General features: G+C 60.4%; 26 protein-coding genes (2 of these 26 cut by a window edge). 14 read left to right on the forward strand and 12 right to left on the reverse strand.

All coding sequences use genetic code 11. The features are described 5' to 3' along the window. The 3 genes in view from J3U87_RS18125 to J3U87_RS18135 are tightly spaced (at most 34 nt apart) and all read right to left on the reverse strand, a layout consistent with a single transcriptional unit that may run on beyond the window. Positions 1 to 864 carry the 5' portion of a protein-glutamate methylesterase/protein-glutamine glutaminase gene (locus J3U87_RS18125; protein ID WP_237377192.1) on the reverse strand. It extends 210 nt beyond the left edge of the window, so the window shows 864 of its 1074 coding nt (coding positions 1–864); the start codon lies at positions 862 to 864; its stop codon lies beyond the left edge, outside the window. Positions 865 to 884: 20 nt separating this feature from the next. Then, complete coding sequence (locus tag J3U87_RS18130; protein WP_237377193.1) at positions 885 to 1733, reverse strand: CheR family methyltransferase; 849 nt, start codon at positions 1731 to 1733, stop codon at positions 885 to 887. A gap of 34 nt (positions 1734 to 1767) precedes the next feature. Further along, complete coding sequence (locus tag J3U87_RS18135) at positions 1768 to 2295, reverse strand: chemotaxis protein CheD (RefSeq protein WP_237377194.1); 528 nt, start codon at positions 2293 to 2295, stop codon at positions 1768 to 1770. Positions 2296 to 2881: 586 nt separating this feature from the next. Here J3U87_RS18135 and J3U87_RS18140 point away from each other — a divergent pair. The 3 genes from J3U87_RS18140 to J3U87_RS18150 all read left to right on the forward strand — a co-directional run bounded on the left by J3U87_RS18140 (position 2882) and on the right by J3U87_RS18150 (position 7196). After that, positions 2882 to 5122, forward strand: a complete 2241-nt coding sequence (locus J3U87_RS18140; RefSeq protein ID WP_237377195.1) for a TonB-dependent receptor — start codon at positions 2882 to 2884, stop codon at positions 5120 to 5122. 162 nt (positions 5123 to 5284) lie between these two features. Next, complete coding sequence (locus J3U87_RS18145) at positions 5285 to 6457, forward strand: AAA family ATPase (RefSeq protein ID WP_237377196.1); 1173 nt, start codon at positions 5285 to 5287, stop codon at positions 6455 to 6457. A gap of 1 nt (position 6458) precedes the next feature. After that, positions 6459 to 7196 carry a hypothetical protein gene (locus tag J3U87_RS18150; RefSeq protein WP_237377197.1) on the forward strand — a complete coding sequence of 246 codons (738 nt, stop codon included), beginning with the start codon at positions 6459 to 6461 and terminating at the stop codon, positions 7194 to 7196. Between the two features lie 74 nt (positions 7197 to 7270). On the opposite strand, the gene J3U87_RS18155 is transcribed toward J3U87_RS18150, so the two are convergent. Together J3U87_RS18155 and J3U87_RS18160 are read right to left on the reverse strand one after the other, a co-directional pair. Next, on the reverse strand, positions 7271 to 8035 hold the full coding sequence (locus J3U87_RS18155) for a hypothetical protein (protein ID WP_237377198.1): 765 nt from the start codon (positions 8033 to 8035) through the stop codon (positions 7271 to 7273). Continuing rightward, positions 8036 to 11497: a methylmalonyl-CoA mutase family protein gene (locus tag J3U87_RS18160; protein ID WP_237377199.1), complete on the reverse strand. Its 3462-nt coding sequence runs from the start codon at positions 11495 to 11497 to the stop codon at positions 8036 to 8038. It abuts the gene before it with no gap. A 291-nt stretch (positions 11498 to 11788) separates the two neighbouring features. On the opposite strand from J3U87_RS18160, the gene J3U87_RS18165 reads away from it, so the two are divergent. Then, on the forward strand, positions 11789 to 12442 hold the full coding sequence (locus tag J3U87_RS18165) for a 4Fe-4S dicluster domain-containing protein (RefSeq protein WP_237377200.1): 654 nt from the start codon (positions 11789 to 11791) through the stop codon (positions 12440 to 12442). A gap of 129 nt (positions 12443 to 12571) precedes the next feature. Here the strand turns inward: J3U87_RS18165 and J3U87_RS18170 are convergent, their stop codons facing one another. Beyond that, positions 12572 to 14656, reverse strand: coding sequence for a TonB-dependent receptor plug domain-containing protein (locus J3U87_RS18170; RefSeq protein WP_237377201.1), 2085 nt, complete (start codon positions 14654 to 14656; stop codon positions 12572 to 12574). An 832-nt stretch (positions 14657 to 15488) separates the two neighbouring features. Between J3U87_RS18170 and J3U87_RS18175 the strand changes: the two genes are divergently transcribed. The 6 genes from J3U87_RS18175 to J3U87_RS18200 all read left to right on the forward strand — a co-directional run bounded on the left by J3U87_RS18175 (position 15489) and on the right by J3U87_RS18200 (position 45516). Further along, positions 15489 to 38495: a non-ribosomal peptide synthetase/type I polyketide synthase gene (locus tag J3U87_RS18175; protein WP_237377202.1), complete on the forward strand. Its 23007-nt coding sequence runs from the start codon at positions 15489 to 15491 to the stop codon at positions 38493 to 38495. A 324-nt stretch (positions 38496 to 38819) separates the two neighbouring features. Then, positions 38820 to 39503: an RNA polymerase sigma factor gene (locus J3U87_RS18180; protein ID WP_237377203.1), complete on the forward strand. Its 684-nt coding sequence runs from the start codon at positions 38820 to 38822 to the stop codon at positions 39501 to 39503. After that, on the forward strand, positions 39487 to 41049 hold the full coding sequence (locus J3U87_RS18185) for a hypothetical protein (protein WP_237377204.1): 1563 nt from the start codon (positions 39487 to 39489) through the stop codon (positions 41047 to 41049). Before J3U87_RS18180 ends, J3U87_RS18185 begins: the two co-directional genes overlap by 17 nt. A 264-nt stretch (positions 41050 to 41313) precedes the next feature. Then, positions 41314 to 42177, forward strand: coding sequence for a universal stress protein (locus J3U87_RS18190; RefSeq protein WP_237377205.1), 864 nt, complete (start codon positions 41314 to 41316; stop codon positions 42175 to 42177). Between the two features lie 623 nt (positions 42178 to 42800). Further along, the gene (locus J3U87_RS18195; RefSeq protein WP_237377206.1) at positions 42801 to 44855 is read left to right on the forward strand and encodes a tetratricopeptide repeat protein; all 2055 of its coding nucleotides are present in this window, start codon (positions 42801 to 42803) and stop codon (positions 44853 to 44855) included. Between the two features lie 58 nt (positions 44856 to 44913). After that, positions 44914 to 45516, forward strand: coding sequence for a hypothetical protein (locus J3U87_RS18200; RefSeq protein WP_237377207.1), 603 nt, complete (start codon positions 44914 to 44916; stop codon positions 45514 to 45516). Between the two features lie 131 nt (positions 45517 to 45647). Here J3U87_RS18200 and J3U87_RS18205 read toward each other — a convergent pair whose 3' ends face one another. Continuing rightward, the gene (locus tag J3U87_RS18205) at positions 45648 to 46658 is read right to left on the reverse strand and encodes a DUF1573 domain-containing protein (RefSeq protein ID WP_237377208.1); all 1011 of its coding nucleotides are present in this window, start codon (positions 46656 to 46658) and stop codon (positions 45648 to 45650) included. Positions 46659 to 47527: 869 nt separating this feature from the next. On the opposite strand from J3U87_RS18205, the gene J3U87_RS18210 reads away from it, so the two are divergent. Both J3U87_RS18210 and J3U87_RS18215 read left to right on the forward strand, forming a co-directional pair. Further along, on the forward strand, positions 47528 to 48760 hold the full coding sequence (locus J3U87_RS18210; protein ID WP_237377209.1) for a tetratricopeptide repeat protein: 1233 nt from the start codon (positions 47528 to 47530) through the stop codon (positions 48758 to 48760). Between the two features lie 109 nt (positions 48761 to 48869). After that, positions 48870 to 49517 carry an AAA family ATPase gene (locus J3U87_RS18215; RefSeq protein ID WP_237377210.1) on the forward strand — a complete coding sequence of 216 codons (648 nt, stop codon included), beginning with the start codon at positions 48870 to 48872 and terminating at the stop codon, positions 49515 to 49517. Positions 49518 to 49813: 296 nt separating this feature from the next. Here J3U87_RS18215 and J3U87_RS18220 read toward each other — a convergent pair whose 3' ends face one another. Next, positions 49814 to 51196, reverse strand: a complete 1383-nt coding sequence (locus tag J3U87_RS18220; protein WP_237377211.1) for a thioredoxin family protein — start codon at positions 51194 to 51196, stop codon at positions 49814 to 49816. A 147-nt stretch (positions 51197 to 51343) separates the two neighbouring features. Then, positions 51344 to 52300, reverse strand: coding sequence for an RluA family pseudouridine synthase (locus tag J3U87_RS18225; RefSeq protein ID WP_237377212.1), 957 nt, complete (start codon positions 52298 to 52300; stop codon positions 51344 to 51346). 337 nt (positions 52301 to 52637) lie between these two features. Here J3U87_RS18225 and J3U87_RS18230 point away from each other — a divergent pair, with 337 nt between their 5' ends. Continuing rightward, a complete protein-coding gene (locus tag J3U87_RS18230; protein WP_237377213.1) occupies positions 52638 to 53330 on the forward strand; it encodes an SPOR domain-containing protein in 693 nt (230 codons plus the stop codon). A gap of 78 nt (positions 53331 to 53408) precedes the next feature. On the opposite strand, the gene J3U87_RS18235 is transcribed toward J3U87_RS18230, so the two are convergent. Then, positions 53409 to 54020: a hypothetical protein gene (locus tag J3U87_RS18235; RefSeq protein ID WP_237377214.1), complete on the reverse strand. Its 612-nt coding sequence runs from the start codon at positions 54018 to 54020 to the stop codon at positions 53409 to 53411. 311 nt (positions 54021 to 54331) lie between these two features. Beyond that, positions 54332 to 54661, reverse strand: coding sequence for a hypothetical protein (locus tag J3U87_RS18240; RefSeq protein WP_237377215.1), 330 nt, complete (start codon positions 54659 to 54661; stop codon positions 54332 to 54334). Between the two features lie 684 nt (positions 54662 to 55345). Between J3U87_RS18240 and radA the strand changes: the two genes are divergently transcribed. Then, positions 55346 to 56689 (forward strand): DNA repair protein RadA, encoded by a 1344-nt coding sequence (gene radA / locus J3U87_RS18245; RefSeq protein WP_237377216.1) that lies wholly within the window; start codon positions 55346 to 55348, stop codon positions 56687 to 56689. A gap of 122 nt (positions 56690 to 56811) precedes the next feature. On the opposite strand, the gene J3U87_RS18250 is transcribed toward radA, so the two are convergent. After that, positions 56812 to 57671, reverse strand: the 3' end of a protein-coding gene (locus J3U87_RS18250; protein ID WP_237377217.1) for a serine/threonine-protein kinase. It continues 1693 nt past the right edge of the window; 860 of the gene's 2553 nt are visible here — the last part of the coding sequence; the start codon falls outside the window, past its right edge; it ends in the stop codon at positions 56812 to 56814.

The raw sequence follows: 57671 nt of genomic DNA on the forward strand, positions 1-57671 counted from the left end.
TCCCGTCAGAATGACCCCGAGGGCGTTGGCGCCCACTTCGCGTGAAAGTGACTCCATCAACACGTCCACCGATGGACAATGGCCGCATACCGTTTCACCCGCATCGCATTTGACCGAATAGATCCCCCCACGCCGAACCACGCGGACGTGTTTGTCGCCCGGAGCGATCAAGGCCTGACCGGCGATCACGCGGTCGCCGTCCGTCGCTTCCTTCACCAGCAGGTTGCACTGCTGGTTCAGCCGTTGGGCGAACATGCGCGTGAATCCCGGCGGCATGTGCTGGACGATGACGATACCGGGGGTATCCGTGGGCAGGGAAACCAGGATCTCGCGAATGGCTTCGGTCCCGCCCGTGCTGGCGCCGATGCCGATGACCTTGTCGGTGGATTCGGCCAGGGCTCGGCGACCGGAGCTCGGCGCCGCCTTGGGAACGCGACGGTTCTTCCAGTAACTGACATTTACGGTGGATGCGATTTTTACCTTGGTGCGGAGTTCCTGCATCATGATGGTCAGGCCTGCGCCCACGTTCGAGCTGGGTTTGGTGACGATCTCCACCGCACCGGCCTCCATCGCGTCCAGGGTGATCTGCTTGCCCCGCTCGGTCAGGGCGCTGACGATGACCACCGGAAGCGGAAACTGAGGCATCAGCTTGCGGAGGAACTCGACACCGTCCATGCGCGGCATCTCGACGTCCAGGGTCAAGACGTCCGGACGTAGCTGAATGATCTTGTCGCGGGCGATGTACGGGTTACTGGCCGTGCCAACGACCTCGATGCCCGGATCCTGCCCCAACCCCTGGGAGATGACTTGACGTACCAAGGCCGAATCGTCGACCACCAATACCCGAATCTTTTTCCGTTCCATAAGCTACCTTGAAAAGTTCGTTATATCTTGCGATAGGCCGCTGGTTGCAGGTACTGAAAGCCCTGAGTATTTCGCGCAAGTGATTCCGAGTGACCGATGAACAGGTAACCGCCCGGAGCCAAACTTTCGTGAATTTTTCGAACCACATGATCTTTTGTCGGTTGATCGAAATAAATCATTACATTTCGGCAAAAAACTACGTCGAACGGCTTTTTGAAGGGGTAGAGTCGGTTTATCAGATTAAAACGTCGATAAGTTATCTCGCGTCGCAACCGGTCGATGACCTCGTACTGGCCCATCGTCGATTTTTGGAAATATTTCTTGAATAGCACCGGCGGTAGGGTTTTTACCTGTTCCTCGGTATATCGCCCCCTGCGCGCTTTTTCCAGTGCTTGCTGGGATATGTCGGTGGCCAGCACGCCGGCGTCCCACATTCCGTATTGGCCGCCGAAGAACTCCATGATCAGCATGGCCAACATGTAGGGTTCTTCCCCGGTCGAGGCCGCCGCGCACCAAACCCGCAGGTCGCGCGAGTTCCGGCCGGTGTGGCGACGCACAATTTCGGGAAGGCAGGTCTTGTAGAACAGGTCGAAGTGATCGGCCTCCCGGTTGAAAAAGGTGTAGTTGGTGGTGATGCGATTGACCAACTCGGTCAGGTTGCGGTCCGAGGGGTGGGTGCACAGGTAATTGTAATAATCGCGAAAGCTCTTGAATTTGCCTTGTCGGATCACCTGCTGCAGGCGCCGCACCAGAAGCGATCGCTTGGCCTCAGTCAGGTGAATACCGAAATTGTTGTAGATCAGGTCCTGAAACAGCTTGAATTCCGCATCCTGGATCTCCATCATGCCGTCCAGGCGGAACTCGTTCATAAAATCTTCCTGATTCAATCCGAACGCCCCTTCGTCAAGATGTCCCACTGGAGAGGCGTGGATACCAGTCGGTACGCCGAATCTGAGCGACTCGTGCGACGACCGACTCGCCGGTGAGGCAATTGAAAATCACCTTGCGGCCGCGGTTGCCACCCACATCCATGGTGCTGATCGTGATTCCGTTCTTGGTCAACGTGTCCACTCCTACCTGCACGTTCTCTTTGTGCAGTTGGGGCCGATAATCGGCGTGATCCCGGTTTTCGGCACCACCGAAGACCTGAGCTTCCAGATCGGCTCGATTGGAGCCAGTCATTAAAAACTGGCGAATCAGCCAGGACAGGGCCGGAATCGCGTAGAGTGAAGTGGCCGGTTGCCCCTGGCGCAGGTGGGGCAAGCAGTAGTGGGTCATGCCGCCGATACCGCGTCGCGAATCGTGGAGCGTCACCGCGACGGTGGCCCCCACGACGGTCCATAACCGTGCGAATTCGGAGGGGACGAAACCGTATCCAGGTTTGATGAAAGAGGAGTCCGGCTCGCGCCGGGTACATTCGGTTTTATTCACGAGCTGCTCTGTGTGTGGATTTGGGAAACCCGAACCGTCCTTCGGGTGCAGGTCACATAGCGACACCCATTTGGCCAGGTCGATCCGAGAAGCGAGTTTCCAAGTACGTGCCGGTGCGCGAACCGATCACGCGTCGCCATGGTTGATGTGAAGTGCTCCAACCACTCGGTTTGCCTTATCCCATTCCTCCCTTGGAAACCGAGAAACAGCGGACCTTAAAAGTAGTGTTTGTAGAGACTATGTTAATTCGAATGAAAAGGATTAATCAATAAGAAAGCAGGTGTCGGGTATTCTCGCGCGAACGAGTGACGGTTCTGCGCCTGGTGAATCTTGCGACCGTTTGACTTTTGCCAAGCATCCTCGTACCTGGATTCCGGCGTGAGCCCCAACACCGGATCGCGAGTTGTGAACCGCGCTTGTCGGGGGCTGGTGGTTTGTTATGCGTTTTGTTCCTATGATATTCTTTCGGCCGCCGAGAAGGGGATATCCACCTGGCTCGCGACGCTTGGCTCGGGGCATTGTCCTTGCACGCGTTCAGATTCTCGATCGAAACACGCATCATCCCGAACACACCGGAGAACCTTACATGCTATCCATGCTTCTTTTCCTCCAACTGTACCTGTCCCCGCACGCGTGGGCCGGACCCGTATCGGTCAACCTCCACAGCGAAGACGTCACGACCTTCGAGGGATGGTACATCAAGCTGGATACTGGACTTGTCCTGGACTTTTCCCAGGTCGGTGCGGTGCAACTGACCGTTCCCGCGGACAGTCGCACCTTCGAGATCGTCAATGCCCAGGGCAGCACCCTGCTCGTGGGCGCTTGGACCAACTACCACGGCCAGAACCCCGTCACCCTCGCCGTCTCCGATTCGGAAGTGATTCTTCACGAGGTCGTGACCGCCAGCCGCATGCGACAGTCTACCTGGGACGTACCCGGTGAAATTTCGGTCATTCGCCCCGATTCACAGAAAGAGCGTGCCGTGACCCAAACCTCCGATTGGCTGAAGGAAGAAGCGGAGGTCCTGCTCCAAAAAACCAACTTGGGTGGCGGCTCGCCCATCATTCGCGGTATGTCGGGCAATCGGGTGTTGTTGATGGTGGACGGGTTCCGTCTCAACAATGCCACCTATCGATTGGGCCTGAACCAGTACCTCAACACGGTGCCCGCGGCATCCGTGGCGCAATTCGAAGTACTCAGCGGGCCGAGCGGTGTGCAGTACGGCAGCGACGGGTTGGGCGGCACCGTCCATCTCCGCAGCGTCGATCCGGCCAACGTGGAGGACGACGAACTGCGCTACAGCGGCTTCTACAGCAGCGCGGACAGTACCAACACTCATTTGCTCAGCGGCAACTGGAAGCGGGGCGATCTCTCGATTCAGGGACATTTCAAGTACAGCCGTTTTCAGGATTTGGAAGCCGCCGACCCCGTGGGGGAACAGATTCCCACCGGTTACGACGGCTGGGACGGCTCTCTCAACGCCACCTGGACCATCGACGAGGACCAACGGTTGCGCGTCATCAACGGGCTCTCGCGTGCGGCCCATGTGCCGCGCACGGATCGCATTCTGTCGGGTCGTGACTTGCTGTGGGAGTACCACCCTCAGCAGTTTTCGATGCACGCGCTGCGATATGAAAATTCACGCCACCGCACATGGGCCGACCACTTCGACATCGGCCTGGGCTACATGAACCAGGACGAGGGCAATCGACGCATTTCTACCGGATCGCCCGATAGCCTGAGAGAGACGCGAGACCTGGTGGACACCCTCCAGTTCAACGGCACCTTCACCAAGATCGGCCGCGGGGTTCAGTGGGTCTACGGCTTCGACGTGGCGCACGACACCATCGATTCCAGCGCCGAACGCATCGATCTGGTGACCGGCGAGATCACGCCCGACGACGCCAAGTTCCCCGACGACGCCGCGTACCGCGCGATCGGGATCTTCACCACCGCCGACATCTCGTTGGGCGAGGGCCACACCTTGCGTGCCGGCCTGCGCCATTCCTGGGTCGATCTGGAGGGCACGCTGGCCGAACCGCTCGGTTTGGTGAAGCAGGACAACAGCGAGCTGACGCCCTCGTTGAGTTGGCGCGTCAAACGCGAGCGCTTCGTATTGAGCCTGGGAGCCAGCCAGGGCTTTCGGGCGCCCAGCTTGGAGGACAGTCTCGCGTTGGGGCCCAGCAACCAGGGGTTCGACGCGCCCAACCCCGATCTCGAGCCCGAACGGTTGTGGAACTACGAGGCCAACCTGCGCTTCCGGCTTCCCGGCGTCTTGGTGCAAACCGCCGTCTATCACAGCCGCTACGAAGACCTGATGGAAAAGATTCCGGGTACCTACCTGGGCCAGGACACCTTTCAGGGCGAGCCGGTCTTCATTCTCGACAACGTGGGCGAGGCCGAGATCGACGGCGTCTCGATTCAGCTTTCCGGACACTGGCACAAACGCCACGACTGGCAGGTGGATGCGGCCTGGACCGAGGGGACCGCCACCGACCGCGACGAGCCGATGCGCCGCATTCCACCGCTGCGGGGCAACCTGATGTGGCGGTATCGCGCCGATGTCTGGGGGCTGACCGGTACCTTCAGTTGGGCCGATCCCCAGGATCGCCTGAGTTCGGGCGATATCAGCGACAGCCGCATCCCCGAGGGCGGCACGCCGGGATACGGCGTGATCCACCTGCGCGGCCACTACCGGTTCAGCGAGACCCTGTCGCTCAAACTGGGCCTGGAGAACCTGACCGACAAGCTCTACCAGCAACACGGTTCGGGTGTATTCGAGCCGGGCCGTCGCGCCGTACTCGAGCTGCAGGCCATGTGGCGTTGAGGGAGAGCGACGACGGCGTAGCGGCCGAATCTGGTGGGGAAATGTGATTTCTCGACGTGAATTTTTCGGGGGAATGCGTTGTGAGAGGTTTTGGGCTGACGTACCTCACTTTAATTTAGATAGAATGTTCTAACCATATGCCCTGAACCTTTGGAGGCTCGATTGGCCACCTTGCTTAAAAAACTGACCGTTGACAACTATCGGTCTATTCAGAAGCTCGAGTTGGAACTCGGAGATCGCTGTGTGTTTTTTGGTCCGAACGGATCTGGGAAATCCTCTTTGTTGGATACTCTCTGGTTTGTTCGCGATTGCTTCATTCGTGGTGTTGATCAGGCTTCGTCGAGAAGGGGACACGGCATTGGCATGCGGTGGGATGGCGCAGATCCCGACGACCAGATCAGGGTCGGTATCGAAACAACCCATGGCGATTATGGCATGTCGTTCGGCTTCGCCAAGGGTCGGATAGATGCCTATGTCGGAGAGATACTGCACGATTCGGGGAAGCTCATTCTCAAACGTTCCATTGGTAGTGCCAAAGTCTCCCTGACGACCCAACCTGGAAAGTTCAAATCAATTAGCCTGCCCGAGCCCGAAAAACCCGCTTTGACCATGGCGCGCACTTCGGGCGTGGCGTCGAGCGCCCTTGCAGAAGTCGACAATATACTTCGGCGAATCAGTTATTACCATGCCCGTTCGATGGATCTTCACGCGTTGAAATGGCGAGGAAGCGAGTCGAGTCCCACCACCTTGCTGAGCGATCGATGTGGCAATCTTTGGTCGGTGATTCGAAACCTTAATGACAAACGGGATCTGGATCATCGATATCAACAAATCGTCGCGTTCATGAAGAGGGCATTTCCCGAATTCAACGGTTTTTTCATCGAGCAAACAGGTCCCTCCAGTCTGTATGCGTATTTTCAGGAGAGGCACCGCAGTGAGCCCATTATGGCTTCGGGGGTGTCCGATGGTTATTTGACCATGCTCATTCTATTGACCGCGCTTTTCTCGATGGGGACCGATGTGAATGAGCTCGTCATCTTCGACGAACCAGATATCTCCCTGCATCCCCATGCTCTATCCGTTTTTGCGGATGCCGTCAAACTCGCGACTCGAGAATGGGGAAAACAAGTCCTCATTGCCACGCATTCTCCTGTGCTGATCAGTCAATTCCAAGCTGCGGACATATACGCCATGTCCCTGGGGGGTCAAGGCGAGGCGTTGGTCACGCCATTGACCCAAATCGACGGAATCGGCGATCTTTTGGAAGACTACTCCGTTGGCTCCCTTTACATGGCGGAAGTCATCGCGCCTCAAAGCAAAGACAGCGAGGTCTGAATTGGAGGAGCGTCATCAGTTCTTGAGGTTTGGCTTGTTCGTGACGGGAGAGGGAGAAAGGGAACACCTGCCGAAGCTGTTTGTGAGTTTGGCTGAAACAAGAGCCTGCCATTTCGAGGTCGTACGGAAAGTCGAGCAATTGAGTCCTCGGAGAGAAAGATCCAAAAACCTCAAATTGGCGGGCCTTCCAACCAGAGATGAAGAGTTGGGTCTTGCCGTTCGAGGCTATCTCAGTCGAGGGCCGGACCACTTCGCCCTCGTTGTGGACGATCTGGAATTCGATCGGCGCGACGTCGAACGAGAAACCTTTGGTCGATACCGCCAGGCCTTGGATACGGTGTTGTCCGATACCCAGCGGGATAGGGCCTCCGTTCATTTTTTGGTTTATATGCTCGAGGCTTATTATTTCGCGCATGCCGATGCAACCAATACTGCGCTGGATCTGAGCCCGGGAATTGAAGATTTCGTGGGAGATGTGGAAACGATCCGACATCCAAAAAATGAACTGAAAAAAATAGCTCCGAACTTCCGAGAACGATCTGCGGCACAAGCGGTTCTCGAATTGTTGGATGTTCGCTACGTACTTAGCAACGAAGCCACCTGTACCGGATTGCGGACCATGTTCGTGTGGTGTCTCGAAAAATTGATGCAATTTGGTCCCGATTGGGTGCCTGAGTTTTCCCCTGAAGTTTATCGCCGAACGGACGGTCGCCTTAGAGATTCGACCCGCGGGCAATAATTTGGATCATCAACTTCCCAGTATGGTCTCGTCAGGGCTGGATGTTGAGGGTATGTACGAGAGTCTTGCGTCGGTCACACCACCGGCAGGTGCTCGGCTTCGTAGCGGGCCACGAATCGCGCGTAGTTCTCCAAGCGACGATGGGCCTGGAAGAAAGTGATCATGCTCTTGAAACGGTCGTCCTTCTGTAGTTTGGGCTTGATCAGCTTCAGTAGCGCCTTGTTCTCGCGTCGACCTTCCGCCGCCCTCATTCGGCCCTTCTCGTCCACCAGGAGCGCGCGCTCGTCGCCGCCTTTGCTCTTCAGGTTGACGAACAGGTTGTAGCAGTAGCACTCGGGATCCTTGCAGGTATCCACCATGAACTGCCAGCGGGTGGCCTTGCCCTTGTCGTGACTGACCACCTCGCCCAAGCACCCATTGGCCGGATCGGCGCCGTCCAACAATAGCTCGGTGGGCACCATGATCGGCTTTTCGAGGTCGTAGCCGGTTTCGACAAGGATCATCTTGCGGCGCAGGTACACGAGGTGCAGGTAGCGCTGTTGGAATTCCTCGGTGCCCTCGGCGATTTTGAAGACCTGGGCCACCTCGTCCGGCAGGGGCTGGTGCTTTTCGTCGTGCCACTCGCGCTCGCCGGTGTACCAGGTGCTCTTGCGCTGGTGCTGGGTGAGCCAGTCCATCTGGATGTTGTCGCAATGGCACTTGGGATCGCCGCACACGCGGGCGTGCAACTGGAACAACAGCGAGCCATCCTCGAAGTCGACCGAAAAGAATCCCAAGTTGTACGTGCTCTCGCGATCGACCTCCGCCAGCTCGATGTGGACCTTCTTGGTTTCTTGCATCTACATGTTCCTCCGGTATTGGCCGCCCACGGTGTACAGCAGTCCCGAGATCTGGCCCAGGGAGCAGTAGCGCGTCGCTTCGAGCAGAGGGCGGAACATGTTGCGATGGTGAATCGCGGCGTCCTTGACCCGGTGCAGGTGATCGGGGCATCGATCGGCGAAGAACTTCTGGAAATTGGCCAGGTAGGAGATCTGTTGCTCCTTCTCGTCCTCGGTGGAGCGAATCAGCTCGAGCGAGCCCTCCGCCGTGTCCTCGGCATTGGGATTGAGGAAGGTGTTGACGCCGATGATCGGCAGCTTACCGTTGTGCTTCAGTTCCTCGTAGTAGAGTGATTCTTCCTGGATTTTGCCCCGTTGGTACTGGGTTTCCATGGCGGAAAGCACGCCGCCGCGCTCGGAGATGCGGTTGAATTCGGAAAGAATGGCTTCTTCCACCAGCTCGGTCAGTTCTTCGATGATGAAGGCGCCCTGCAGCGGGTTCTCGTTTTTGGCGAGGCCCAGTTCGCGGTTGATGATCAACTGAATCGCCATCGCGCGCCGCACCGAGGCTTCGGTGGGCGTGGTGATCGCCTCGTCGTAGGCGTTGGTGTGCAGCGAGTTGCAGTTGTCGTAGATGGCGTAGAGGGCCTGCAGGGTGGTGCGGATGTCGTTGAAGTCGATTTCCTGGGCGTGCAGCGAGCGGCCGCTGGTCTGGATGTGGTACTTCAGCTTTTGGCTGCGGCTGTTGCCGCCGTAGCGGCGCTCCATGGCCACCGACCAGATGCGGCGCGCGACCCGGCCGATGACGGCGTATTCGGGATCGATGCCGTTGGAGAAAAAGAAGCTCAGGTTGGGTGCGAAATCGTTGATGTCCATGCCGCGCGACAGGTAGTACTCGACGAAGGTGAACCCGTTGGCCAGGGTGAAGGCCGCCTGGGAAATGGGGTTGGCGCCGGCCTCGGCGATGTGGTAACCGCTGATCGAGACGCTGTAGTAGTTGCGAACCCCGTTTTCGATGAAGAATTCCTGCACGTCGCCCATCAATTTCAGGGCGAATTCGGTGGAGAAGATGCAGGTGTTCTGGGCCTGGTCTTCCTTGAGGATGTCGGCTTGAACCGTGCCGCGAACCGAACGGAACACGTCGGTACTGATTTTCGTGTAGGTCTCGGGATCGACGGTTTCCACACCGGGAATACCCAGCAAACCGAGACCGAACCCGCGATCGGACGTCGCGTCGTAGGCCATGCCTTCGTAGTAGGGACGCTCGAGACCTTTCTGGTCGTAGCGGCCGTACCATTCCTCGCGAACCGCTTCCAGCCGACCCTGTTGCTGCAGATGACGCTCGATCTGTTGATCGATGGCCGCATTCATATAGAAGCCAAGAATGATCGGGGCGGGGCCGTTGATGGTCATCGACACGGATGTCTTGGGATCGCAGAGGTCGAAGCCGCTGTACAACTTTTTCATGTCGTCCAGGTTGCAGATCGAGACGCCCGAGTTGCCGATCTTGCCGTAGATGTCGGGGCGCCGGGCGGGGTCGTCCCCGTAGAGCGTGACCGAATCGAAGGCGGTCGAAAGGCGTTTGGCGGGCTGTTCCTTGGAGACGTAGTGGAACCGGCGGTTCGTGCGTTCGGGCGTGCCCTCGCCCGCGAACATGCGGGTGGGGTCTTCGCCTTGACGTTTGAAAGGGAACACCCCGGCCGTGTAGGGAAAACTACCCGGTACGTTTTCCAGCAGCAGCCACAGGAGTTGGTCGCCCCAGTCCTGGTAGCGGGGCAGGGAGACCTTGGGGATCTTGGTGCCGGATAGCGAAGTGGTGAACAGGGTGTTGCGGATTTCCTTGTCGCGAATCTTGGTCACCAACTCGTCGCCGCGATAGGCTTCGCGGGCGGCCGGAAAGGCTTCCAGCAGTTTGCGGCAGCGCGGATCGAGTTTGGCCTGGTCGTATTGATATTGTTGTTCGAGGCTGTCGATCGCGTGCTGGTAGTCGGGCGGGCTCAAATCCACCTGGCCGGTACCGTCCGCGGCCGAGATGTTCAGGTCCGTCTGCTGCATGCGCGCACGCAGGCTGTCGATGCTGCCGCGCAGTTGGTACAGGGTGCGGGCGATGGCCGCCTGCGCCTCGGCCCAGGCCTTGTAGCCCCGCACGGTTTCGGTGATCTCGGCGAGATAGCGCTGGCGCTCGCCGGGAATGATCGGCGCTTTTTCCGGGATGCCCATGCGCGCCATCTCCGGCAGCGGCCACGAGAGCCCACACTTTTCGTTGAGCATCTTCACCAGCGCGTGGAACATGCGGTTGGTACCCTTGTCGTTGAATTGCGAGGCGATGGTCGCGTGGATCGGCAGGCTGTCGTCGTCGCGGTCGAACCAGCCGCGGTTGCGCTTGAACTGTTTGCGGATGTCGCGGAAGGCGTCTTCCGAGCCGCGCTTCTCGAATTTGTTGAGCACGACCATGTCGGCCAAGTCCAACATGTCGATCTTCTCGAGCTGGGTCGCGGCACCGTATTCGTTGGTCATGACGTAGACCGAGAAATCCACCAGATCCACGATTTCCGAATCGGCCTGCCCGATCCCCGCCGTCTCCACGACGATCAGGTCGTATTCGGCCTCTTTCAGTAACTCGACCGCGCTGACCAGACATTCGCTGGTGGCGCGGTTGCTGGCCCGCGTGGCCAGCGAGCGCATGAAGACCTGGGGATGGCCCGAAGGATCGGCGCAGGCCACGGCGTTCATGCGGATGCGGTCGCCCAGGAGCGCTCCGCCGGTGCGTCGCTTGGAGGGGTCCACCGAAATGATGGCCATTTTCTTGTCGGCGTAGTGGTCGATGAAGCGGCGCACGATCTCGTCGGTCAACGACGACTTACCCGCACCGCCGGTCCCGGTGATGCCGACCACGGGCACCCGCTTGTCGGAGGTGGCGCCCTCCCGGCGACCCAGCTCCAGCTCGGTGATCTGACGGGCGAGGCGGTTCACCGGTGTGCCCGAATCTCCCAACGGAATGTGCGTGGGGTCGAAATCGCATTCGGCCAACATGTACTCGATCATGCCCACCAGACCCATCTTGGCGCCGTCCTCCGGCGAAAAGATGCGCGTGACGCCGTAGTCGTGGAGCTCCTTGATTTCCTCGGGCACGATGACGCCGCCCCCGCCGCCGAACAATTTGATTTGGGGGGCACCACGCTCGCGCAGCAAGTCGTACATGAACTTGAAATATTCCATGTGGCCGCCCTGGTAGGAACTGACGGCGATGCCCTGGGCGTCTTCCTGAATGGCGGCGTCCACGATTTCACCCACCGAGCGGTTGTGCCCCAGGTGAATGACCTCCGCGCCCAGCGACTGCAAAATGCGGCGCATGATGTTGATCGAAGCGTCGTGTCCGTCGAAAAGCGATGCCGCCGTGACAAAGCGGATCTTGTTCTTCCAGCGCGTGCCGGATTCGGCGTGTTGACTGCCTTTCGCGGTTTCGGCCACGGGTGTCGTCATGACGTTCCCCCTCCCCTTGGTTTGTGTCCCAAACCCGCATTCTAGCGCATGCGGCGAAGCCCCGCCAGTACCGGTGGCGTTTGGCCGCGATGGGCCGATCACCCTTGTCCCGCCACCGTTTTACGAGGGGACCGGGCTTCCCGTGCTTGCCCGCGACTGCCGGCTCCGGCTAGACTGGAGAGCGGGGCGATCCCTGGTCGGAACCGGTCGATTTCGCCCTCACTTCATCCTGTCGCGAACCTCAACCGAAACAATCGGTTCCGTCGACGGGCGACCTCATGGGAAGCGTGCATGGCCAGCCAGGACCCCCACAATCGCCGCGGTTTCTTGGGCGAGTTTTTTTCCGTTTTTCGCAAGGGGATCAGTAACCAGGTGGACCGCAAGCTCGGCAAAATGCTCGATGCGCCGATTCGACCTCCTGGCGCCTTGGAGGAAATCGAGTTTCTGGCGACCTGTACGCGCTGTTCGGCCTGCATCGAGGTCTGCCCCTATTCCGCCATCAAGCGCCAGCCGATCGAATCCGGTCTGAGTGCCAACGCACCGTTCATCCAGCCGGACGAGCAGGCCTGCCGCCTCTGCGACGATTTTCCCTGCATCGGCGCCTGCGAACCCGGCGCCCTACGACCACTGCCCGACGGTCGCGTCGACATGGGACACGCGGTGGTGCGCGAGTCCTTCTGTCAGACCTACGAAGACAAGGTCTGCACCCTTTGTTACGACGCCTGCCCCTACCCCGAGCAGGCGATCGTCATCGGCGACGATTTCCATCCCCAAGTGCTCGAGGCCTGCGTGGGGTGCGGTCTGTGCGAGCAACACTGCCCGGTGCATCCTTCGGGAATCAAGGTGGAGAGCCCGGTGCGGCTCCGCGCCAAAAAGGTGGAACGGGAAACCTACTTCGGGTGGTTCGATGCCCGCGAGGACGCATCGCCGCCGAAAGAGAAGTGAACGCGCGAAGCCCATGCGGTAGGGATGTGGTGCGAACGGGGCGCCCCCGCCAAAGTTATGGCGGCGACGCCGTTCGCGATGTTGCGGGCACGCCCTGTCGGCGCGCCGCTCTGGTTCTCGTGGCCGGGTTCAGTAGTTGTAGCTCGCCTTGAGCTGGTACTCGAAGCCGCGGTTGAGCACGTTTTCCGGAGCCAGGACGGGCGAGAATCCCGGGCTGTACCATTCTTCGTCGGTGAGGTTGAACAGTGTCAGCTCCAAGTCCAGGTGGGGGACCAGGTCGCGCAGGCGACCATGGGCCGAAAGCACCGTCGAACCGTCCATTTCCACGTTTTCCACCGTGAACGCCGGCGTCAGCGACTGAATCAGCCGTGAGCCGTGGTAGAAACCGGAAAGGCTGATCAACCCGCGTTTGCCGAATTCATGCGAGAACGACAGGGTGGCTTTGTGTTCCGGAGAGAACAGGCGCCGGTTGCCCTCGTGATCCTCCGATTTCACGTAGGCGTAGCCCAGCCGCAGGTTGGTGCCGCGCACGATGCGCCATTGGGTGTCCAGTTCCACGCCATAGTCGTTGTCGCCGTCCTCACCGTTGAAATAGGACTGGGCGGTGTCGAACGAGAATGCCTGTTTGATCAGGTCCTGGTAGTAGCTGTAGAACGTGGAGACGGTAATCGAGAACTGGGGTCCGGCCGACCAATAGACACTGGTTTCGACCGTATCGATGGTTTGGGCCTTCAGGTCCGGGTTGCCAAGGGCGTTGGGAAGATTGCGGGTATAGAGCTCGCTGAACGTGGGTGCGCGGAAGGCCCGTCCGTAGAGCAGTTTGAGGACCCACACTTCACTGAGGTTGTAGACGGCGGCGAGTCGTGGGTTGATCGAATCGCCGAAGTCGTTGTAATCGTCGTAGCGAATCCCGGCCGTAATGCCCCACTTGCTGTTGGGATACCAGGTGTCCTGGATGTAGATGCTGCGAATGTCGCGGTCTTGTTTGTCCACGAACGCCGCATCGCCTTCCTGGACGAGCCAGTCATCGCCGGTGACGTGGTTGCCCAAAATGATGTCGCGAATGGTGAAATTGAAAATCAAGTTCGAATCCACCAGGCGATCGCGGGCGACGACCGCACCGGTGATGAATTCGTGATCGCCCTTGATGTAGTTCAAACGTACTTCGAACTCCGCGTTGTCCATTTCGTGGTTGGGGCCGCCCATCCAGCCTTCGTTCAGGACGACGCCGGCCACGTTCACCCCTTCCGGAGCGATGAAGTAGGCCTGTTCGTTTTCACTGCGGTTGTAACGCATGGCCGCCGACAGGGTCAGGGCCTTGTTGACTTCCCAATCGTAATTGGCCTGTACACGGGTCATTTCGCTGTCGTCGCGATTGGTTTCCAGCAACGGGTTTTCCCATTCATGGCTGAAGAAACCCCAGGGCATGAAGCTGTCCATTTCGCGCTTGAACCAATCCACTTGGAAGTTGAGGTTCTCGAAACCCAGCTTGACGCCCACGTCGAGTTGCTCTTCGATGGGATCCTGGATCGCCGGCACTTGCCCCGGCAGGCGGAAAAAGGCCTGGCTGTACTGGTAATCCTCGCCGTCGTCCGTGCGCGTGTTGGCGGTTACCAGGCCGCGCAGCTTCCCGCTGTTCCAGCGCATGCTCACGCCGGCTTCGACCGCCTCGAAGCTACCGCCCGCGATCGACAGCCGTTGCTTGTCCGTGGTTTCGTACTTGGATGAAATGATGTTGATGACCCCGACGAAGGCGTTGGAGCCGAACAACGTGGAGCCCGGTCCGCGAATGATCTCGATGCGGTCGATGTGGTTCAGGCTCAGGTCTTTCACCAACTGGAGACCACCTCCGGAGAAGACGTCGTTGAGGCGTTGTCCGTCGAGCAGGACCAAAATGTCCTCGCCGAATTCAGTGGTTCGGCCGCGAATGCCCAAGGTCGTGTGGGTACCGAATAAAATGCTCCGATTGGCCTCGATGCCGATGGAGTAGTTGAGGATTTCGGAAAGATAACGAGCACCGCTTCGTTCAATTTCAGATCGAGAAATAATGGTGATGATACCGGGCGCCTTGAGAGGGGTCGATTTGGATTTGAACAGCATGGTGACTTCTGTAGCGAGGATGTCCTCGATGGTCATCTTGTCGTAGTTCTGGGCCGAGAGGTTAAGACTGGCAAACAGAACAATCCCGAGAATCCCGCAAAACTGGCGAAACATGCGCCCTCCTTCGACGGAAAGTGGTGGCACCCAGGCACTCACGATTACCCACGAACCACGGATACCCTTTTTGTGGTTGCTTGTGAAGCTGGGTTAAAAAAGGCTTTCGGGTTAATTACAACAGTGATTTCAACATGAAACCATTAATTTTGAAGTATGGTTGTAATATCTTGGTAAAAAAATGGCATGTCAAGGAAAAACAATGGGATCTGAGGCGTTCTACTAACGAGACTCGTGCTACATCCGTTGTGTCGCATGGGGTTATCCATAACATGTCACTTTGGTGGTCGTGAAGAACGATCCGTCTAATTGGCCTCTGTTTGATCGCTTTTTGACGGACCTAAGTGGGTTAAGTGACATTTTATTGTGTTTTGTTTCTTTTGTTTGGTCAATTTTTTCTTGAAAAATAGATAGGCAGACATTACCTTGAGCATCATGCCGACAGACAATTCGCGACATGAGGAAAAACAGGCAATGGAGCGATTTCATGAAAATTCCGATAGGCAATGGGATAGGGGAAATTAAAATTTCTGTGATCTGCGATATATTTCCCGTTTGATTGTCCGCCTTTTTTTCGCTCGCATGTTCCTGGACATCGAACTGTGAGAACGGTCCCTTGAAAAAACGTGTCCTCGTCCTTGACCTTACTATCCTCCGCCCGTTCCCGAGCCCCCGGGGTTTTCGGAGATGGGTGTCCTGTCCTTTGGTGGGGGGTCGCCTCCCACTACCCATCGCTAGTCCGAAATCCCCTGACGGGGTTGTTTTTTAACCCGATTGACTTCGCACGAAGCGAGTCGAGCGCTTCGTTGCGGATTTGGACTGGAGCATTGTTTTGGAAGATTCCAAGCCTTGGGCCCACTATGGGGGTCGGAGTCTCGTGCATCTGTGCCGTCACCGCGCAGAGCGAGAGTCTCGTGATCCCGCCTTTCTCTTTCTAGCCGACGGTACCGAAATCCGTGACACCTGGTCACGCGATGTCCTGGACCGACGGGCACGAGCGATCGCCGCTCGCCTTCAGCGAGAAGACCTCGCGGACGGAACCGTTTTGCTGCTGTTCCCTCCCGGGATCGCGTTCATGTCGGCCTTTCTGGGTTGTCTCTACGCCGGCGCGGTGGCCGTTCCCGCCCCGCCTCCCGATCCCGTGCGGCTGAAACGTACCCTGCCGCGGTTGCGCAACATTCTTCGCGACGCGGGTTCCAAAGCGATTCTGACCCAGGAACGCTTCGCGGGTTTGCTGAAGGATTCGGGCGGTGAATTGGGGGGCATCGAAGAGGTGGCCATCCTGGCCTTGGAGGAAATCGGCGACGATCTGGCGCCTACGTGGCGCGCTCCCCACATCGATCCCGACGACCTGGCCTACCTGCAGTATTCTTCCGGCTCCACCACGGCGCCCAAGGGTATCGAGATCACCCACGGCAACATCATGCACAACGCGGGGTTGCTCCAGCGCGCCTGCGGTTACACGCGAGAGACGGTGTCCTGCGTCTGGATGCCGCATTTCCACGATTTCGGGTTGGTCGAGGGGTTGATCGCCCCCATCGTTTTCGGTTTTCCCTGTTACATCATGTCACCGGTCAGTTTCATCCGCCGACCGATGAACTGGCTCTCGGCCATTTCCCGCTATCGGGTCACCCACAGCCACGGGCCCAACTTCGCCTTCGACCTCTGTCTCGAGCGATTCGACCCCCGCAAGCTGACCGATGTGGACCTGAGCTGTTGGAAGGTCGCCTGTAACGCGGCCGAACAGGTACGGGTCTCCACCCTGACGAAGTTCCGGGAAACCTTCGCGCCTTTCGGTTTTCGGGCCGACGCCTTTCATCCGGCCTACGGCATGGCGGAAACGACCTTGGTGATCACGGGAGTGGCGCCGGGACAACCGGTTCAAGTACGTCACTTGGAAACCGCCGCCCTTTCCGAGGGTAGTGCCCGTTTCGTGGCCGAACCCGGCCCGGGCGTCACGTCGTTGGTGGGTTGTGGCGGCGTTTCGGAATCCGGCTATCGGGTCCAGATCGTCGATGCAAAACACCGTATCCCGCTCTCCGAATTGGTGTTGGGCGAGATTTGGGTTCGCGGGGATTCGGTTGCGCGGGGCTACTGGCGGGCCGAGCGGGCGACCGAAGCCGCCTTCCGGGCCAGGCTTGCCGACGGCACGGGACCCTTCCTCCGTACCGGCGATTTGGGGTTCATCGCCGAGGATCAGCTCTACATCTGCGGACGCCTCAAGGAGTTGGTGGTCATTCGCGGTCAAAATTACGTGCCCCAGGACATCGAGCAGGTGGTCGAGGACGTGGATCCGGCCATTCGCACGAACGGGGTCGCCGCTTTCGCGTTCGAGGAGGAGGACGAGGAGCACCTGGGAGTGGTGTGTGAAATCGACAGGAAATCTCGCAAGAGCGTCGATGTCCAGGCTCTGATCCGCCACATCAAAAGTGCCCTGTGGGATCACCTGGAACTGGAGCCGGGCGCGCTTTTGCTCGTCAATGCCGGCGCGATTCCCAGAACGTCGAGCGGCAAGATCAAGCGGGTCTCGGTGCGCAAGCGCTTCCAAGCGGACGATTGGTCGACCCTGCACCAGTGGCGGGCGCGCTCCGGTTCGGCATCGCCCGCGAAGGCGACCCAAAGTCGCCAGGACGGCGGCTCGGAGGACCGCAGCCCATCTCGCGACCTCGCCGCAGATACCGAGCTGGCGCGCCGGATCCTATCCTGGCTGAAGCTGCGGCTGGGCGACATGCTCGACGTCGACCCCGCTCAAATCAAGGAAGATATTCCCTTTTCCGAGCTGGGGATCTCTTCGGTGAAGGCCGTCGGACTGGTCGCCGAGCTCGAGGATTGGTCGGGTCGGGCGATTCCGTCGACCGCGGTTTGGCGCTACCCCAATGCCGGCTCACTGGCCGCCTTCGTGGCCGGACAGGGATCACTTCCTCCGAATCAATCGAGCTCCACCGCCGATGCCGGATCATTGCCGGGAGAGGGTAAAACGCCCATCGACGCGCCTCATCGCAAAGGCCGAGAACCGTCCTCGAAAAATGGCGACGATCCGATCGCGATCGTCGGGTTGGCGTGCCGGTTCCCCGGTGGCGCCCACGATCCGGAAGCCTATTGGGACCTCCTGCAGTCCGGTCGCACCACGGCGCGGACCTTTCCCTCGGACCGACTCCCGCCGGACTTCTTTTTCGATCAGGAAGCGGGGAACGATCAGGCGCGGAACACTCGATTCGGATCATTTCTCGAAACGGATATCGCGGCGTTCGACCCGGCGTTCTTCGGTATTTCGCCGCGGGAAGCCTGTTTGATGGACCCCCAACAGCGGCTGTTGTTGGAGGTTTGCTGGGAAGCGCTCGAGCACGCCGGCATCGACCCGAAATCACTGAAAAACACCGACGGCTCGGTGTTTCTGGGACAGAGCGGTGACGACTACGCGCATCTGGCCCACCATTTCAAACAGGACGCCGACGATCATGCACCGCTGGGAACGGCACGGTCCATCGCCGCCGGCCGCATTTCCTACGTCTTTGGATTGTTGGGACCTTCGGTGCAGATCGACACCAGTTGCTCGTCGTCGCTGGTGGCCGTGGCTCAGGCCTGTACCGCACTGCGGGCCGGCGAAACCGGTCTGGCCCTGTGCGGCGGCGTGAACCTGATTCTCGACCCGCGCGTTTCCTTGGGCCTGAACCGTATGGGAGCCCTGGGATCCGACGGCGTCTGCAAGGTGTTCGACGCCGCAGCCGACGGCTATGGGCGAGGGGAGGGCTGTGCCGTCGCGATCCTGAAGCGCCTGAGCGACGCCCGCGCGGACGGCGATCGGGTACTCGCCTGCATTCGCGGTTGGGCCGTGGGGCACGACGGCGCGAGCAACGGTTTGACCGCGCCCAACGGCTTGGCCCAGGAGGCGCTGATGACGCGGACCCTGGCCATGTCCGGGCTCCGTTCCGAGCAGGTCCAGTACGTGGAAGCACACGGAACCGGTACGGTATTGGGCGATCCCATCGAGGTGCAGAGCCTGGCGACCTGTTACGGGCAGGGCCGTGACCAGCCTTTGCTGGTGGGTTCCGCCAAGGCCTCGGTAGGCCATCTGGAGGCCGCGGCCGGGCTGGCGGGCTTGTTCAAGTTGACCCTGGCGCTTCAAAAAGGGGTGATACCCGGCCAGGCCTCCTTCAAGCGCCTGAATCCCCATCTCGAGACCTCGCGTACCTCGATTCGCGTGGTCGAACGAACGATGGATTGGCCGGCCGAACCCGGCACGCGTTTCGGTGCGGTCAGCAGCTTCGGCATCAACGGAACCCTCGCACACTTGCTGGTGGCAGATTCCGCGGCGAACGAGACCGACCCTGTCGCCACCGACCCTGTCGCCACCGACCCTGTCCTTACCAACCCTGTCGATGCGAAACATCCCTGTGAGCTCCATCTCACCGCACATTCCGAGCGCGCACTCCAGGCGATGGCCGGCTCCTGGCTGACCACGTTGCGGCGAACCGCTCCGGAACGTGTCGTCGACCTGTGCCATGCCGCCACGCGCCGTACGCGGTTCCGCTGGCGCCTGGCGCTGACCGCCGATTCCCACGCGGATTTGGTGGAACGTTTGACCGCCTTCTGCAACGGGGAGCGCCGGGTGGGGACTTCCTGCGGATCGGTGCGGGCCGTTTCGCGCCTTGGCTTCCTGTTCACAGGCCAGGGCAGCCAGCACGCGCGCATGGCCGAGGATCTGTACCGCGAAGCGCCTCGCTTCCGTGCGGCTATCGATCGGTGCGCCGAGATCCTGGCAGAAGGGGATGCCGAGCGCTTCGATCTTCGTTCCGTGTTGTACGGCCCCCGAGCGGAACACCTGCACCAGACGGGATTCGCCCAGTGCGCCCTGTTTGCTGTCGGTTACGGACTGACCGAGATCTGGCGGGAGCGTGGCATCGTCCCGGAACTCCTGCTCGGTCACAGTCTGGGCGAATATCTGGCCGCGCATCTCGCCGGGATCTTTTCCCTAGAGGACGCACTGCGTCTGGTTCGGGCACGAGGCAGCCTGATGCAGGCGCTGCCGCCTGGTGGCGCCATGGTCGATGTGGCCACCGAGGAGGATCGTGTTCGGCCCCTGATCGAGCGGGAATCCGGTCGGGTCGCGATTTCCGCGCTCAATGCACCGGGTCGCCTGGTGATCTCGGGCGAGGAAGCGTCCGTAGAGCGTATCCTCTCCCGGCTGCCCGGAGTGGTATCCCACCGGCTTCGGGTCTCGCACGCGTTCCATTCGCCTTTGATGGAACCGATGTTGGCCGATTTCGAACGCGTCCTGGCCGGCGTGACGTTCTCCGCGGCAGAAATCCCCATCGTCTCCACCGTGACCGGGAAGTTGGACGACGGCGCCATGAGCGAGCCCTCCTACTGGCTGAACCAGATCACGAGCCCCGTCCGTTTCCGCGACGCGATCATGGCGGCCGACGAGGCGGGCATGACGGCTTCGGTGGAAATCGGCCCACGACCGGTGCTCAGCCGTTGGGTACCGGCCTGTCTCGGCGGAGATTCGCGCTGCGTTCCCAGTCTGCAACCGCCCAAATCGGATCGGCGGCAGCTACTGGAAAGTCTCGGGGCGCTGTTCGTTCAGGGCTTTCCCGTTCGCTGGGAATCCCTCTATGCAAACCGTGCCTATCGTCACCTCGACACCCCAACCTATCCCTTCCAACGGAAACACTATTGGTTTGACATGGGAGCCTTGACTATGAACGACACTGACCTGAGACCGCGTATCGTCGGTTCTTCCTCGCACACTACGCCGAACTCGCGAGATCAATTGGCCATGAAGGCCTTGACCTCGATGATTGCGGACCTGCTCCACATGGCTCCGGGCGAAGTCGATCCGGATGCCCTGTTCCTCGAGTTGGGTGCCGATTCGATCATTCTCTTCGGCGCACGCAAGAAAATCGAGGAGCTGTTCGGCGTCAACGTGCCCATTCAGGATCTTTTCGAGTCGTTCAACACGGTGCGTAAATTGGCGGTTCGCCTGGCCGAAGTGGCCGAGCGCATGCCTGCATCGGCCGGTGCTCGAGTCGCGCCGGAACCGGTTCCACAGCCCCTGGCCAGCCCACACCAACCGCCAGCGGGATACGACGTGCCACCGGTCCCCGTACCCAAGGCCCAGCCGAACGCGCTTCCGGCAGCCCTGGGCCAGGCCCCCGCCGGTTACGGGCAACTGGTCGATCGCCAATTACAGACCATGGAGCGCATTTTCCGCGACCAGTTGGCCTACGCCGGTGGCGGAGTGGTGCCGGGTGAGCCGGCGTCCGTCGTCCAACCTCAGATGTCCTCACCTCCCGTGGTGGAGCGAGTGGAACCCGCCCCTGTGCGGCCGGTTCCTTCTGCCGAGCCGGTCGCCGATGGCGGAGCCGTGTCCGAATCAAGGCCGTCCAAGGCCGGGTCTCCGGTTTTGCCGCCCTGGTCGGTGCGCGAAACCCGCGCCGCCGATTTGGCCGAGGAGCAGACCCGTCATCTTGCCGATCTCACCGAGGAATACACCAAGCGCACGCGCACCTCCAGGAAGATGTCCCAGGACGATCGATCCGTTCTGGCCGACAATCGGGTGAGTGCCGGATTCCGCATGACGACCAAGGAACTGCAGTATCCGATTTTCTGTGATCGCGCCGAGGGGCCGACGTTCGTCGATTTGGACGGCAACCGATATCTCGACATCACCATGGGTTTCGGGGCCTTGCTCTTCGGGAACCATCCCGATTTCGTCGTCCAGGCGATGCAGGACCAGTTGGCCCGCGGGCTGTCGCTCGGGCCCCATACGCGCCAGGCGGGCGAAGCGGCCCGGCTGGTACGTGAACTGACGGGCATGGAACGGGTGGCGTTCTGCACCACGGGCACCGAGGCGGTCATGACCGTGTTGCGCGCGACCCGGATGCTTACCGGACGTCGCAAGACGGTGGTGTTCCAGGGTTCCTACCACGGCCACTTCGACGGCGTCCTCACCAGCGGCAACGCATTGAGCGGCAACCTCGAAGCCGAATCCGGCGCTCCCGGGGTGTTGCCCGGCAGCGTAGCCGACGTCATCAGCCTGCCGTATGACGACCCCCGTTCGCTCGAGGTCATTCGAGCCCAGGCCGGCGACATTGCCTGTGTCCTGGTGGAACCGGTTCAGAGTCGACGTCCCGATCTCCAGCCGGGTGACTTCCTGCGTCAATTGCGAGAGTTGACCCGTGGCGAGGGCATCCCCTTGGTGTTCGATGAAATGATCACCGGGTTCCGCATCCACCCCGGCGGTGCCCAGGCTCATTTCGGAGTGCGGGCCGATGCCGCGCTGTACGGCAAGGTGATCGGTGGTGGCATGCCGATCGGCGTGATCGCGGGCAGCCCTGCGATCATGGATTGCCTGGACGGCGGCATGTGGCAATTCGGTGACGAGAGCTATCCGGCGCACGAGACGACGTTCTATGCCGGAACCTACAACAAGCATCCGCTTTCCGTCGCCGCGGCCGTGGCCGTGCTGAGCCGCCTCAAGAACGAGGGACCCGAGTTGCAGGAGCGGCTCAACCGCAGGACCGAACGTCTGGTGCAGACGCTGAACGGGTTCTTCGAGAGCCATCGCGTGCCGATGCGGGTCGATAGCTTCGGCTCGCTGTTCCGCTTCAAGCCCATGCGGCACATGGAGCTGTTTTTCTTCCACCTGTTGCGCGAGGGGGTCTACGTTTGGGAAGGGCGAGCCTGCTTCCTCTCCACCGAGCACACGGAAGTCCATATCGAGCAATTGGTTCACGCGGTGCAGACGGCCGTCGAATCCATGCGCCAGGGTGGGTTCCTGCCCGATGCACTGCCGGTCAACCTTCCGGCTCGGGTGGAGTCCGCGGCAGCCGGAGGCGCCGCCACGGATCCCTGGCGTGCCGGCCGGGTGGCCCTGAAAAAGCGCGTCGCCGAAACCGAACCCTTCGTCCGCGAGCCGGAGCGGGCTCCCGCCTTCAGCCTGTTCTTCTTCGGTCATTACGAGGCCGGGATCGGTGCCGGGATGTACGACCTCCTGTTCGATTGCGCGCGTTTCGCCGACGATCACGACTTCCGCGCGATCTGGGTTCCCGAGCGGCATTTTCACGCGTTCGGCGGCCTGTCGCCGAATCCTTCCGTTTTGGCGGCGTCCCTGGCCGGCCAGACGCGACGGTTGCAGCTCTGCGCCGGCAGCGTGGTGCTGCCCCTGCACCACCCCGTTCGCGTGGCCGAGGAATGGTCGATGGTCGACAACCTCTCGAAGGGCCGCGTGGGTCTCGCCTGCGCTTCCGGTTGGAACCCCAACGATTTCGTGTTGGCGCCCAAACAGTTCGAAAAGAATCGCGAGGTCATGTACCAGAATCTCGCCGAACTCACCCGACTCTGGCGCGGCAACGCCCTGGCGCTTTCCTCCGGCGAAGGCAAGACCGTCGAAGTTTCGCTGCATCCGCTGCCCGTGCGGTCCGAGCTGCCGCTGTGGCTGACCATCGTGAGCAATCCCGAGACCTACATTCGCGCGGGAGAATTGGGCCTTCGCGTCCTGACCAACCTCATGGGCCAAACCCCCGAAGAGCTGGCCGTGAACATTCGCCTCTACCGAGAATCATTGGCCGCCAACGGCTTTCCGGAAGAGCGCGCCCACGTCACCTTGTTACTGCACACTTATGTGGGCGACGACTTGGACCGGGCTCGCGAGGAAGCGCGCCAGCCGTTCTTCGGCTATCTGGAATCTTCGCTGGGCCTGTTCCGTTCGATTCTCAGCAAGCAGGGTCTGCCTTCCGATTTGGACGGCCTCAGCGACGAAGACCGACGCTATCTGCTCCAAGCCGCCTACGAGCGTTACGTAACGCAGAGTGCCCTGATCGGCACTCCGGAAAGCTGCGCCCCGATCGTCGAGCGATTGGTGCGGGCGGGCGTCGACGAGTTCGCGTGCCTGGTGGATTTCGGTGTGGATCCCGACAAGGTCCGTTCCAGCCTGATTCCCCTCGATCGGCTTCGCAGTCAATGTGCGAACTGGGCCCAATCCCATGCCGACTCGTCGCGACAAATGATCCGCGTTTTGGGTGCAACCGAAGTTCAAGCGGCGCCACCGTCCGTCGAAGTGGAGACCTGTTTTCCGCTGAGCTTGGATCAACAGCAGGTGTGGGTGCTGACGCAGACCCATCCCGAAGCCTCGTTCGCCTATCAGGACCTGACGGTGCTTCGCTTGGACGGTGCCTTGGATCGCAAGGCCCTGGCCCAGGCGGTGAAGCGGATCACCGCCCGTCACCCCAGTTTGCGCACGGCTCTGAGCGAGGATGGCGAAACCCAATGTGTCTTTGCGGCTCACGACTTCGCGTTCGCACCGATCACCCTTGGCGAAGACGACCCGGATCGGGCACTCGCGAATTGGTTGGCTCAGGAGAGTGAAACGCCCTTCGACCTGGCACGTGGTCCGCTTTGGCGCCTCAACCTGCTCGTGCTGGCGCCGGAGCGGCATGTGCTCGCGCTAGCCACGCATCACCTTTTGATCGACGGTTGGTCCGTGGCCCTGATCCTCGAAGAGATCGGTGCCTGTTACTCGGCGATCACCACCGGAAAGGGCTTTCAACCGTCCGAGGCGATGTCGTACGAGGCCTTGCTGGCCAAGGCCCGGGAAGCCGTGACCGACGAACATCTCGCCTTTTGGCGCGACCAACTGCAACCCTTGCCGCCGCAACCCGAGATTCCCGCCGATTTCGCGCGGCCCAAGGTGAAATCCTACCGTGGCAAGCGCTTGCGAGTGGACCTCGACGTGGACCAACCGCTTCTGCGCAAGGTCGGTGCGGCGGCCGGATGTACCCGTTTCATGACCCTGTTGGCGGCACTCGACGTCCTCGTCTTTCACCTTGCCGGCCAAACCGAATTCGTGATCGGTGTGCCGTCGGCCAACCGTGAGGATCCCCAAAGCCATCACACCGTCGGCTACATGGCCAACCTTCTGCCGGTACGGCGTCGTTTGGCGGCCGATCAGCCCTTCGTGGATCATCTCCGCCAAACGCGATCCGATCTCGGCGTCGTGTTCGCGCACCAGGACTACCCCTACGGCGACATGGTGAAGCACCTGGTCCAGAACCGTACGACCGATCGCGGGCCCCTGGTGAATGTGGTCTTCAACGTGGAAACCGCCTTTTCCGAGCCGGTTTTCGATGGCTTGGACGTGACGGTGCTGCCGTCGCCGGTTCGGTTTCGGCCTTTCGATCTGAGCGTCAACATCGTCGAATTCGAAGGCCGTCTCTTCGCCGAATGCGATTTCAACACCGATCTCTTCGCCGAGGCATCCATTCGCCGTTTCACCGACTATTATCGCAACCTGTTGCAAACCGTTCTGACCGATCCTGATCGGCCCATCGGCCGAGTGTCGCTTTTCTCCGAGCACGAGGCCCTGGAGTGGCGTGAATCGGTGGTTTCCACCCTTCAAACCTTCGAGGTGGCCGCGGACATCGCTTCCCGTTTCGAGCGGATGGCTGCGGCGCGGCCCGAGGCCGTCGCCCTGCGCGACGGGGATCGGAGCCTGACTTACCGGGAACTGGACCAGCGCGCCAACCAAATGGCCAGGCTGCTTCGGGACGAGGGGGTCGGACCCGAAACACCGGTGGCGCTGCTACTGGACCGCTCGCTCGAGTTGGTCGTGGCCATGCTGGCAACGCTCAAGGCGGGAGGTACTTACATTCCTCTCGATCCCCGCTATCCCGTCGAGCGGCTGGAGCACATGGTGTCGGCGTCCGGTGCAGTACACCTGATTGGGCAGCCGCAAAGCGAGGAGAATACGCCCTGGTTCACCGGTTGCCGGGTTTCCGTGGCGGATCCTCGGCTCGACCGCCATTCGGCAGGGCCTCTGGAACGCTTCCTGGCGGTCGATCAGAGTGCCTACATGATTTTCACGTCCGGATCTACCGGCCGGCCCAAGGGCGTGGTCGTCACACATCGCAACGTGTTGCGGCTTTTCGCGGCCACCGAGGCCCTGTATGGCTTCGATGCCGAAGACGTGTGGACCCTTTTCCACTCGCCGGCCTTCGATTTCTCGGTGTGGGAGATTTGGGGGGCGCTGCTCTACGGCGGGTGCCTGGTGGTCGTTCCCTACGAGGTGAGCCGCACGCCCGAGCGTTTCTACCGGCTCCTGGTCGACGAGCGGGTGACGGTTCTCAATCAAACGCCTTCGGCCTTCGCCCAGTTGATCGAAGTCGACGAACGCCAAGATGCGGTCGAATCCACGTCGTTGCGTTGGGTGATCTTCGGTGGGGAAGCCCTGCAGCCGGGCATGCTCGAACCCTGGTTCGCGCGCCACGGCGACGAGCGACCCGCGCTCGTCAACATGTACGGCATCACCGAAACCACCGTTCACGTGACCGAATACCGGCTGACCTCCGCCGACTTGATGCACGGTCGCAGCGTGATCGGTAGGCCCATCGGCGATCTCGGATTGCTGGTCCTCGATGCGAACATGGAGCCGGTGCCGGTGGGCGTCGTCGGCGAACTCTACGTCGCCGGTGCCGGCTTGGCGCGCGGGTATCGCGGTCAGCCAGGTCTCAGCGCCGATCGCTTCCTGCCCAATCCGTTCGGGCCGGCCGGATCGCGGCTGTATCGCTCCGGCGATCTGGCTCGCTATCGACCGGACGGCAGCATCGAGTACCTCGGCCGCCGCGATCACCAGGTCAAGATTCGCGGGTTCCGGATCGAACTGGGCGAAATCGAGTCCGTCCTGATCGAACATCCTCGAATTCGGCAGGCCGTGGTTCTGGCCCATCGGGACAACCCAAACGATCACTGCAGGTTGGTGGCGTTCTATCGCGTGGAGGACGACGGTGATGCCATCGAGGTAAAAAGCTTGCGCGAACACGTGGCCCGGCGCCAACCCGATTACATGGTGCCCGCCCAGTTCGTGGCGGTGTCCGAGTTCCCGTTGACCTTGAACGGCAAGTTGGATCGCGGTTGCCTGGTGGTGCCGGACCAGGTGATCGAGGGCAAATCCGAGTCGCCTCCCGAAACTGAAACCGAGCGGACGCTCGCCGCCATTTGGGAACAGGTCCTCGGCGTGGCGCCCATCGGTCGCGACGACCGCTTCTTCGAGGTGGGCGGCGATTCGATCCTGGCGCTCAAGATGTTGGCCCAGGCGCGTGAGCGGGACATTGAATTGGATTTCGCGCAGTTGTTCGAATACCAGCGGCTGGATCGACTGGCGGAAGCGGCCGACGCCGTCACCGAGCCCCGGCAGGCATGTGATGCGGATCCCTTCGCCGATCTGCGTGTCGAACTGAATCTCGACGGGGTCGATGGTGTGGTGGATGTCTACCCCATGGCCGCCATGCAGGAAGGCATGCTCTTCCACGCCGAATTGGAGAGTCATCACTCGCTCTACCACAACGTGTGTCTCTACCGGATTTCGGTTCCCTTCGAGGAGCGCCGTTTCAAAGCCGCCTTGGTTGAATTGTTCGCGACGCACGACGTCCTGCGGACCCACTTCAGCGAGCCGGGTGTGGCCACGCCGTACCAGTGGGTGCGCGAGGAAGTCGAAGTTCCGCTGCAGGTGTTCAATTGGCGCGGCATCGATCCCGATCGGCGCGAAGAAGTGTTCGAAACCTGGTTCGAAACGGAAAAGTTCCGCCACTTCGATCTTCAGCGGGCGCCCTTGCTGCGGTTCCACGTGCTCCTGGATCACCAATCGGGGTTCGTGCTGGGCCTGACGATGCATCACGCCATTCTCGATGGCTGGAGCCTGGCCCGCATGCTGACCGACCTGTTCCTGCTGTACACCGATCGACGTGACCGATTGCCGGCCTGCCCGCTGCGTTATCGGGACTTCGTGGCACTGGAGCGATCCTGCGTCGCCGCCGGCGATGCCGCCTCCTTTTGGCGCGAGCGATTGGGGGACACGGAGCCTTTCGCCTTGGCGCGCCTGCTGCCAGGCAACGACGCGATCGAGGTGGAGCCTTTCGGAACTCATGAAGTCTACATTCCGTCGGAAGTGGGTCGGGCGCTCGAGCGTCTGTCCCGGGATCGCGACGTGCCCCTCAAGAGTCTGGCGCTGGCGGCCCATTGCGTCGCGCTGAGCGTGCTTACGGGCAGTGACCGGGTGATGACCGGCATGATCGCCAACGGGCGGCCCGAAGAGGAAGGCGCCGATCGCGTGTTGGGTCTGTTCGTGAACACCCTGCCCATTTCCTGCGCAGTGGGTGGGCGCACCTGGATCGATCTCGCGGAAAACCTGTGGCGCGATGAGCGGGACATGATGCCCCATCGTCGTTTCCCCATCTCCGAGATCTTCAACATGCAGGGTGGCGAGTTGTTCGACACCTATTTCAACTATCTGCATTTTCACGTTTTCCACGAACTCACCGGCGTCGAGATCGAAGAGCTGCCCGGATTCCAACGCACCAACTTCACCCTGTGCACCAATTTCGGACGCGATGCCGGCGACGGCCACCTGCGCTTGGTGCTGGAGTACGACAGCGGGGTAGTCGATCCCGACCGACTGCAGGCGTTCGGCGATACCTGTCTTCGCGTCATGGAAGCGATGGCGGCGGAACCCGATTTGGGTCCGGACGACGTATCCCTGCTCAGTGAACGGACCTGGGCGCGACTTCAGCGGTGGAACCGGACCGAAGCCGTGCTTGCGGTTCATCCGGTCACGGTCGACTTCGAGGCGGTTGCCGCTTCGTTTCCAGACGCGGTCGCACTCGTCTTCGGCAATCGAACCTTGACCTACAGCGGGCTCAACCGCCGCGCCAATCGCATGGCGGCGGCACTTCGCGAGCGCGGGGTCGGTCCCGAAACACTTGTCGGTGTGTGTTTGCCGCGCGAACCGGACCTGGTGGTCAGCCTGTTGGCCGTGCTCAAGGCGGGCGGGGCCTACGTGCCCCTGGATCCTGACTATCCCGCCGCCCGACTCAACATGATGTTGGACGATGCAGGGGTGCGCCTGCTGTTGACCCACGCCGACCTCGTGGCCGATCTCGAAATGGGCGATGCCGACGTCCTGCTACTCGATCGCATGCACTTCGACACCTACTCCGAGAGCGATCCGAAGCCCTATCCCGAACCGGATCACCTGGCCTACACCATCTATACCTCGGGTTCCACCGGGAAGCCCAAGGGCGTGCAGATCACCCACGGCGCCCTGCAGAATTTCCTGTGCGCCATGCGCAGCGAACCCGGACTCCACCGCGACGACTCGCTGCTGGCGGTGACTACCGTGTGTTTCGATATCGCCGCTCTGGAACTCTTCCTGCCGTTGACCGTCGGGGCGCGGGTCGTGCTGGTCGATCGCGAGACCGCGGTCGACGGTCGCCTGCTGTGTGAAGCGCTGGAACGCCACGAGGTGACGATCATGCAGGCCACACCGGCGACCTGGCGACTGCTGCTCGACGCCGATTGGGAGCCCATGATCGGGTTCCGCGTGCTGTGTGGTGGCGAAGGCCTGCCGGTGGACCTGGCGCGGCGCCTGCTCGCCCTGCCGATTCGGCTGCACCACCTCTACGGACCAACCGAAACCACGATCTGGTCCTCGACCGGTAGGTTGATGACGGATCAATTGGGCGAGCGCTATGCCCCGGTCGGTCAGCCGATCCAGAACACGCGGGCCTACATCCTCGACGGCCATCTGAACCCGGTGTCCATCGGCGCGGTCGGGGATCTCTACCTGGCCGGCTCCGGTCTGGCCCGAGGGTATGCCGGACGGCCGAAACGGACCGCCGTCGCCTTCCTGCCCGAACCCTTCGGACAGGAGGCCGGGTCGCGGATGTACGCCACGGGCGATCGGGCGCGTTTTCTCGACGACGGTTCGATCGAGATTCTGGGACGGGGCGACAGCCAGGTCAAGATCCGCGGTTATCGCATCGAGCTGGGCGACATCGAGGCCGCGCTCGAGAGCCACGAACAAGTGAAGCAATGTGTGGTGACCGCTCCCGCCCGTGAGGATGGCTTTCGCGATTTGCACGCCTTCCTGATTCCTGCCGACGATGCGGATCGCGCGGCGTTGAACCCCGAGCAGGTGGCCCAATGGGAGCGCGTTTGGAGCGAAACCTACGGCGATGGGCAGGCTGCCGAGGATGCGGATCCGACCCTGAATCTCGTGGGTTGGAATTCCAGCTACACCGGCCGGCCCCTGCCTCGGCGCGACATGCTGGAATGGGTCGATGCCACCGTGGCGCGGGTTGCCGATCTTCGACCCGGGCACATCTTGGAGGTGGGTTGCGGTTTGGGCTTGCTTCTGTTCCGCTTGGCGCCCCGTTGTCAGAGTTACTGGGCGACCGATCTGTCCCAGGCCGCCATCGACTACGTGGGCCGGCTCGCGCGCGAACGGGGCCTGAATCAGGTTCATCTCGAGACGGCCGAGGCCTGTGCCTTCGAAACCGAGGGCAAGGTGTTCGATCTGGTCCTTTTGAACTCGGTGGTTCAGTATTTTCCCTCCATGTCCTACCTGGTCGACGTGTTGAAGCGCGCTGCTGCCGCCGTGAGACCCGGCGGAGTGATCATGATCGGCGACGTTCGCGAAAAACGCCTTCTGGAGGCCTTTCAGGCGTCGGTTCTGCTCGAGCGTACGGAGCCGGGTCGATCCGCCAGGGAACTGGTCGAAGAACTGGACCGGCGGCTCATGGAAGAAGAGGAACTCGCCATCGATCACCAGTTTTTCAAGGCAGTGGTCGAGGAGCTTCCCGCGATCGCGGCGGTGGAGCTGTTGCCCAAGCCGGGTACTCGTCACAACGAAATGAATCGGTTCCGCTACGACGTCCTGTTGCACGTAGGCAACCCGAAAAAGGCCGTTTCGGTGGATGCGACTCTGGACTGGAAGCGCGAGGTCAAGAGCCTGGACGGTCTGCGAGACCTGCTCTCCCAGCGCGACGCCGAGACGCTCCACATCACCGATGTGCCCAATGAACGGGTCGTTTCCGACGTGTTCGCCGGGCGATCCATGCGTCAGGCCGGGCCCGGTGACTCGGTGGCCGATCTTCGCGAGCGGCTGGCTCGATGCACGCTCGGCGGGGTGGATCCCTCCACACTCGAGAGTTCTCTTTCCGAAGTGGGGCGCCCCTACGCCATCGATTGGGGCGCCGACCGGTTCGAGTTGCTGATTGCGCCGGCCGGGGCATTGCGGCCTCGGTTCCCGATGCAAAGCTCGGAGCCCAAACCCTGGTCGCATTACGGATCCTATCCCTTGCGCGCCAAACTGCATCGCGATCTCGTGCCCCGATTGCGGGCCTATCTCGCCCAACGACTGCCCGAGTACATGGTCCCGTCCGGCTTCGTCCTGCTCGATCGCCTGCCGCTGACCGCCAACGGCAAGGTCGACCGCAAGGCACTCGTGCATCGCGCCGTGGAGAAGCGCGAACGGCAGGGGCACTGGGTGGCACCCCGCGGTGTGGTCGAGGAAGTGCTCGCCTCGGTCTGGCAGGAAATCCTCGGCCTCGATCGCGTGGGCTGTCACGATTCCTTCTTCGAACTCGGCGGCCATTCGCTGTTGGCCACGCGTCTCGTGGCTCGGGTTCGCGCGGCCTTTTCGGTCGAGATTTCCGTGCGCGACGTCTTCGATCGCCCGACCTTGGCGGCGCTGGCTCGGAGCGTCGAGCAACGGCGCAGCACGTCGCCTACGGTCGAGGAGACGCCGCGATCGTCCAGCGATGCACCGCCTCGGCTCCACTTCGCCCAAAGGCGGATGTGGCTCCTGGAACAGCTCGATGGGGGCAGCGCCCGCTACCTGATGCCGGCTGCGGTCCTGCTCGAAGGTCCCCTGGACGTGCCGGCGCTCAAATCGGCCTTCACGCTCGTCATGGCCCGTCACGAACCCCTGCGGATGACGATCGCGACACGCGATGGCGCGCCGGTCGCGATTCTCGGAGAGTCGCCGGATTTGACTCTGGAGATCGAAGACATCGCATCGGATGAGGTGGATCGACTGGTGCGAAACGAAGCGGTACGCCCCTTCGATCTTTCCCGAGAGATCCCGATCCGGGTGAGGCTGGCGCGGATCGAGCCGCAAAAACACCTGCTTTTGGTCACCTTGCACCACATCGCCGCCGACGCTTGGTCGCTCGGTGTGCTGATGTCGGAACTGTCCGCCGCCTATCGCGATCTGCGACAGGGGAAATCGCCGCGCTTGGCTTCACTGTCCCATCGCTACTCGGATTTCGCCGCCTGGCAGGCGCATCAAATGCAGGGTCCGGCCTGGGAACAACGGCTCGACTTCTGGCGGGCGCATCTCGCCGATCTGCCCTCCGTGCTGGATCTTCCCACCGATCGACCGCGACCGACCGTTCAGACCAGTCACGGCGCCCTGTTCACTTTCGAATTGGGTGCGGAAATGTCTCGCGGGCTCGCCGGCCTGGCCCAACGCGAGAGTGTCAGCCTGTTCATGTTGATGCTCTCCGCCTTCCAGGTGTTCCTGGCGCGGCTCAGCGGCCAGGACGACGTGGCCGTGGGCACGGTCGATGCCAACCGCACGCGCGACCACTGGGAACCGCTGATCGGGTTCTTTGCCAATACCCTGGTTTTGCGTACCCGTCTGGCCGAAGTCGAGACGTTTACCGACGTTCTGGCGCGGGTTCGCGAGGATCTGCTGAAGGTGTTCCAGTATCGCGACATGCCCTTCGAAAAATTGGTCGAAGAGCTGCAGCCCGAGCGCAATCTCGCCTTTTCGCCTTTGTTCCAGGTGGGATTCACCTTCCAGAACACGGAACACGTCGAATTGGATTTGCCCGGCCTGACGGTTCACTCCGTCGCTTCCACCGAGGTCGGTGCTAAGTACGATCTGACCCTCGTCATGGAGACGCCCGAATCCGGCCTGCTGGGAACCTTCGAGTACAACGCGGACCTGTTCGAGGCTGAGACGATCGCGCGTTTCGTTCGGGGCTTCAAGGCTCTGTTGGCGGATATCCTGGCGCAGCCTCGTCTTTCTTGGCGCCGCTTGGCGTGCATGCCTTCGGCCGATCGGGATCAGGTCCTCCACGCTTGGCAGGTCGAAGCCGACGAGGCGTTGCGGGATCGGTGCTTCACCGATCTGTTCGGGGACCGGGTTCGCGAGCATGGATCGGCACCGGCCCTAATGTTCGAGGGCGGTTTCTGGTCCTACGCCGAATTGGATCGGCGATCCGATCTCCTGGCCGCGACTTTCCGGGAAAAAGGTGTGACTTCGGAGGATCGGGTCGGTGTTGTCGCCGATCGCGTGCCCCTGACTTTGGCCGCCATGTTGGCCTGCTTCAAACTGGGTGCGGTCTACGTACCGCTGGATCCCGGTTATCCCGAACCCCGTCTGCGATTTATCGTCGAGGATGCCCACCTGACCCTGTGGGTCGGGGCCGATTCGGGGACCATGCCGCCACTCGGTGACAGCCTGCCGCGCCTGATCTGGTCGGATGATCGTTGGGATGTGCCCGTGCCTGGGCTTTCGGTGCGTGGGCCTTCTCCCGAGACCGGTGCGTATCTGATCTACACCTCGGGATCGACCGGACGGCCGAAAGGGGTCCTGGTGTCCCATCGCGGGTTGCCCACCCTGGCGCACTGGCAACGACGAACCCTGGACGTGAAGCCCGGTGACCGCGTGCTTCAGTTCGCGTCGCCCAGTTTCGACGCCTCGATTTGGGAGACCACCATGGCCTTCGCCCTGGGCGCGACTCTGTGCCTGGTGGGCAGCGAGCATCTGCTGCCAGGCCCGCCGCTTCGGCAAACCTGTGCTCGCTGGCGCATCACCCATCTCACGCTGCAACCTTCCGCGCTCAAGGCCATGCCCGATGCCGACCTGCCCGACCTGCGCACCGTCGTGGTCGCGGGTGAGGCCTGCACGGCCGATGTGGTGGCCCACGCGCCCAAGAGTGCCCGGCTCTTCAACGCCTATGGGCCGACCGAGGACACCGTGTGTTCCAGTGCGGTGTCGTGCGAATCCCAGGAGCCGGTGACCATCGGCACCCCGATCGACGGAGACCGGATCTACCTGCTCGACGAGCACATGCAACCGGTTCCGGTTGGCGTTCGCGGCGAACTGTACCTGAGCGGGATCGGCCTGGCCCGCGGCTATCATCGCCGGCCCGGTCACACCGCGCGGCGTTTCGTACCCAACCCCTTCAGCGGCATTCCCGGCGATCGCATGTACCGCACCGGCGATTTGGGTCGGTACGCGAGCGACGGCCGTATCGTCTTCCTCGGGCGCGTCGATCATCAGGTCAAGGTTCGCGGATTCCGGGTCGAAACGGCCGAGGTCGAGGCCGTCCTTGGTCGTTGCCCCGGGGTCGGGGAGCATCTGATCGTGGCCCAATCCGACGCTTCGGGCAGTTCCCGGTTGCTGGCATTCGTCACCGGTTACGAGGGACGCCAACCCAAGGAAGCGGAACTGCGTCGGTACCTGGCCGAGGAGTTGCCCGGCTACATGGTGCCCAGCGCGATTCGGATTTGTGCTGCATTCCCGAAGACCCCTAACGGCAAAATCGATCGTGACGCGCTGTTGGCCGATTTCCATCGCCCCGCAGCGGAAGCGTCGCCGCGCCGTTCGGAAACCCTGAATCCGTTGGAAATCGGTTTGATCGCCATCTGGGAATCCTTGCTGGATACCGCGCCGATCGGCACTCACGACAACTTTTTCGCCGTTGGCGGACACAGTTTGCTCGCGGCCAAACTGATGGCTCGGATTCACGAGGCGTTTGGAATCGAACTGCCCGTCAAGAGTCTGTTCGAGCATCCCACAATCGAGGAATTGGCCGTTTGCGTGCGCCAAGCCGCCACCAAATCGGCGGAGCCCACGGTGGCCATTCCGCCGCGCGATGCACGTACCCCCGCGCCGCTGACCCACAACCAGGAACGGCTTTGGTTCCTGCATCGGCTGGGGAGCGGCTCGGCTTACGACATCCCGTTGGCCCTGCGGATCCGGGGGCCGCTGCGGATCGGCTTGTGTCGCGAAGCGTTGGCGCGGCTCGTGCGCCGGCACGAGACCCTGCGCATGCGGTTCCCGGTGTTCGAGGACCGTGCCTGTCAGGAGGCGATGGCGCCCGAGTCCGTTCGGCTCTCCGTGGTCGATGCGTTCCTGGATGCGGATCGCGAAGAAGAAGGGCAGATTCAGGCCTTGTTGCAGGAAGCCTTTGGTGAGCCCATCGATCTCGAAGGCGGCCCCTCGTTTCGCGCCAAACTCTGGATCCTGGGCGACGAGGATCATCTGTTGTGTTTCAGTTGGTCTCACCTGATCGCCGATTTGCGTTCCGTCGAAGTGTTCTTTGGCGAATTCAGCGAGACCTATCGACGGTTGTCCCGCGATCCCGACGTGACCATGCAACCCTCGCCGCGCGTCCAGTTTGCCGACTTCGCCCAGTGGCAGCGCGATCGGTTGGCCGAACAGCGTCGTGTTCCGGACCTGGAGTACTGGCTGGACCGGCTGGCCGATCTGCCCGACGGCCTGGCTTTGCCCTACGATCGCCCACCGACCGCCCAAGTCGGGTTCCGCGGTGGGATTCGGCGTTTCGAACTGGACGGTTCGCTTCGTGCGGCCGTACTTCGCGTGGCCGCGAATCGGGGAGCCAGTCCATTCATGGTGTTGGTCGGTCTGTTCGCCGAACTGCTGGCCCGTTATTCGGGTCAGACCGACATCCTGTTGGGAACCCCGGTGAACAACCGCAATCGTCCCGAACTGAGGGACATGATCGGCTATCTGGTAAACACCCTGGTATTGCGTATCGATTGTAGCGGCGATCCGAGTTTTCACGAGCTCTTGGACCGGGTCGCGGAGCGGGTCGGTGAAGCTCTGGCCCATGCCGAACTGCCGTTCGGGTTGCTGGTCGAAGAGCTGGCTTCCCGCCGGGCGCGCGGGCACGAGCCGTTGTTTCAGGTCATGATCAGTTACCAGGATGTTTCGGGCGCGGATCCTATCCCGGCGGAGCACTCCGATCTTCAGGTCACCTTGATCGAACCTCCGGTATCCACCGCCAAGTTCCATCTCACCCTGGTTCTGACCGATCACGGCGATCGCATCGAGGCCGGCATGGAATACAACGCGGATCTGTTCGACGCCGAGACCGTGGATGCGCTGTGCGATTACCTGGTCACGTCCACCCGGCTCCGGCTGGATGCGCCGCAGCGACGGTCATCCGGATTGAGTTCGGTGCACGAGCCATGTCGCGATAGCTTTTGCCTGATCGGTCCGAAACCCACGGATCGTGAGGACGCGGACGTCGCGATCCATCAACGCATCGACGCCGTCGCGCGGCTTCATGTAGGGGAACCGGCGCTGGTATACCGTGGTGAATCCTGGTCCTATCAACGCCTTCTCGAACGTGCGGACGACATCGCACTGCTGCTCATGGCCCGCGGCTTTGGATGTGAGGATCTGGTGTTGCTGGGGTTGCCCCGTTCACCGGAACTGCTGGCGGCGATGTTGGCCGTCTTGAAGGTCGGCGCGGCCTTCGTTCCGGTGGATCTGCATGCGCCCGCCCGCCGTCTGGTGGGGCAGACCGAATCCGTCGATCTGGTGCTGACCTCGGACGATTTGGTATCGCGCTTCGAACCCAATGCGCCGGAGCTTCTGGTCTTGCCGGAAACCATGGCGGCCAATCCCACCGTGCCGCAAATATCCCTTTCCGTGTTTCCCGAGCAACTGGCCTACGTGCTCTTCACGTCCGGTTCGACCGGTGTGCCCAAGGGATGTCAGATAACGCACGGCAATCTCGACCACTACTTGGACTGGGCCCTGTCGCGATATGTCGAGCCCGAATCCTGCCGACGGTTTTCCTGGTTTACGCCGCTCACCTTCGACTTCACACTCACTGGCGTATTCTGCTGCCTCTTGCGTGGCGGGACCCTGCACATCTACGACGACGACACCCATCTCGGGGCGGCGTTGCGGGACCAGCTCGAAGCCGGAAACGGCGTGGACCTGATCAAGCTGACCCCAACCCACGTGACCCTCCTGAGCCAGGAGGAGGTGGCTGCGAGTGAGACTCGGATCGCCGTGTTGGGCGGGGAAGCGCTGCAGGCCGAACAGGTTCGTGCACTGCGACGCCTCAATCCGGACATGCGTTTGGTCAACGAATACGGACCGACCGAAGTGACCGTAGGGTGCCTGACCCACGAGGTCCAATCGCCGGATGAAGCGATTTCGATTGGAACGCCCATCGCCGGGATCACCGCCTATGTGTTGGATGCGCATGGGTTACCGGTTCCTCGCGGCGCCGTGGGCGAACTCTGCCTTGCAGGCGCCGGTTTGAGCCGCGGGTATCGGGGCATGGCGGGTCGAACCGCGACCTCGTTCGTGCCCGATCCCTACGCCGACCAACCAGGCTCGCGTTATTACCGCACCGGCGACCTGGTGCGCATGACGCGGGCGGGTGAACTCCATTACCTGGGCCGTCAGGATGAACAGGTCAAGATCAATGGATTGCGCATCGAGCTGGGCGATGTGGCGCACGCGATGTCGGCCCACGAGGGTGTTGCCGCCGCCGTGGCCGGAACCGTGACCGCGCCCTCCGGTGAAGCGGCCTTGACCGTTTGGTGGGTTCCGGGCGATGCGGAACGAGCGCCGGTATCCAGCGATATTCGCGCCTTTTTGCAGGTTCGACTCCCGCGTGGCATGGTGCCGCGCTACCTGGTGATGGTGCCGCGGCTGCCGCACACCCGCAACGGCAAGGTCGACCGAGCCGCGCTGCCCGAGCCCGACTTTGCCAGTGGTGGGGTCGGGGCCGTGCGGGTCGAACCGCGCAATGTCACCGAGCACCGGCTGCGCGAGCTCTGGCAGTCGGTCCTTCCCGTGGCGGTGCCCGGCATCCACGACGATTTCTTCGAATTGGGCGGTCACTCGATGGCCGCGTTGATGCTGGTGTCCCGCATCGAACGGGCCTTCGATCAGTCGTTGCCGTTGGCGACATTCCTCGCCGAACCGACCATCGCCGGCAATGCCGCCGCCTTGAATGTGACCGATCGTCGACCGGTTCCGGTCCCGCTTTGTCGTTCGGGTCAGGAGCGAGCCTGGTTCGTGGCGCCCGGTGCCAATGGCGATGTCTTGTACCTGCGCGAGTTCGCGAACGCTTTCGGCGGTCTGGGTTCGGTGTATGGCCTGCAGTCTCCGGGTCTCCAGGGCGAGCGCGATCCGATCGACGACATGCAGTCGTTGGCCCGCGTCCATTGCGACGCCATTCGCTACCAACAGCCGCAAGGACCCTACTACCTGGCGGGTCACTCGTTCGGCGGAAAGCTGGTTTTCGAGGTGGCGCGGTTGTTGGAAGCCGATGGTGCCTCCGTCGCCCGCCTGTTGATGTTGGATCCCGCGCCGCCTGTCGATCTCAGCGATCGGCCCGAGTTCCGCAAATCCGATCGAGCCTGGTTGGAGGAGTTGTTGGACCTTGCCGAAGGGTTCGGCTCGGGTGCGGCGCAGACCGAAGGGCGTCGACGTCATCGAGCTGAGTCGCCACCGCTCGAGTCGAGCGACCACGAACTCGTTCTTGCGTTGGGCCGTGCCCTGGCCGAAGCCGGTTTGGTGCCCCAGGGCGCCGATGCCACCTTCGTTCGGCATCTCGTCGCGGTCTATCGCACCCAGCAGGGCATGAGCTATGCGCCGCAGGGTCGCCTGAAAGCGCCCCTGCTCGTCGTTCGATCGACCGACGATCGGGCCGAGGTTTGGAGCTGGCCCGAATTGGAGGGCATTCGTGACGATCCCTGCGCGGGGTGGGGTGATTTCGTATCCCGTGCTACCGGCCTCGAGGCGCCAGGAAATCATCTTTCCATGCTCCGGTCGGCCAACGCCCTGCGGGTCGCCGAGTTGGTGGCCGATTGGATGAGTTCGGATCCGTCGATCGTGGTTCGCGGCGGCCGTACGATCGCTTCGATCAAGCTCCTCGATCGCCTGCCCCTGACCGGCGGAGAGCGCATGGCTCAGGCGGGAAAAAACTACAAATAGAATAGATGGCACGATAAGCGCCCGCGTTGCCCCGAGTCACCGGGCAACGCGGGCGCCGTGCGTTTCGAACCCGTTTGCGAGCGGGGTCTGGGGCCAAACTCGATCCCGTTCGGGCCAGATGCCGAGTACCCGTGCGGGTTTTCCGGCCCGATGGGAGGAACCGCGTCCTTCGAGGTGGGGTTACATGCGGCTGTTTCCGGGACTTGGGTTAGAATACGGGGATTCCCTGATTGAGAACCCAGGATGACGCGACGGCGGCGGATGGTGCGGCGAACGCCCAGTCCTGCGCGAGTTGCGGAAACGACGACGCGAACGAGGTAGGTTTTGAAACTTTTACGGCTTTGGGCGGTCGTGGTGCTCAGTGACGATCTGAGACAAACGCAAGCCGGCACCGCCGGTCAGGAGGCCTCGTTTGAAGCTTTGCCGACCAACGACCTGCCCGATCACGAGGGTCTCATGAAGGCCCACTTCAACGGCGATCCCGCCGCATTCCCCCAATTGTTCGAGCACTATCGCCACGATCTCTGGTGCTTCCTGCGCTATCGCATGAATTCTCGTCACGATGCGGAAGACCTTTTTCAGGACGTGTGCCTCAAGGTATTCAACAAGCTCGACACCCTCAAGGATCCCAATGCCTTCCGCAGTTGGCTCTTCGCCATCGCGGCCAATGCGGTTCGCTCTTTTTTTCGCGGTCGGAAGAAGGTCGTCAGTCTGGATCGCAATTACGAGGACGAGGATCTGCCCCGGTTCGAATTGGCTGAGGAAGGGCCCGACGCCTTTCGCAGTCTTCACGTGAAGCGCGAGGTCCAGTTGTTGCGCGAGTGCCTGGTCCGTCTGTCGGAACGCGATCGAGAGATCCTGTTGCTGGATACGGTCGCCGAGATACCTCAGCGAGAGATTGCCGACATGTTCGACATGAACCTGAACACGGTGAAAACCATCATTCGGCGTGCGCGCATCAAATTGGCACGTGCCATGGCGGAGGCGGAACATGACGGACAAGCTTGATTTGGATCGCATGGAAGCCCTGCTGGAGACGATGGAGCCCGAAGAGATTCGATCCCAATATGGCGCCGCACTTGCCGAGGCGCCCGAATGCGAGCGCATGCTGCACCACTTCGAAGCCATGGACGACCACCTGGATCACCTCAAATCGGTCGACCCGGCGCCGGCCATGGTACTGCCCAAGCGGCGTCGTGCCAGGTCGGTATTGACCTGGGCCGTTCCCCTCGCCGCGATCGTGATCATCGCCGTGTTGGTTTCGATCAATCGCGATTTGATCCCACGACCGTCCAGCGAACCGGTGATGAAGGAGAACAACGTCGCATTCGAACCTCGGCCCGCCTCTCCTGGCGCCGCCGAAGTGGACGCCCTGGTGCGCGATCTCGAGGACGACGTAATGATGGAAAAGGTCGCTGACGGCGCGCCTCCCCCCAAGCGGACGTTGGAGGAAGCCATGGAGGAGATTCGCGAGAATCGGGAAGTGGCCAAGCTCACCTCTCCGCCCGAAGCGGACCCGATGCCGGCCGTCGATGCGTCGACCGAATCGGAAGCCCGTCGCCAGAGCGTCGCTTCGGACGAGCCGGTGGGAAGGGCTCAAATCGGGGCCGGTCCCGTCGAAATCGAAGAAGAACCGGCCGCCGCGGAACCCGAACTCCAGGCCCTGAGCGGGCGGTTCAGGGACGCCACCGCAACGGAATCGGCACCCCAAGATCCGCCCGAGAAAAAGGTGGCGGCGCGCAAACCGTTGGCCCCCGCTCCGCGAAAGGACGTGGCGCCGGCGGAATCGACGGTCGCGGAACCCGTCGCGCAGGAAACCACCGAGATGGTCGTGGCGGAGAGCGAGCTTCGGGAATCCCTCCAATTGAAGGCGGAAGAAACGGTGGTGGTGTCCGAAGCACCGGCGCTAAACGAGGAGGCCGTCGCGACTGTCGCACCATCGGCTGGGGCCAGTACGCGATCCCGGGTCGAACCGAAGCCCGTTACGGTCGATACGCCCGTGGTGAGCAGGAACGAGGAGCTCGCCAAACAGGACGACGATACCGATCGCTTTGCGGTGGCGAAAGCCAAATCTTCCACCGCCGGCGCCGCCGAGAATAAGCAGAATGCCGAGGCTTCCTTCGAGCGTGCGGGAGATCGCCGCGACGCGGGTCGTGCCGCGGCGCCGGAGGCGGATGCGGATAAGCCAACGGTGGAGGTCCTGACGGTCGAGGCACCGATTCCGACCTCCAAACCGCTGGTAACCATCAATAAAGAGGCCTGGCTGACCGTGTTCCACTCTTCCTGGTCGATTCAAAATCGATTTCCCCAGGGACTTTTCGATCGGGGCGGCTCTTTCTCCTGGCCGCTCGTGAGCGACGCGCCCCTGGATTTCGTGGGGTTTCAGCGGGAGTGGCAGGCGCTGCCCCCGTCCAGAAGGCCCGCGGTCACCCTGCGTGTGCTCGAACAACAGGATGACCTGTTGCGGGTGAAGCTGAGTTGGTCGTCGCAGGAAAGTGTGTTGATCTTCGATTTTCGAGGCAAATCTTGCGTGGGCATTCGACCCGAGCCTTGACGCCCGGGACGGAAGGCGCGCTCCGCTGTGGTGACATGATATCGAGTGGAAAAACATGGGGTTACGGTCGTTCCTCGGCTTCGGTTTTTCGGTGTCCGCCCTCTCTTTTTTCTACCAAAGCTGGTAAACTTGGGTATATCGAGCCGTTTGCACATATCACACATCATGGTTCATGGATTCGCGATATCCGCATGATGAGGCGGTCTGCCGCCTCCTGCACAAATGCGGGCGGCACCGCTCGCCTGAACATGGAGGAGGATGGAAATGGAAGCTAAAAAAATTCTTCTGCCGACTGATTTTTCCCCTTGTGCCAGCGCGGCGCTGAGCACGGCCTTGTTTTACGCCGACACCCTGGGTGCCGAACTCCACATTCTGCACGCCATCGTCCGCCCCGAGCAGGAAGAATCCCTGCCGTTTCCCGATCCGGATGAATTGGAAAGGGCGATGCAGAAAGTTGCCGAAGTGGAAATGCAAAAGCTGTTGCATACCTACAAGGAACTACCGCTCGACATCGTCGAAATCACCCGTCGCGGCATCACCAATTCCGGCGTCATCCTGGACTACATTCAAAAAAACGAAATCGATATGACGGTCATGGGCACCCACGGTAGAACCGGCCTGAAACACTTCTTCCTGGGCAGTGTGGCCGAAGAAGTGGTGCGGCTCTCCGAATGTCCCGTGATCACGACCCGATGGGTGGAGGGTGCCGATCCGCTCAAAGCCGTCGATCGCATTTTGGTACCGGTGGACTTTTCCGAAATCTCCGAGAAGTCCCTGACGACCGCCGCCGATTTGGCCCGCTTCCACAGCGCCAGCGCGACCTTGGTTCACGTCCTCGAAGACTATGCCTTTCCCCAGGGTTGGGAAGCCGGCGCCGTGCTCGTGGATCAACGAGGTGCCGATCTCGAGAAACTGGCCGGCAAGTACTTCGCTCACGACCAGAAATGGGAGACGCGGGTGTTGATGGGTCCGCCGGTCCGCACCCTGCTGAACTATCTGGAGTCCTATCCGCACGACCTGTTGGTATGCGCCACCCATGGGTTCACCGGCTGGGGCCACGTTCTGCTCGGGAGCATCGCCGAACGTTTGGTGCGTCTGGCGGGTTGCCCGGTCTATACGGTGAAGTAAAAACCCACATGGGTCGGGCCGGCGAACGGTGCGGAGCGGGCGAGCTGCCCGATACCGGAGACTGCGTCGGCCCGATCGCGAAAATTCGCGGTTAGGCCCACAACGCAAAAAGCCCGTCGCTCAAACCATTGCGGTGTGACGACAGGCTTTCGGCTCCTCGTGAGAGGAGGGTGGGGATGCAATCGTATTTGGAAGGCCAAGTTAGGTGGGCCAAAGGATGGAGGGAAAAAAAGAGGTGGGAATTGAAAAGGTGGGCCAAAAGGTGGCGGTCTTGCATCCCCGTCCCGGTTGGACACGAGGCCCGACCAGGATAATGTGGCTGCATTGTAGCAGGATTGTCCTGGGAAGAAAAGCGACAAAGGGAAAATTATCTGCCCCGGTTTTATGCGTTGCGCCCAGGAGCGGCGCCGGGGGCTGGTCAAAGGTCTCGAACGGGCCCGAAAGGTTCGTGAGTGTGTATTCAGAGCCTCTTTCGAGCCGTCTCCGTGCGGGCCGAAAGGCCCTGATAGGCCCTTGAAACCAAGCGTGTTTGTCCAATTCGGCAGCTTGACATCGAAGGGGGGCTTTCCTAAACTGAGGGTGGATATCAATGGCAGCATTTTTCTCTTAGGCTGGACGGGTTTATGAGCGCAAACGTTGAGGATCTCTACCTCAAAGGGTTTATGGCGTTTACCTCCAAGGAATACGCCAAGGCCAAAGCTTTCTGGGAACAAGTACTCAAACAGGACCCCAATCACGAAAAAGCCCGCAAGGGTTTGATGGAATTGCAACAGACACTCTCCAGCAGCGGTGCTTCCCGAAGTGGCGCCTCCATGAGCGGCTCTCGAAGCGGAGCTTCCATGAGTGGTGCGCGGAGCGGCGTATCGATGAGCGGCGCCTCCCATTCCGGCACGCCCAATCCCTTGGCCGGAGAGACGAAAAAGCGCACATCCAAGGAAATATTGCAGGAAATCAAGCGCCTCTACGGTGCCAAGCAATATCTCGAAGCCCGCGGCCTGTGCGAACTACTCTTGCGCAAGCACCCCAATAACAAGGATTTGCGTGGCCTGTTCCAAAAGATCGATGCACGCTGCAAGGCTGGGGGAAAGCCTTCCGCCCCGCCCGTTCAGCAACGCAAACCCAGCGAAACCAGTTCGCCAGATCTCGAATCCACCATGTATTACACGTCCCAGGCCGAAGCCTACATGGATCAGCATGACGGCGCTGCGGCCGGCGCGCCCGAGGTGGATGTCGACAAATTGATCCAGCAAGGGGTCCAACTCTACGAAGTACAGGATTACGACCGCGCGCTCCAGGCCTGGCAGAAGGCTCTGGATGCCGACCCCGAAAACCGCATCGTCAAAGATTACATCCAGAATGTGCGGGCCATGATGGCCGAGGAATCGGGCGGCCCCGAACCGGCCCCCGAGCCGCCGGCCGCGCCTTCCGCCGACGCCGGTCTGCCTTCCAAGGAAGCGCTGCTCCAGGCCTATAACGACGGTTTGCGCCTTTACGAAGAGCGCCATTACCCACAGGCCATGGAAAAATGGAATTTCATCCTCAAATTCCACCCCAACCACCGTGAAACCCTTCAGTGCCTCGAAAAAACCAAGGCCGCCATCGGGCTTCAGGAAAAACACGCCTCCGAATTGGAGCGCGCCAAGCAGGAACTGCTCGGCGGCAATCACGAGGAAGCCGAAGACATCGTCGCGCGTTTGGCCACCGAGGTTCCCGATCTCGATGGGTTGGATGCCGTGCGCAAGTCCATCGAGAATCGCAAGCGCCAGATCAACGAAATACGCAGTCTCGAACTCGAGACCAACGAAGGCCAGGAAAAGCCCGTGGCCACCAAGACGAGCGACGAAGAGATCACCAAGTTCTTCACGCCCGACACCGGTGAGGGCACGGGTGAGGCCCGTCAGGTCACGCGCATCATTCAGACTGGGCAAGAAAAGAAACCGGTCAGCAAGTTCCTGTTGATCGGGGTGCCCATCATCTTGATCGGGATCGCCTTCGGTACCTATTTCGGCTACCGCTACGTCAACCAGATGTCGATTCCCGAGGAAAAGGACGAGGAAGTCTACATTCCCACCACCAGTGAGGTCAACTGGAACGGGGCGCGCCAGAAGTGCGAGGATTTTCTCCTGTTCGGCAAGGAATACTACGATTCGCAGAACTTCGCGTTTTCCATCCTGTCGTTCAGTCGAGTGGTCGAAGTGGCCACGCCGCGGGTTGCCGAAATCCGCTCCATCGAACTGGGCAAGCGGACCTTCGAGCTCAAAGACGAGTTGGATCGTCTGACGGAACTCATGTCCGAGGCCAAACTGGGGCTCCGCCAGTCCGAGTCCAAATTGGTGGCCGACGAATCGGTGGGTGAAAAAGAGCTCAAGCGCGCCGAGACCGATGTGCGTCGGGGCAACCTCTCCCCGGCGATCGAAACCTACAGTGCCGCGTTGACCCAAAACCTGGAAGACCCGGCCCTTCGCGAACAACTGGGTTCGATTCTCGAGCAAATGGCCTTCAAGAAGCTCGAAGAGGATCAGCCGGACGAGGCCATGACCCTGTTCAAGCAATCCACGGTGGTCAAGCCCGCCTTCGAAATGCCGCGCCGGCATATGGAAGTGATCAAGCGGTTCTTCAATGGTAAGATCACCGCGGTGGAAAAAGACCAGTGGTTCTTCTTTTTCATCAACGCTTGAGAGCCCAGCTCGGCGACACGCCCATCGTGCCTGCCGCGATGGGTGCAGGAGACAATTCGTGAAGGTCTGCTACGTTTGCGGCGCCGCTCTGGCTCCCGACGAGCCCCAGTGCGGCCAGTGTCGCACCACGCGTGAAACCCTCGCCGCGCTCCGGTCGGCTCGTGCCACCCCGAGGTTTCTGTTTGGATCGGCCAAAGCCGCCAGCCTGCCGTCTCGTGTGGAAGCCGACACGCCTTCGCGTCCCGTCGTCGAGGACAAACCCAAGAAGGCCGCACCCAAACCCAAGCCGGCCGTGGTGTTCAGCGCCGATGGCGATTCCGAACCCGATCTGGATTTGATCGTCGAGCGCGATTCGCCCCTCGACATGGTCGCCGAACCCGAGCCCGCCCGCGAGCCGCTGCTCGTGCGCGGATCGGCACATGTCGCCGACGTGGCGATGGTGCTGCTCTTCAACGCGTGGGTCCTGTTCATGATTCTTTGGCTTTCCCATAGGGATTTCTCGGACCTGGTGACGTTCAGTCTGCTGCCGATTCTCTTCGTGATGCTCAGCTTTACCTTTTTGTATTTTTGGCTGTTTCTCGGGCTTTTCAAGAAAACGCTTGGGACCATGCTGGTGGAGTACCTGCGCGACCGCAAGAGCGAACCGCCCCTGGCCTCTTGAGGCCTGTGTTGCCGCTTGCAAGTGCTTTTGCGCGGCGCAATCGGCAGTGGTTTTCGGATGACTGGGCATAAAAAAAGCGCCCTCGACGGGGCGCTTTTCGATTTGTTTCCGCGAAGTGGCGTTCGGCGGAATCACTTTTGAGGTTCGACCACACTGCCGCGAATGGGAATGACCACCCGCGCCTGGGCATCGAGATCCGTGTTCATGGTGATGGTGCCGTTGAATTTTCCGACGGGTGCCTTGTCGCTCAACGTGACTTCCAAGCGCTTTTGCTTGGCGCCGTCTTCGGCGACGGCCACATTCAGGTAATCCAGGCTTGATTTGATGTCACTCAATTTGAAGTCTTTCTCCTCGCTGGATTCGACCCGCAGATTGATTTTGCGCTCTTTGCCTTTCTTCGAGGCGAACATGAACACCGAACCCGGGGTGACCCGCAGGGGCTTTTGAATGTTGATCGTGACCGAAGCGCGCATATCCGCTTGAGATTCGGAATTGGTCTTGTAGGTGAGATACCCGCTGAGGCGCGACTTTCCTTCCGGGAACTGAGCGCCGTCAACGGTGACGATCAGTTTGACGGTTTTTTCGTCCACGCGCTGTTGATCCACGGTGACATAGGCCGGCTGGGATTTGATGTCGGAGATTTCCAGCCGATCCAGTTTGTTGGTGGAAACGGTGATTTCCTGTTTTGCCACCTGGCCGGTTTTTGCACGCGGGAAGAACAGGCTCATCGGTTTGGCCACGATGTCGGTGACCACGTTCGCCGTGATCTTGACGACGGTCTGGGCTTCGCCCCCGTTTTCGGCGACCTCGTTGGTCAGGATCGTCACCGATTTGGAAATCTTTCCGGAGAAACGGCCGGAATTGAAGGTGACCGGGATTTCGCCGGCTTCGCCGGGCTGGAAAACGGATTTTTCGGGCTTGGCCGAGGTACAGCCGCATGACGTCTTCACGTTCTTAATCTCGAGTGGCGCATCCCCCGTGTTGGTGAACTGGAACGCCGTGGATACTTTGGATCCTTTGTCGATGTCACCGAAATCATGGGACATCTTTTCCATTTGTAGCTTGGGCCCGCTCCCGTCCTGGGCGAATCCAAGAAAGGAGACGGCTGCCAGAAGGGTGATGGCCAGGAATTTCAACTTCATGGAAAAGGTACCTCCTCGTTTCCATGCAAACGCTGGGTTAAAGAATTGCAAATTTCACATTCTAGCATTTTGGTGACAAGTTGTCACCCAGGTGGCTAGAGATGTCACTAAGGTGTTGGTAGTAGAAGGTTTGTTGCCTCGACACGGTGCGCCTGAAAGAGGTCGGAGGTCGAGTGAAGCATAGGTTGGCGTAAAACCCGCAAGAAATCGTTGCGTAATCCCAAATACGAAAGGGTTCACCGACCCGTTCTCCAACTTTCTCAACAGATCCCCTCGAAAGACAAGTGATAAAACTAGCAAATCCGGTTTTTTCGTCGCCTGCGTGACCGAGCCTGCTTATCCGGCACACGCCCGCATCGCGAGGCTCATTCGGCCGCGATCCGCAGGTAGGGAATCGGATTTCCAAACAAGAAACGTATGTGAATACGGAGTCGTTCCATTTCCTTTCCATCCGACGGGTTTGTCGAATGGCGGTCCGCGGCCGACCGGCGAACCTCCACTGAACGCCAGTGTCGAACTGGAGAGCATCTCCCGAAGATTCTTTCCGGTGCGATTCCCGGCAGAATTCACCGTTCATTTGGCTGGTTCCCACGAGCGGAACCGCTAAAATGTTCTGGGACGCACGAGGTTGTCGGCGGCAGATCGGCAGAGGCCGTGAAACCGTGGTCCGGTACTCCGAGGTCCTTGTGATAACATAGCTTATTTCAAGGTGCCGTCATGGCGGGTCGGTTGGGCGAATCCACGACGCGCCGTCCATGTACTTCAATGACCGAATCGGGCTGCAGAACATCGGTCGATAAAAATGGGGGACCTATTTGACACGGCAAAACCGATCCTGCATGGGAAAGCTCTTGTGGAGCTGTGGGTGCATGACCTTGCTGTTCGTGCTGTGTGGTGCGGCCCTTGCCGTCATGACCCTGCTCTCCGTTCCTGCCGAGCCCAATTTGCAGCCGCTCGACGTTGGGGACCAGCTTGGTGCATCCGAGATCACGCCGTTTCCGCTGGCGGAGGGCGAGACCAAGCCCGTTCGGCTCACCGTGAACGTGGAAATGCTGGAATTTCGGATCGTGCCCGATGGCGAGCCGGGTCGCATTCACGTGGACGGTACCTATGATGACGCCAATTTCGAGATGAAGACCAAGGTGGATGAGAAAGCGGATTACATCGACTACCGCGTGACCTTGAAAAACAAGCGGCCCCTCACTCTTTTTTACGACGACTCCGCCACCCCGAACAACTTGGTGCTCCACTTGCCGAAAAACATGCCGATCGACCTGGACGTGAAGATGAAAATGGGTGACGGCCGGTTCGATTTGTCCGGTGTGCCCTTGACCAATGCCGACTTCGATCTCAACATGGGCTTTTTCGAGCTGGGGATGAATCAGGTCAACCCTATCGAAGCCAAGGCCCTGAAACTCGATATGAGCATGGGTGAGCTGCGTCTGGAAGACATCCAGAATTTCAATTTCGAAGAAACCGACCTCTCGCTTACCATGGGCGAGGGTCGCATCCTCAACAGCGGGCCCTTTCCGCGGGATGTGCGTGCCAAGTTGGATGTCACCATGGGTGCGGTTTATTTTCAAACACCGGAAAAGGGCGGCGTGAAAGCCAAGATTCGCGCCAACATGGGGGAATACGAGGGGCCCCGTTTGCTTGAGGCCGAAGCGGGCGCAACCTCGATGCGGCTCGAAGGAAAGGTCACCATGGGGCACTTGGTCGTGGAGCAGGGCTCCGAGCGGCGTCTTGTGACCGATATTCTCAAGAAGGTGGCCTTCGAGGAGGGGGCCACCGCGGCCATCGAAACCTTCCGCGAGCTCGAAGCGGATCAGGCCAGCCACATCAATTTCGCGCCGTTCGCCCTCGAACGGCTCGGGTACGAGCTGATGCAGCGCGACAGGGTGCTCGAGGCGATCGAGATCCTCAGTTTCAACATCGAACGGTATCCCGATTATCCCGGCACTTACAAAGCGTTGGCCGAGGCTTACGCCCACAATGGTCAGATCGACGAAGCGATCGAGGCCTTGGAAGCCGGTTTGCGCGTGAACCCCGATTCCGTGAGTGCCAAGCGGTTGTTGAAAAGGTTGCGCCACCGGCAGGAATAGCGCCTCGCGCAGGGTCACTCCTGAAGTCGCGTGACCTGATTGTCCCGGTTGCCCGTCGGTCACACCTGCGTTTTACGTTTCTTCAATTTCGCTCGAGAAAGGGATTCCCATGACATCTGCATCGAATCCGGTATCGCCCGCCTCTCGCAATTCTCAGCCCTATCGCATCGTCCTCACTGGTGGCCCCGGTGGTGGTAAGACGACCGCGGCCGATCTTTTTCGCCGCGAAATCGGCGATTCGGTGGTCGTGGTTCCCGAAGCGGCCACCATGCTGTTCTCGGGCGGGTTTCCCCGTGCCGAATCCGAGGATGGATTGGCTGCCGTGCAACATGCCATCTACCACGTGCAAAGAAACCTGGAAGATGTTCAGGCCGCGCGGTATCCGGATCGAATCCTGTTGTGTGACCGCGGCACGGTCGACGGTGCCGCCTATTGGCCGGGTGGCGGCGAGGCCTTTTTCGAATCCCTGGGAACCAGTTTGGAAGAAGAGCTGGAGCGCTACGATGCGGTTTTGTTCTTCGAGACGGCCGCGGCGGGACAAATTTCTATCGAAGGTGGCAACCCCATACGGACCGAATCCCTTTCAGAGGCCCTTTCACTGGATCAGCACCTTCGTCGGCTGTGGTCGCAGCATCCCCATTTTCACCTGGTTCGTCACGCCAATTCTTTTTTCAAGAAAATCACCTTCGGATTGGCTCATTTGGAAAGTCTGGTCGGCCAGTTTCAGGACGGCAACGGAACCGACGTCCAGAGCTGACCCGATTCGACATCGCTGTAGCGAGCATTTGAACCGGTCGAACAAGCCAGGTTTGCCCTTGTGACGAGCGGGCTGTGCGGGTTCGGGCCTGGACCCATCCAGAATGGGATGGATCGCGGTTGTCGAGTTCGTCGGTTTGGGTGGGCGCGGCAGCAGGCCCCAGATTTCAGCAAGGGTATCGCTTCGAGGCGATTGGCTGAAACCTGATCGCTGACTGCCGATGCCGGATCGCATTGGGGCCCCGGTCCATTCCGACGAACGAGTTCAAGAATGTCCTGTTCCCGAATGGGTACCGGTTACATGCGTTCGATTTGTTGGAGGCTCCGCATCAGTTGATCGCGTCCGCGGCCTTCCTCGAAATGAAACAGGCTTTCCTGAATGAGATCGATGGCCGTGTCCTTTTCGCCCATGGCAAAGAGCAGAAACGCGAAGATCTCCACCGCATTGGCGTTGCGGCCATCGGTTTTCTCATAGGCGATTTGTGCGTATCCCAGGTTCTCCTGAGTGGGTTTGCCGCTGAGGTACCCCGCTCTGGCGAGGAGCAGATGAAGGTAACCTGGCTGATTGGGGAGCTCGATGCTCAAGATCCGGTTGGCCAGGGCGGTGGCTTCGGCCGCCTTCTCCAAGCCAACATAGACTTGGTAATACTGGGAGAGTCTGGAGAGCATCACCTGCTTTTCGCGGTCTACGCGATTGCGGCGGTTCGAAGGTGCCTTTTCCAGTTGTTGGTACCGTGAAAAAAGTTCCTCGATGCGCGCGTTTAGGTTTCCGTATGCCAACAACTCCCGGTAGCGACCATTTTTCATGAGTTGATCGAAGACAAAGGGTTCCAATGCAGTCAGGGCCGCCTTGTTATCCAGCTTCACCAAATCGTCGAACAGGGCCAGCGTCTTTTCGTTTTCCCGGAACAGGCTCGAAATGTACCCGTAATCCATGGCGCGTTGGGGATCGACGGCCGCGCTGCTGCGCAGATCTTGGCCCAGCCGCTTGCGCAACTCCCGCAGGCTTTCGACCGCGGGCATGTGTTCCTGACCCAGTTGGGCCATGAGCATCAACACTCCCGATGCCCTCTCGTCGGAGGGGCCCACTTTGGCCAAATCCACGTAAAGCTGTTGATATCCTTTCAACGCCTCGTCGAATTGTCGCAGGCGATGAAGCTCTTTCGCGTATTCCAGCCGAGCGTCGATGTCCTTGGGATCGGCCTTGGCCAGTGCCGAGATGATGCCTTTCGCCCCGGTCTCACCCTTCAATACCCGTTCCCCCAAGGCCAGCAGGGCTTCGGCATCCCGAAAGCCGACCGCCGTTTCCAGGATTTCTCCCTTTGCGTCGAGGAACATGAGCGTGGGGTAGGAATTGGCGCCGTATTTGGTCGCCACCTTTTTGTTGCGGTCGCAGTCCACTTTGATCGCCACCGCGTTTTTCTTCATCCAATCGATCAGCTTGGCGTCTTTGAAGGTGTTGCGGTCCATCATTTTGCAGGGGCCACACCAGGTGGTGAAGAAATCGATGAACACGACCTTTTTCTCCTGCCCGGCCTTTTCCAAGGCTTTTTCGAGGCTCAAATCCTCGAAGAACGAGCCTCCGGCGAGCAGTGCGGGGGTCGCCAAGACCCACAGTCCCACGGCCATCGCCGTGACTGTCCGTGCTCCGAATGTTGTGGCGGTTAATTTGCCCGTCATCGATTCCCTCCCTTTTGAGGCCTGCCTTCAGGCTCATCCATACCGCGTGGTGATCGCGGCAGCCACATTATACCCGAATCCCCGGAATGACCTCGCCCATCCACGTTTGGCGTTGGTCTCCATGGGGTTAATGCTGGAACGCGATCATCACGAAATCTGTATGTCGCCGTCGATGGATGCGATACCTCGTTGCCAAGAGTGGGCGACGTCGCGCTCGGAGTGCAAGACCAGCCGGCAACCTTTGCGATCTTGCAGGATCAGGCCGCGATTGTGGAGCGCTTGAGCCGGCAGTTTCCATTCGTTTAAATAGAGTTTCGTGTCTTTGGTCTCCAGCCACTTCAAAAAGAGGCCGGGGTTGGATCCGTATTTTTTGTCGCCGACGATCGGGTGACCGACCGCCGCCAGGTGGGCCCTGATTTGGTGGGTTCGACCTGAAAGCGGCCTGAGTGACACGAATGAGTAGGTTCCCCAATGGTGGCGGTCCAGGATCTCCGTTCGCGCGGGTTTGCCTTGCGGGTGTGGAACGAATTTGGAATGGATCAGCGTGTCGCGGTCGAGTGCGATGTCTACGAGATGCAGATCTTTCGGGATCCGGCCGAATACCAGGGCCTCGTAGCGCTTTTCTACCGTTTGCCGTTGAAACTGGCTCTGGAACCAACCGCGGGCTTCGACGCGCTTGGCAAAGGCGATCAGACCCGATGTTTCCAGGTCCAGGCGATGGATCGGTGCCAGATCGGGGTTCGCGAACTCGTTTCGCAGGAGGTGGAGCAGGGAATGCGTCAGAAAGGGACCGGTCGGCGTGATGGGAATACCGGCGGGTTTGTCGACGACCAGAACGTCCGCGTCTTCGAAGACGATGGGGAAATCGCGCGGAACTTCGGGCTCGTGCCATGGTGGACGCATCAGTTCCAGCTTGTCGCCCGATTGTAGAATCGTCTCGGCCGGTGCCGGCTCTCCGTTGACGTGGAAACGCCGTTCCGCGAGGTAACCGCAGACATCGTGGCCACGGAATATGGGGGCATGACGCGCCACATAGTCGGCAAGGGACCGATTCATGTCGGTCGGTTTCAAGGGAAGCACGACCCGTTGACCCTGATTGAGCATGGTATGACAACCTGGACGGTGTAGCGGTTTGACACATGGCTCGGAGAGGTCCGAAGCCGGTGCGTCACGTTGCCCCGGCGGCTCCGCGGGATTTGACCCTACCGTCCCCATTCTTGGGCTCGGCTCGAGAAGACGGCCTCCCAGATGTTTGTCACCCCGGTTGATCGTCGAGCCCTGGTTTCGGGGATCCTTGGGTCGACCGAGTTTTTTCCAGGTGTGGAGACCATCGGGCGACCATTGGGCGAACCCGCCGCAAAAGCCTGCCGAGCCGTGCCGCGACCTGGGTTAGAATAAACCCTTTCTGCCGTCGATGCACGAAACGAATGCGGAGGTTTGCATGCGGGGCAATCAAGATGGCGTATATGTACCGCGTCGTCTCGTCTTCATCCTGATCGGCGTCTTTGTCCTCATCAACATTTTCTTTTTGTTGATGGGGATCCTGATCGGTAAGGACGATTTGAAGTGGAACGAGCGGGCCAATCCCGATGAATACGCCGCGGCCTTGGTGCGTGAGCAACCTGGAAACGAGGCGGTCGAAAAGGAGCTCGCCGTGTTCGACGACGAACCGTCCCTGCTCATGGAAGAGGAAAATCGCGATCTGGAGCCCGATTACCTGGATGATCAGGCGGTCGAAGAATTGCGCGAAGCACGCCTGGCCGAGCCGCCCAAGCCCGTGACCGATCCCGTCCGTCCACCCGTTCGGGTGGCTGAACGGGAAGAGCCGCGCAGCGAACAATCCCGCGCCGCGCCGCCCAAGGCCACAGCGCCGCGCAGGTCGGAAGCGCCGGCACCGTCACCCGAATCCCTGAGTTCCGGTTTTTGGGTTCAGGTTCTGGCCGGCAGTGAACGCGATAAGGTCGAATCATTTCGTCAAAAAGTGTCCGGTCGGGGCTATAGTGCTTCGATGGTCAGCGAGGGCGGCATGTTCAAGGTCCAGGTGGGTCCCTATCGCAGTCGAGAGGCGGCCGTTTCCGCCTCCGAGAAATTGACGCGTATCTTTGGTGTCAGCACCTGGATTCGACAACGCTGAGGGAGACCCGGGTTCTCACTTTTTCATGGGCATTTGTGGGAACTTCGGCCGGAGCTTTCCGTCCGGCCGGGAGTGCTGTCATGGGTAGCTGTTGAGGAAGCCGTCACTCAGGAGCATTTTGGCGACGCGATACTTGGCCCGATTCAGGGCTCTTTTGCGTTGGCCGCGATTGGCCTCCCGGGCGCGGGCTTTGGAAGCGTGTTTCCGAATACGATCGAAGTTCTTGGAGATCAAAAAGTCTTTCAGGGTCTGTATCTGGGTGCTGTTGAGCAAATCCTCCATGCCCAATGTCGCCAGCCGCATTTTCAACCGTTTTTCCTTGCGTATTTGTCGTACCGCTTTTCTGGTTTCCTTAAGCTTGTCCTTGTCGGTCTGGGTTAGTTCACCACCGTTTTCCAGATGGCCGCGAATACGCGCCGCTTCCACTTCCACGGCTTGGCGAGCGGCGTCGAGGCGGGGTTGGATCTCGGCGTTCACCGCGTCGACTTTGGCCCGGTACTCGCGAAGCTGGGTGATCTGGCCATCGTCCAGGTTGAGGACCGCTGCCAAATCTCCTGCGATTCGGTTGCGTTCCCAGTCGCGGATATAGCGGAGGTCGTCCATGGGTTGATGGGTGTCGGCCATGGCCAGGATCGGCTGGCAGATGGTGGCCATGAGCAACGTTAACAAGGGTAACATTTTGCCGTTCATGGTGTTATATATCTCCTGTCTCGTTCGGTGTAGGCAATTGCCGGTCACTTTCAGAGACCGAAAGAGGCCCGGTTCGGTTTACCGGGAAGCAGGGATCCGAGTTGTGTGCTCGTCCAAACGGCTGGACATTTGCTGGGCCTACATCGGACCCTGAATCAAAACGCAGGATGGACAGAAGCGAATCAACGCTCGTCTGAAACAGGGATGCCTGGAGGCTTAAGCCTCAGGTGTTGTCCAAGGATCGATCTAAGTGATTCCCTGCAAATCACGTTCATTTCCAGAAGAGAGGATGGCGGGTCGTCGAATGCCGCTCACTGATTTTTGAATAATTCCTTCTTCAGCTCGGGAGGCGCCAGACTCTCGGCCAGGTTGGTGAAGCCCAACGCGATCATGTCGGTCAAAACCTTTTTCTGGAGGTTGATGTCGCCCTGTTCTTCGGCTTCCTTGTACCACTTGCGCAGAATATCGCCGAGCCGGCCTTCCCAACGGCGATGATCCCGGTAATCCGGCGAGAGGAGTTTTTGGACGATGTATTGAATCGCGTTGGGATAGTCGCCGGTACGTTCCGAAGATTCGGCCAGATCCGCGTAATGGTCGTATTCCAAGTTCTTGATTTCCACGTCGTCGGGGTGCTTGTTCAAGTATTCTCTGACTTCTTTTCGGAAATCGTGAAACTGCTTGTTTTGATACAGGAATTCGATATAGTTGCGGTGAATCTTCGGCGAATTCGAACTTTGAACATATTCTCGGTATTTGGCTTTTGCCTCGCGGATGTTTTTATCCGCGATGAGCTTATTGATTTCCACCATGGGATTGGCTTGCTGGCAGGCCGCGAGACAGAGTAAGCATACCCAACCCAAAACCCGGAATATCTTCAAAGCGATCTCCTCTTGTGCCTTAATGGACTTTGCGTCACGAAATTCGGTGTCCCATTATACTTGAAAAAATCCTTGAGAACCAAACGCATCCGTGAATTGGCCATTCGAACGCTTTGATTTCCATCCAGGATTACCGAGTGATCGCCGGTTGCGATTCTATCTCGGCAAATCCGCCCTCGTTTGATTCATTCCCGAAACGGCCGTTATTGAATGGTGTCTCTTCAACCGGGTTGGTATTCCTTGCGACATTTACTCCGTCTTTGGCCCGGTTTCAGCTAATCGACTGAAAAAAATATCTTTGCCGAGACCTGGCGTCCCACGTTCGGAAAGGAGCCCTTCTGCCAGGCCGCTTTGGTAGGTTCTCGGTGGGTGCAATGTTGGGGCACTCACTTGCGTGGAACGACGATGGGCGGTTATGATCCGCCTATTTCCTGGGGAGCCTTTACGGTGGCCAAGTCCAAAGCCTTTTATGTCTGTGAGTCCTGCGCCTATCAAACGCCAAAGTGGTTGGGTCAATGCCCGGCCTGTGGAACTTGGGGGAGTCTGAATCTCACCAATGGCACCACGCGCAAAGCGGCCCCTCCCGGCGAAGCGCCCAAGATGACGCGCTATGCCAATGTGGCCGTGGAATCAGCGGCCCGGTACACCAGTGGATCCAACGAGTTGGATCGAGTTCTCGGTGGCGGATTGGTGCCCGGCTCGCTCCTGCTGATCGGTGGCGATCCCGGCATCGGCAAGTCGACCTTGATGTTGCAGGTCGCCGGACATCTTCAATCGCTGGGGAAGAAAGTCATCTACATTTCCGGGGAAGAGTCCCTGTCTCAAATCAAGATGCGAGGCGAACGCCTCGGATTGAGCGCCGACGATCTCATGCTCCTGGCCGAGACCTCCTATGAAATGGTGGAGCAGGCCCTGGAGAGCGACAGTTTCGACGTGGCCCTGGTCGATAGTATTCAAACCATTTGTTCGGCGAACATTCCCTCCGCGGCGGGCAGTGTGACTCAGGTTCGAGAGGTGACCACCAAGTTGCTCCATATCGCCAAGACGCGCGGGACCACCATTTTTCTGGTTGGGCATATCACCAAGGAAGGTGCGATTGCAGGTCCCAAAACCTTGGAGCACATGGTCGACGGCGTGTTTTATTTCGAGGGCGACAAGTACCACAGCCTGCGTCTGATTCGTTCCCAGAAGAACCGATTCGGACCAGCCCAGGAGCTGGGCATCTTCCAGATGGAATCCACCGGGCTCAAGGAAGTGCCCAATCCGAGCAAGGTCCTTCTGGAGCAGCGGCCCGAAGCCAGCGCCGGCAGTGTGGTGGTGCCCACGGTCGAGGGATCGCGACCGCTGATGGTCGAGGTTCAGGTGTTGTTGAGCAACTCCACCTACGCATCTCCCCGCCGCGTCACCATGGGCGTCGACAGCAATCGTTTGGCGTTGATCATGGCGGTGCTGGAAAAGAAGGCGGGCCTGCAACTGCAGGGGCTTGACGTTTTCGTGAACGTGGTGGGCGGGATCGCGATCCAGGAGCCGGCGATCGATCTGGGTTTGGCCCTGGCGATCTATTCCTCTTTCCGAAACCTCAATTTGGGATCCGATATAGCCGTATTCGGTGAACTTGGCCTGGCCGGGGAAGTGCGTTCCGTGAGCCAGGCAGGGTTGCGCATGAAAGAGTGCGTCAACCTTGGATTCAAACGGGTTGTGGGCCCCAAAGGAAATGCCGGAGATGCGCTGGACGAGCTCGAGGTGCGCGGCGTGACCAGTCTCGTCGATGCCTTGGAATATGTCCTTTGAGGTTGAGCCCCCGCTGAGTCCGCATCAGTTCGGCGTGCGGTAGCCGTTTCGCGAACTCGGGATTTCCGATGTGACGGTGGAACATGGTCGCCCCGCACCCATTCGAGTGATAGCGGCGGTTTTCAGGACCGCTCCGAGACACGGGATTTCGTGGCTGCATGCTTGTCGGCTTCTTTCAGGAGTGTCTCCCACTCCGTTTTCCAGGCCTGGCCAGCCTGAGTCTTGGCGCGCCGCAGCGCCTGGACCGCTTCGCCGTGGCGGCCCAATGCGACCAGGGACTGCCCCCGCACGATCCAGGTTTGGAAATGGTCTTTGACATAGGAATCGAGCGCCTGGGCCTGATCGATGAAGGATAGGGCCTTCTCCGCTTCCTTTCGTTCCAGTGCCACTTCGGCAAGACTGGCGTAGGCCAGCGCCTGGGTTTCCTGATCTCCCAATTCTTTTGTGAGGCCCAGCAGGGCTTCGTATTCCGATTCGGCTTGGTTCAATTGTCCCCTGGTGAGCCAAACCTTGCCCAGATTGAGGCGGATGATCAACTCATTGCGGCGATCACCGGCCGCTTGCGTGATTTCCAGGGCTTGGCTCAAGTATTCCTGCGCTTTGACCAGATCTCCCTTTTCCATGGATGTCAGACCCAGGTTTCCCAGTGTCAGGGTTTCGAAGTTGGTCTCGCCGATGTTCGAGAACAGGACCCTGGCTTCCAAAAAGTGGGTTTCGGCCTCCTCGTAGAAACCATTCGCCATGGCAACCAGACCCATGAAGTTGGCGGTACGGGCCAGGTCGATCATGTTTCCGCCTTCTTTTTGAAGCTGCCATGCGTTTTTAAAAAACTTGGCCGCCTGGTCCATGTTGCCCCGCGAATAATTGGAATGGCCCATGTAGTAGTATCCGCGCCCCAAGCCGCGAGCGTTGTTCTCTTTTCGGAAGAGATCCAGGGCTTCCAGAAACAGAATGTCCGCGCGGTTGTAATCACCGTTGGCGT

Origin of the sequence: Sulfidibacter corallicola (assembly GCF_017498545.1) — a bacterium.
In the GTDB taxonomy this organism is placed as follows: domain Bacteria; phylum Acidobacteriota; class Holophagae; order Acanthopleuribacterales; family Acanthopleuribacteraceae; genus Sulfidibacter; species Sulfidibacter corallicola.

Coding starts and splice junctions, on each gene's coding strand:
- J3U87_RS18130 (WP_237377193.1), bottom strand. CDS start 1,733: ATGAACGAGTTCCGCCTGGACGGCATGATGGAGATCCAGGATGCGGAA.
- J3U87_RS18235 (WP_237377214.1), bottom strand. CDS start 54,020: ATGAACGGCAAAATGTTACCCTTGTTAACGTTGCTCATGGCCACCATC.
- J3U87_RS18140 (WP_237377195.1), top strand. CDS start 2,882: ATGCTATCCATGCTTCTTTTCCTCCAACTGTACCTGTCCCCGCACGCG.
- J3U87_RS18215 (WP_237377210.1), top strand. CDS start 48,870: ATGACATCTGCATCGAATCCGGTATCGCCCGCCTCTCGCAATTCTCAG.
- J3U87_RS18225 (WP_237377212.1), bottom strand. CDS start 52,300: ATGCTCAATCAGGGTCAACGGGTCGTGCTTCCCTTGAAACCGACCGAC.
- J3U87_RS18210 (WP_237377209.1), top strand. CDS start 47,528: ATGACCTTGCTGTTCGTGCTGTGTGGTGCGGCCCTTGCCGTCATGACC.
- J3U87_RS18155 (WP_237377198.1), bottom strand. CDS start 8,035: ATGCAAGAAACCAAGAAGGTCCACATCGAGCTGGCGGAGGTCGATCGC.
- J3U87_RS18185 (WP_237377204.1), top strand. CDS start 39,487: ATGACGGACAAGCTTGATTTGGATCGCATGGAAGCCCTGCTGGAGACG.
- J3U87_RS18220 (WP_237377211.1), bottom strand. CDS start 51,196: ATGACGGGCAAATTAACCGCCACAACATTCGGAGCACGGACAGTCACG.
- J3U87_RS18205 (WP_237377208.1), bottom strand. CDS start 46,658: ATGAAGTTGAAATTCCTGGCCATCACCCTTCTGGCAGCCGTCTCCTTT.
- J3U87_RS18160 (WP_237377199.1), bottom strand. CDS start 11,497: ATGACGACACCCGTGGCCGAAACCGCGAAAGGCAGTCAACACGCCGAA.
- J3U87_RS18165 (WP_237377200.1), top strand. CDS start 11,789: ATGGCCAGCCAGGACCCCCACAATCGCCGCGGTTTCTTGGGCGAGTTT.
- J3U87_RS18170 (WP_237377201.1), bottom strand. CDS start 14,656: ATGTTTCGCCAGTTTTGCGGGATTCTCGGGATTGTTCTGTTTGCCAGT.
- J3U87_RS18230 (WP_237377213.1), top strand. CDS start 52,638: ATGCGGGGCAATCAAGATGGCGTATATGTACCGCGTCGTCTCGTCTTC.
- J3U87_RS18190 (WP_237377205.1), top strand. CDS start 41,314: ATGGAAGCTAAAAAAATTCTTCTGCCGACTGATTTTTCCCCTTGTGCC.
- J3U87_RS18195 (WP_237377206.1), top strand. CDS start 42,801: ATGAGCGCAAACGTTGAGGATCTCTACCTCAAAGGGTTTATGGCGTTT.